The organism is Brevundimonas sp. AVps4 (genome assembly GCF_058681525.1).
In genome coordinates this window covers 392,456-447,489 of the sequence record NZ_CM178741.1, presented here as the reverse complement: position 1 = coordinate 447,489, position 55,034 = coordinate 392,456, and the positions used below count along the sequence as shown (strand labels likewise).

At 68.0% G+C, this 55,034-nt stretch carries 55 protein-coding genes and 1 riboswitch (2 of these 56 running past the window's edge); of the genes, 22 read left to right on the top strand and 33 right to left on the bottom strand.

Annotation, left to right across the window (positions count from 1 at the left end; translation table 11 throughout):
• On the top strand, positions 1-457 hold the 3' end of the coding sequence (locus tag ACW178_RS02200) for an esterase-like activity of phytase family protein (RefSeq protein ID WP_287103504.1). 524 nt of this gene lie to the left of the window's left edge; only the last 457 of its 981 coding nucleotides appear in the window; its start codon lies beyond the left edge, outside the window; its stop codon occupies positions 455-457.
• A gap of 13 nt (positions 458-470) precedes the next feature.
• Here the strand turns inward: ACW178_RS02200 and ACW178_RS02195 are convergent, their stop codons facing one another.
• From ACW178_RS02195 to otsB, 3 genes are read right to left on the bottom strand one after another with little or no spacing between them, the layout of a single operon-like run.
• A complete protein-coding gene (locus tag ACW178_RS02195; RefSeq protein ID WP_054764328.1) occupies positions 471-1,883 on the bottom strand; it encodes an alpha,alpha-trehalose-phosphate synthase (UDP-forming) in 1,413 nt (470 codons plus the stop codon).
• 42 nt (positions 1,884-1,925) lie between these two features.
• Positions 1,926-3,710, bottom strand: coding sequence for a glycoside hydrolase family 15 protein (locus ACW178_RS02190; protein ID WP_054764327.1), 1,785 nt, complete (start codon positions 3,708-3,710; stop codon positions 1,926-1,928).
• A gap of 4 nt (positions 3,711-3,714) precedes the next feature.
• Complete coding sequence (gene otsB, locus ACW178_RS02185) at positions 3,715-4,473, bottom strand: trehalose-phosphatase (RefSeq protein WP_287103501.1); 759 nt, start codon at positions 4,471-4,473, stop codon at positions 3,715-3,717.
• 167 nt (positions 4,474-4,640) lie between these two features.
• Here otsB and ACW178_RS02180 point away from each other — a divergent pair, with 167 nt between their 5' ends.
• The 9 genes from ACW178_RS02180 (at position 4,641) to truA (ending at position 11,867) form a co-directional block, all read left to right on the top strand.
• Positions 4,641-5,633, top strand: a complete 993-nt coding sequence (locus tag ACW178_RS02180) for a KpsF/GutQ family sugar-phosphate isomerase (RefSeq protein ID WP_287103499.1) — start codon at positions 4,641-4,643, stop codon at positions 5,631-5,633.
• 7 nt (positions 5,634-5,640) lie between these two features.
• Positions 5,641-6,930: a glycosyltransferase family 4 protein gene (locus tag ACW178_RS02175; RefSeq protein ID WP_464159544.1), complete on the top strand. Its 1,290-nt coding sequence runs from the start codon at positions 5,641-5,643 to the stop codon at positions 6,928-6,930.
• Between the two features lie 31 nt (positions 6,931-6,961).
• A complete protein-coding gene (locus ACW178_RS02170; RefSeq protein ID WP_287103309.1) occupies positions 6,962-8,134 on the top strand; it encodes a polysaccharide biosynthesis/export family protein in 1,173 nt (390 codons plus the stop codon).
• Positions 8,135-8,139: 5 nt separating this feature from the next.
• Positions 8,140-8,802, top strand: coding sequence for a hypothetical protein (locus tag ACW178_RS02165; protein ID WP_287103310.1), 663 nt, complete (start codon positions 8,140-8,142; stop codon positions 8,800-8,802).
• Between the two features lie 113 nt (positions 8,803-8,915).
• Positions 8,916-9,317 carry an acyl-CoA thioesterase gene (locus ACW178_RS02160; RefSeq protein ID WP_054764324.1) on the top strand — a complete coding sequence of 134 codons (402 nt, stop codon included), beginning with the start codon at positions 8,916-8,918 and terminating at the stop codon, positions 9,315-9,317.
• Positions 9,318-9,361: 44 nt separating this feature from the next.
• On the top strand, positions 9,362-9,940 hold the full coding sequence (gene def / locus ACW178_RS02155) for a peptide deformylase (protein ID WP_152949192.1): 579 nt from the start codon (positions 9,362-9,364) through the stop codon (positions 9,938-9,940).
• Positions 9,940-10,182: a hypothetical protein gene (locus ACW178_RS02150; protein ID WP_183216513.1), complete on the top strand. Its 243-nt coding sequence runs from the start codon at positions 9,940-9,942 to the stop codon at positions 10,180-10,182. The genes def and ACW178_RS02150 overlap by 1 nt, the downstream gene beginning before the upstream one ends.
• 18 nt (positions 10,183-10,200) lie before the next feature.
• Positions 10,201-11,124, top strand: coding sequence for a methionyl-tRNA formyltransferase (gene fmt, locus ACW178_RS02145; protein WP_287103311.1), 924 nt, complete (start codon positions 10,201-10,203; stop codon positions 11,122-11,124).
• Complete coding sequence (gene truA, locus ACW178_RS02140) at positions 11,124-11,867, top strand: tRNA pseudouridine(38-40) synthase TruA (RefSeq protein ID WP_191554731.1); 744 nt, start codon at positions 11,124-11,126, stop codon at positions 11,865-11,867. The genes fmt and truA overlap by 1 nt, the downstream gene beginning before the upstream one ends.
• A gap of 19 nt (positions 11,868-11,886) precedes the next feature.
• Here the strand turns inward: truA and ACW178_RS02135 are convergent, their stop codons facing one another.
• Entirely contained in the window at positions 11,887-12,930 is a 1,044-nt protein-coding gene (locus ACW178_RS02135) for an aspartate-semialdehyde dehydrogenase (protein WP_191554730.1), read from the bottom strand.
• Positions 12,931-13,140: 210 nt separating this feature from the next.
• Positions 13,141-14,079 carry a DMT family transporter gene (locus ACW178_RS02130; RefSeq protein WP_191554729.1) on the bottom strand — a complete coding sequence of 313 codons (939 nt, stop codon included), beginning with the start codon at positions 14,077-14,079 and terminating at the stop codon, positions 13,141-13,143.
• A 134-nt stretch (positions 14,080-14,213) separates the two neighbouring features.
• Here ACW178_RS02130 and ACW178_RS02125 point away from each other — a divergent pair, with 134 nt between their 5' ends.
• Positions 14,214-14,579, top strand: a complete 366-nt coding sequence (locus ACW178_RS02125) for a hypothetical protein (protein WP_152949187.1) — start codon at positions 14,214-14,216, stop codon at positions 14,577-14,579.
• Between the two features lie 31 nt (positions 14,580-14,610).
• Here ACW178_RS02125 and dapB read toward each other — a convergent pair whose 3' ends face one another.
• The 3 genes from dapB to dnaK all read right to left on the bottom strand — a co-directional run bounded on the left by dapB (position 14,611) and on the right by dnaK (position 18,628).
• Positions 14,611-15,360 carry a 4-hydroxy-tetrahydrodipicolinate reductase gene (dapB, locus tag ACW178_RS02120; protein ID WP_183216523.1) on the bottom strand — a complete coding sequence of 250 codons (750 nt, stop codon included), beginning with the start codon at positions 15,358-15,360 and terminating at the stop codon, positions 14,611-14,613.
• Positions 15,357-16,556, bottom strand: coding sequence for a molecular chaperone DnaJ (gene dnaJ, locus ACW178_RS02115; RefSeq protein WP_183216525.1), 1,200 nt, complete (start codon positions 16,554-16,556; stop codon positions 15,357-15,359). The genes dapB and dnaJ overlap by 4 nt, the downstream gene beginning before the upstream one ends.
• A gap of 173 nt (positions 16,557-16,729) precedes the next feature.
• A complete protein-coding gene (gene dnaK / locus ACW178_RS02110) occupies positions 16,730-18,628 on the bottom strand; it encodes a molecular chaperone DnaK (RefSeq protein ID WP_152949185.1) in 1,899 nt (632 codons plus the stop codon).
• A gap of 236 nt (positions 18,629-18,864) precedes the next feature.
• Between dnaK and ACW178_RS02105 the strand changes: the two genes are divergently transcribed.
• Positions 18,865-19,488: an alpha-ketoglutarate-dependent dioxygenase AlkB gene (locus ACW178_RS02105; RefSeq protein WP_191558677.1), complete on the top strand. Its 624-nt coding sequence runs from the start codon at positions 18,865-18,867 to the stop codon at positions 19,486-19,488.
• Here the strand turns inward: ACW178_RS02105 and ACW178_RS02100 are convergent.
• Positions 19,475-20,284, bottom strand: coding sequence for a siderophore-interacting protein (locus tag ACW178_RS02100; protein WP_191554727.1), 810 nt, complete (start codon positions 20,282-20,284; stop codon positions 19,475-19,477). The genes ACW178_RS02105 and ACW178_RS02100 overlap by 14 nt on opposite strands.
• Positions 20,281-20,922 carry a PadR family transcriptional regulator gene (locus ACW178_RS02095; RefSeq protein WP_492024817.1) on the bottom strand — a complete coding sequence of 214 codons (642 nt, stop codon included), beginning with the start codon at positions 20,920-20,922 and terminating at the stop codon, positions 20,281-20,283. Before ACW178_RS02095 ends, ACW178_RS02100 begins: the two co-directional genes overlap by 4 nt.
• Positions 20,923-21,027: 105 nt before the next feature.
• Here ACW178_RS02095 and ACW178_RS02090 point away from each other — a divergent pair, with 105 nt between their 5' ends.
• The 4 genes from ACW178_RS02090 to ACW178_RS02075 are packed head-to-tail and all read left to right on the top strand — an operon-like array spanning position 21,028 to position 23,428.
• Positions 21,028-21,777, top strand: a complete 750-nt coding sequence (locus ACW178_RS02090) for a dienelactone hydrolase family protein (protein WP_492024816.1) — start codon at positions 21,028-21,030, stop codon at positions 21,775-21,777.
• A gap of 57 nt (positions 21,778-21,834) precedes the next feature.
• The gene (locus ACW178_RS02085) at positions 21,835-22,290 is read left to right on the top strand and encodes an Rrf2 family transcriptional regulator (RefSeq protein WP_183216538.1); all 456 of its coding nucleotides are present in this window, start codon (positions 21,835-21,837) and stop codon (positions 22,288-22,290) included.
• Positions 22,291-23,241: an NAD(P)/FAD-dependent oxidoreductase gene (locus ACW178_RS02080; RefSeq protein ID WP_287106298.1), complete on the top strand. Its 951-nt coding sequence runs from the start codon at positions 22,291-22,293 to the stop codon at positions 23,239-23,241.
• 58 nt (positions 23,242-23,299) lie between these two features.
• Positions 23,300-23,428, top strand: coding sequence for a hypothetical protein (locus ACW178_RS02075; protein ID WP_260171187.1), 129 nt, complete (start codon positions 23,300-23,302; stop codon positions 23,426-23,428).
• A gap of 1 nt (position 23,429) precedes the next feature.
• Here the strand turns inward: ACW178_RS02075 and ACW178_RS02070 are convergent, their stop codons facing one another.
• The 5 genes from ACW178_RS02070 to typA all read right to left on the bottom strand — a co-directional run bounded on the left by ACW178_RS02070 (position 23,430) and on the right by typA (position 31,269).
• Positions 23,430-23,894, bottom strand: a complete 465-nt coding sequence (locus tag ACW178_RS02070; RefSeq protein WP_054764308.1) for an OsmC family protein — start codon at positions 23,892-23,894, stop codon at positions 23,430-23,432.
• The gene (gene trpS, locus ACW178_RS02065) at positions 23,894-24,934 is read right to left on the bottom strand and encodes a tryptophan--tRNA ligase (protein WP_182713726.1); all 1,041 of its coding nucleotides are present in this window, start codon (positions 24,932-24,934) and stop codon (positions 23,894-23,896) included. The genes ACW178_RS02070 and trpS overlap by 1 nt, the downstream gene beginning before the upstream one ends.
• A 123-nt stretch (positions 24,935-25,057) precedes the next feature.
• On the bottom strand, positions 25,058-26,653 hold the full coding sequence (gene murJ, locus ACW178_RS02060) for a murein biosynthesis integral membrane protein MurJ (RefSeq protein WP_182713725.1): 1,596 nt from the start codon (positions 26,651-26,653) through the stop codon (positions 25,058-25,060).
• 36 nt (positions 26,654-26,689) lie between these two features.
• On the bottom strand, positions 26,690-29,392 hold the full coding sequence (gene glnD / locus ACW178_RS02055; RefSeq protein WP_287106304.1) for a [protein-PII] uridylyltransferase: 2,703 nt from the start codon (positions 29,390-29,392) through the stop codon (positions 26,690-26,692).
• 44 nt (positions 29,393-29,436) lie between these two features.
• Positions 29,437-31,269, bottom strand: a complete 1,833-nt coding sequence (gene typA / locus ACW178_RS02050) for a translational GTPase TypA (protein ID WP_152949182.1) — start codon at positions 31,267-31,269, stop codon at positions 29,437-29,439.
• A gap of 222 nt (positions 31,270-31,491) precedes the next feature.
• Here typA and ACW178_RS02045 point away from each other — a divergent pair, with 222 nt between their 5' ends.
• Complete coding sequence (locus ACW178_RS02045) at positions 31,492-31,803, top strand: UrcA family protein (protein WP_152949181.1); 312 nt, start codon at positions 31,492-31,494, stop codon at positions 31,801-31,803.
• Here the strand turns inward: ACW178_RS02045 and ACW178_RS02040 are convergent.
• From ACW178_RS02040 to ACW178_RS02010, 7 genes are all read right to left on the bottom strand, one after another.
• Positions 31,800-32,333, bottom strand: coding sequence for a GNAT family N-acetyltransferase (locus ACW178_RS02040; protein ID WP_287106307.1), 534 nt, complete (start codon positions 32,331-32,333; stop codon positions 31,800-31,802). The two genes, ACW178_RS02045 and ACW178_RS02040, sit on opposite strands and share 4 nt — an antisense overlap.
• Positions 32,288-32,758 carry a DUF6265 family protein gene (locus ACW178_RS02035; RefSeq protein WP_287106308.1) on the bottom strand — a complete coding sequence of 157 codons (471 nt, stop codon included), beginning with the start codon at positions 32,756-32,758 and terminating at the stop codon, positions 32,288-32,290. Before ACW178_RS02035 ends, ACW178_RS02040 begins: the two co-directional genes overlap by 46 nt.
• Positions 32,759-32,832: 74 nt before the next feature.
• Complete coding sequence (locus tag ACW178_RS02030) at positions 32,833-33,615, bottom strand: DUF6597 domain-containing transcriptional factor (protein WP_287106310.1); 783 nt, start codon at positions 33,613-33,615, stop codon at positions 32,833-32,835.
• A gap of 1 nt (position 33,616) precedes the next feature.
• Positions 33,617-34,051: a DUF1178 family protein gene (locus ACW178_RS02025; protein WP_182713721.1), complete on the bottom strand. Its 435-nt coding sequence runs from the start codon at positions 34,049-34,051 to the stop codon at positions 33,617-33,619.
• A 16-nt stretch (positions 34,052-34,067) separates the two neighbouring features.
• On the bottom strand, positions 34,068-34,907 hold the full coding sequence (locus tag ACW178_RS02020) for a carbon-nitrogen hydrolase family protein (protein ID WP_492024815.1): 840 nt from the start codon (positions 34,905-34,907) through the stop codon (positions 34,068-34,070).
• 4 nt (positions 34,908-34,911) lie between these two features.
• Entirely contained in the window at positions 34,912-35,169 is a 258-nt protein-coding gene (gene grxC / locus ACW178_RS02015) for a glutaredoxin 3 (protein WP_054764297.1), read from the bottom strand.
• Positions 35,170-35,229: 60 nt separating this feature from the next.
• Positions 35,230-36,036 carry a ComFC family protein gene (locus tag ACW178_RS02010; protein ID WP_054764296.1) on the bottom strand — a complete coding sequence of 269 codons (807 nt, stop codon included), beginning with the start codon at positions 36,034-36,036 and terminating at the stop codon, positions 35,230-35,232.
• Here ACW178_RS02010 and ACW178_RS02005 point away from each other — a divergent pair.
• Positions 36,035-36,964, top strand: a complete 930-nt coding sequence (locus tag ACW178_RS02005; protein WP_054764295.1) for a methyltransferase domain-containing protein — start codon at positions 36,035-36,037, stop codon at positions 36,962-36,964. The genes ACW178_RS02010 and ACW178_RS02005 overlap by 2 nt on opposite strands.
• An 18-nt stretch (positions 36,965-36,982) precedes the next feature.
• On the opposite strand, the gene ACW178_RS02000 is transcribed toward ACW178_RS02005, so the two are convergent.
• From ACW178_RS02000 to ACW178_RS01975, 6 genes are read right to left on the bottom strand one after another with little or no spacing between them, the layout of a single operon-like run.
• Positions 36,983-37,162: a Flp family type IVb pilin gene (locus tag ACW178_RS02000; RefSeq protein WP_054764294.1), complete on the bottom strand. Its 180-nt coding sequence runs from the start codon at positions 37,160-37,162 to the stop codon at positions 36,983-36,985.
• A 24-nt stretch (positions 37,163-37,186) separates the two neighbouring features.
• Complete coding sequence (locus ACW178_RS01995; RefSeq protein ID WP_492024814.1) at positions 37,187-37,597, bottom strand: (deoxy)nucleoside triphosphate pyrophosphohydrolase; 411 nt, start codon at positions 37,595-37,597, stop codon at positions 37,187-37,189.
• Positions 37,594-37,890, bottom strand: coding sequence for a type II toxin-antitoxin system RelE/ParE family toxin (locus ACW178_RS01990; RefSeq protein WP_287104156.1), 297 nt, complete (start codon positions 37,888-37,890; stop codon positions 37,594-37,596). The genes ACW178_RS01995 and ACW178_RS01990 overlap by 4 nt, the downstream gene beginning before the upstream one ends.
• Positions 37,880-38,107, bottom strand: coding sequence for a hypothetical protein (locus ACW178_RS01985; protein ID WP_287104158.1), 228 nt, complete (start codon positions 38,105-38,107; stop codon positions 37,880-37,882). Before ACW178_RS01985 ends, ACW178_RS01990 begins: the two co-directional genes overlap by 11 nt.
• A 20-nt stretch (positions 38,108-38,127) precedes the next feature.
• Positions 38,128-39,522 (bottom strand): bifunctional glutamate N-acetyltransferase/amino-acid acetyltransferase ArgJ, encoded by a 1,395-nt coding sequence (gene argJ / locus ACW178_RS01980; protein WP_492024813.1) that lies wholly within the window; start codon positions 39,520-39,522, stop codon positions 38,128-38,130.
• A 1-nt stretch (position 39,523) separates the two neighbouring features.
• Positions 39,524-40,435 carry a peptidylprolyl isomerase gene (locus ACW178_RS01975; protein ID WP_336969698.1) on the bottom strand — a complete coding sequence of 304 codons (912 nt, stop codon included), beginning with the start codon at positions 40,433-40,435 and terminating at the stop codon, positions 39,524-39,526.
• A gap of 339 nt (positions 40,436-40,774) precedes the next feature.
• On the opposite strand from ACW178_RS01975, the gene secA reads away from it, so the two are divergent.
• The gene (secA, locus tag ACW178_RS01970; protein WP_191554714.1) at positions 40,775-43,624 is read left to right on the top strand and encodes a preprotein translocase subunit SecA; all 2,850 of its coding nucleotides are present in this window, start codon (positions 40,775-40,777) and stop codon (positions 43,622-43,624) included.
• Positions 43,625-43,704: 80 nt separating this feature from the next.
• Here the strand turns inward: secA and ACW178_RS01965 are convergent, their stop codons facing one another.
• Complete coding sequence (locus ACW178_RS01965; protein WP_492024812.1) at positions 43,705-46,569, bottom strand: M16 family metallopeptidase; 2,865 nt, start codon at positions 46,567-46,569, stop codon at positions 43,705-43,707.
• Between the two features lie 196 nt (positions 46,570-46,765).
• Here ACW178_RS01965 and ACW178_RS01960 point away from each other — a divergent pair, with 196 nt between their 5' ends.
• The gene (locus ACW178_RS01960) at positions 46,766-48,004 is read left to right on the top strand and encodes an argininosuccinate synthase (protein WP_287103350.1); all 1,239 of its coding nucleotides are present in this window, start codon (positions 46,766-46,768) and stop codon (positions 48,002-48,004) included.
• Here ACW178_RS01960 and ACW178_RS01955 read toward each other — a convergent pair.
• The 4 genes from ACW178_RS01955 to ACW178_RS01940 all read right to left on the bottom strand — a co-directional run bounded on the left by ACW178_RS01955 (position 48,001) and on the right by ACW178_RS01940 (position 52,362).
• Positions 48,001-49,320, bottom strand: a complete 1,320-nt coding sequence (locus ACW178_RS01955) for a PQQ-dependent sugar dehydrogenase (protein WP_287103351.1) — start codon at positions 49,318-49,320, stop codon at positions 48,001-48,003. The two genes, ACW178_RS01960 and ACW178_RS01955, sit on opposite strands and share 4 nt — an antisense overlap.
• 28 nt (positions 49,321-49,348) lie before the next feature.
• The gene (locus tag ACW178_RS01950; RefSeq protein WP_287103353.1) at positions 49,349-49,909 is read right to left on the bottom strand and encodes a TMEM165/GDT1 family protein; all 561 of its coding nucleotides are present in this window, start codon (positions 49,907-49,909) and stop codon (positions 49,349-49,351) included.
• A 30-nt stretch (positions 49,910-49,939) separates the two neighbouring features.
• A riboswitch (yybP-ykoY riboswitch) is annotated at positions 49,940-50,121 on the bottom strand.
• Between the two features lie 56 nt (positions 50,122-50,177).
• The gene (locus ACW178_RS01945) at positions 50,178-51,497 is read right to left on the bottom strand and encodes an acetyl-CoA hydrolase/transferase family protein (RefSeq protein ID WP_287103355.1); all 1,320 of its coding nucleotides are present in this window, start codon (positions 51,495-51,497) and stop codon (positions 50,178-50,180) included.
• A gap of 82 nt (positions 51,498-51,579) precedes the next feature.
• Positions 51,580-52,362: a phosphatase PAP2 family protein gene (locus ACW178_RS01940; RefSeq protein ID WP_492024811.1), complete on the bottom strand. Its 783-nt coding sequence runs from the start codon at positions 52,360-52,362 to the stop codon at positions 51,580-51,582.
• Between the two features lie 274 nt (positions 52,363-52,636).
• Here ACW178_RS01940 and ACW178_RS01935 point away from each other — a divergent pair, with 274 nt between their 5' ends.
• A complete protein-coding gene (locus ACW178_RS01935) occupies positions 52,637-54,526 on the top strand; it encodes a ribonucleoside-diphosphate reductase subunit alpha (protein ID WP_054764284.1) in 1,890 nt (629 codons plus the stop codon).
• A gap of 217 nt (positions 54,527-54,743) precedes the next feature.
• Positions 54,744-55,034, top strand: the 5' end (the start) of a protein-coding gene (locus tag ACW178_RS01930; protein WP_224761120.1) for a lipid A-modifier LpxR family protein. It continues 540 nt past the right edge of the window; only the first 291 of its 831 coding nucleotides appear in the window; it begins with the start codon at positions 54,744-54,746; the stop codon falls past the right edge of the window.

Below are 55,034 nucleotides of genomic sequence, written 5' to 3'. Positions count from 1 at the left end.
TCCGTCGCCCGCCGTCGCCTTTGCGGACAATGAAGGCATGGAGGGCCTAGCCGCTTCGCACGCTCAGACAGACGGCTGGCGCGCGGTCGGCGAAGGCGGCGGCGTCTGGGACTGCACGATGAACGGCTGTCGCACCGTCGTCTCGCCGCCGGCCGAGGCGCCCCGCGATTCCGACTATCGCTTCACCGGTCTGGATCGCGATCCGTCCGGCGAAGGCTGGTTCGTGGTGGAGCGCCGCTATACGCCGCCGATCGACATGCGGGGCCGGGTGCGGCGCATGGCGGCAGATGGGTCTTTGGGACCTGCCTTGATCGAACTGAAGCTGCCCGGCACAACGGACAATTTCGAAGGCGTCGCGGCCGAGCGGCGCGGCCCGACGACCCGGCTCTATCTGCTGTCGGACGACAATGCCAATCCGGCCCAGCGCACCCTGCTGCTGGCCTTCGACATTCGCTAGATCGGGCCCTGGATCAGGCCGCGCCCGCCCATTGGGATTTTTCCGGCTCGGTCTCGACCGCCAGCAGGGCCTTGACGAAGGCGTCGCGCCAGATGCCCACGTCGGTGTCGCGCACCACCTGCATCAGGGCCTCCCACCGCCGCACCCGCTCGGCCAGGGGCATTGTCAGGGCCTTCTGGATGGCGTCCGACAGCTCCTCGCGGCTGTAGGGATTGACCAGAAGCGCCTCACGCATCTGTTCCGCCGCCCCCGCGAACCGGGACAGGATCAGGACGCCGGGATCGTCGGGGTTCTGGGCGGCGACATATTCCTTGGCGACCAGGTTCATCCCGTCGCGCAGCGGCGTCACCAGCCCAACCCTGGCGGCGCGATAGATCCCCGCCAGCTGGTCGCGGCGGTAGGTGCGGTTCAGATAGCGGATCGGCTGCCAATCCATGTCGGCGAAGGCCCCGTTGACCCGCCCGGCCAGGGCGTCCAGCCGCGCCCGCATGTCCTGATAGGAATCCACATCGTCCCGCGAGATCGGCGTGACCTGGAGCAGGAAGACCTCGCCACGCATCGACGGATTGTCCTGCAAAAACTGCTCATAGCCCAGCAGCCGCTCCTCCAGCCCCTTGGAATAGTCGAGCCGGTCCACGCCCACGATCATGGCGCGGAAGGCCGCCGAGGCCGCCATCCGATCATAGGTCCGGGCCCCGAGGGTCGAGTTCTTCGCCGCCAGGAAGCCGTCCACATCGATGCCGATGGGGAAGACGCCGGTCTGAACCCGGCGGCCGAAACATTCCAGCCCGCCATGACCGAACAGCTCGCCCTGGGCCTCGCTGACCACATAGTCGGTGAAGAGGTCGCACCATTCGCGCGTATGGAAGCCGATCAGATCGAAGTCGAACATGGACTCCACCAGCCGCCGGTGATGCGGCAGGGTCACCAGCAGCTGGCGCGTCGGCCAGGGGGTGTGCAGGAAGAAGCCGATCCGGTTGCGGACGCCCAGACGACGCAGATCCCGCGCCATGGGGATCATATGGTAGTCGTGGATCCAGATGACGTCGTCCGGCTTGATCACCGGCGCCAGAACCTCGGCGAAGCGGCGGTTCACCCGCTCATAACCCTCGCCGTAGGAGCGTTCGTACTGGGCCAGGTCGATCCGGTGGTGGAACAGCGGCCACAGGGTCTTGTTGGCGTAGCCGTTGTAATATTCCTCGACGTCCTGGGGCTCCAGATCGACCAGTCCGACGGTCACGCCGGCGCGGTCCTCCACCTTCATCTCGCCGGTGAAGCTGTCGATCGTCTCTCCAGACCAGCCGAACCAGAGGCCGTCGTATTTTCGCAGGGCCGCAGACAGGGCCATGGCCAGGCCGCCGGCGGAGCCCGCAGCGGGATCGGTCGGGGCCGAAACCCGGTTGGATACGACGATGAGACGGCTCATGACTTCACTTCGGCAGCGATCCCAGCCCCGGGACCAGAAAGATCAACGCACGTCGGTCCAGGATCGGCTCAACATCACGGCGCAATTGATGATCCCGACCAGGGAGTAGGTCTGGGGATAGTTGCCCCACAGCTCCCCGTCCTCGACGGAAATGTCTTCGCTCAACAGGCCGGCCTGGGTGCGACGGGCCAGCATCTCTTCGAATATGGCGCGCGCCTCCTCCACCCGGCCGTTCTGATGCAGGGCTTCGATGAACCAGAAGGTGCAGAAGTTGAAGGCCGTTTCGGGCTCGCCGAAATCGTCCGGTTCGACATAGCGAAACAGGAAGGGTCCTTTTTTCAGATCCCGCTCGATCGCATCGAAGGTGGCCACCTGGCGCGGATCATGCGCGTCCAGAAAGCCCAGATCCGTAAGTTGCAGCAGGGAGGCGTCCAGTTCGCGCCCGCCGAAACTGGCGGCGAAACGCCCCTCGTCCGTCAGGAAGGTCTCCGCCTCGATCCGCTCTCGGATGGCCGCCGCCCGCTGACGCCAGACGTCGGCGCGAGCCTGCAGGCCCAGATGATCCGCCGCCTTGGCCAGACGGTCGCAGGCCGCCCAGCACATGACGGAGGAATAGGTGTGAACCCGCGCGATGGTGCGGAACTCCCAAAGCCCTGCGTCGGTCTGGTCGTGCATGGCGAAGGCCCGCTCCCCGACCTTCTCCAGAGCGTGGAAATCCTCGATCGTTCCGGGACGCAGCAGGCGCTGGTCATAGAAGGCCTGGACCAGGGGCAGGACGATCTGGCCATAGACGTCGTGCTGCAGGTGCTCATGGGCCTGATTGCCGATCCGCACCGGCTTCATGCCGCGATAGCCCTCGACCGTATCGACGATGCTCTCGCCGATGCCCGGCTCCAGCCCCACCCCATAGACCGGCTGGACATGGCCGCCGGCCGAGGCGTCAACCAGATTGCGCAGATAGCCCAAGTAGTTCTCGAGAATGTCGACCGCCCCCAGCCGGTTCAGCGCCCGCACCGTATAATAGGCGTCGCGGATCCAGCAGTAGCGATAGTCCCAGTTGCGCCCGCTCTCTTTGAATTCGGGAACGGAGGTGGTCATGGCCGCGACGATGGCGCCGGTCTCTTCATAGGCGCAGAGCTTCAGGGTGATGGCCGCACGGATGACGGCCTCCTGATAGTCCAGCGGCAGATAGAGTTTGCGGACCCAGTCCTGCCAATAGGCGACCGTGCGGTCCAGCGCGGCCTGAACCCCCGGTCCCACATCCTGATCATAGCCCTCGTCCGGGCCGAAGAAGAAGGCGTGCGGCCGTTCCAGCCGAAAGATCCGCTCCTCCAGGACGTGAGAGACGGGACAGTCGGTCGTCAGACGGAAGGTGACGTCCGGGCACAGGAAGCGGATATGGTTCGAGCCCGAGGTGTGGGGCGCCCGCCGCGCGCCCCAGTCGGACGAGGGGCGCAGCCGGACGCGGATACGCGGCGTGCCGTGCAGCGGTCGAATGATCCGCCCGAAGGCGAGGGGGCGGTAGGTTCGCGAATGTTTCGGATGGCGCGGGGCGAAGTCGATGATCTCCACCGCGGCCCCGTCTTCGGCCGTCAGAACGGTCTTGAGCACCGGCGTATTGCGGACATAGGCCTGGCTGACGTGTTTCAGCCCCTCCAGCTCGACGGACCAATAGCCATGCTCGGGCGCTTCTCCGTTCATCAGGGCCGAAAAGACGGGGTCGCCGTCGACGCGCGGGGCGCAGGCCCAGACGAACCGGCCCTGACGGTCGATCAGGGCGCTGATCGCGCAATTGCCGATGGGGAAGAGATCGAGATTGGGCGTCATCGATTCAGGCCCCCGCCACCGCTTCCAGCCAGGTCAGGACGTCGTCCACATCGTCCAGGCGATAGCGGGCCGCGGTTTCGCGCTCAGGCCCGACGAGCACGCCATAGCCGCCCAGGGCGGCGGCGGCCTCGAAACCATGTTCGTCGGTCAGGTCGTCGCCGAGCATGACGGGGGTCGCCCCGTTGAACGGCCCCTCCTGCATGAAGGCGGCGACGGCTGTGCCCTTGTCGGCGCCCGGCGTCTTCAACTCCAGCACCATATGGCCAGGCTGCAGCGTCAGGCCCGTCTCGGCCTGCAGCTGCCGGGCCAGTCGCTGCGCCGCCGCGCCCTGGTCAGGCGCCAGTCGATAATGCAGGCCCGCAGAGACTCCCTTGTCCTCGACGATCACCCCCTGCCGGTCAGCGGCGAAGGCGTGAAAGGCGTCCAAAGCCCTGGCGACGGCGGCGTCGGCCGTCGTCCTCTGGACCGGGCCGCCTTTCAGGCGACGCTCCAGTCCATGAACGCCCGAGGCGGACTCTAGGGCCCGGTCGGTGATCCGGTCGATCTCTCTTATGGTGCGGCCGCTGACCACGGCCACCCGGCCGTCGAGGCGATCCTGCACCGCCTTCAGCACGGCCGTGCGGCGCGCCACGGGACCGACCTCGTCGGGAGTCGGCGCCATGGGCGCCAGGACGCCGTCCAGGTCGAGAAACAGGGCGATTCCCTGGGCGACGACCGGCGGTCGGGGCAACAACAGATCGGCGGCTCCGGCGTGAGACGGCATAGGTATCTGACTCTTTACGGCTTCCCCAGGCCCTATAACGCGCCAAAGCGGCAAAGGTTGACCCGAAAGCGACAAAGTCGTCTGAAAGAGGCTGTGCGCGCCGCCGAGGGGACTGTCTGCGGCCGTGCGTTGAAACAAGGAGAGCCCGGCCGCGGGCCTGACGAAACATGACCGAGATCGCCCATTCTTCGTCCGAAGACATAGCCGCCATGACCGGCCGCGCTCGCGAGGTGATGCGGCTGAACATCGAGGCGCTGGAAGCGCTGGAGCGGACGATCGACGTCTCGATCGCCCGGGCGGTGGATGTGATCATGAGCCGTCCCGGCTATGTGGTCGTCACCGGCATCGGCAAGTCCGGCCATATCGGCGGCAAGATCGCCGCCACCCTGGCGTCCACCGGCACCAACGCCTTCTTCGTCCACCCCGCCGAAATGAGCCACGGGGACCTGGGCATGCTGCGCCCGGATGTGACGGTTCTGGCCATTTCCAACTCGGGCGAGAGCCGCGAACTGCGCGATCCGCTGATCTTCTGCCAGCGCAACGGCATTCCGGTCATCGCCATCACCCAGCGCCCGACCAGCTTCCTGGGCCGCAACGCTGCGGTCTGCCTGACCATGCCCAAGGTGGCTGAGGCCTGTCCGAACGGCCTGGCGCCGACCACCTCGACCCTGATGACCCTGGCCCTGGGCGACGCCCTGGCCATGGTGCTGATGGACCGGCGCGGGTTCAGCGCCCTGGATTTCGGTCTGCACCACCCCGGCGGCGCCTTGGGCATGAGCCTGCAAAGCGTGCGGGAATGGATGGGCGACAACGCCGCGGCCCCGGCCAGCGTGCCGCTGAACGCCAGCTTCAGCGAAGTGGTCTCAGCCATTACGGAAGGCCGAAAGGGGGCGGTCGCCGTCTTGAAGGCGGACGGCGCCTTGGCGGGGATCGTCACCGACGGCGACCTGCGTCGCGCCTTCCAGCGCGACATCACCGGCCTGACCGCCGCCGACATCATGGGGGCCAATCCGATCACGGTCGATCCGAACGCGCGGATGAGCGACGTCGTCGACCTGCTGACCGCGAACAAGATTTCCAATCTGTTTGTGGTGGAGGAGGGGCGGCCGACCGCCATCGTCCATATCGCGGAACTGATGCAGGCCGGCTACGTCGCCTGAGCCGCTGATGATGCGTATCCTCTATGACGCCAGCCGGCTGATGAGCCGGGCCGAACGTTCCGCCCCCACCGGCGTCGATCGTGTCTGTCTGGCCTATGCCGAATGGCTGCTGTCACGGCCCGACGTCGTCACCCTGCCGGTTCGCGGGCGCAAGAACCGCCTGGTCGCCGTCCAGCCCGAGTGGTTCCGGGACTTCGTGGTCGATCTGCGCGCGCGTTGGAGCGGGGCGGGCGTCGCCCCCGCCGACGTGGCGCATGAAGCCTTGTTGCTCGAGGCTCTGGCCGCCCCCGCCCGACCCGCAGAGTCTGTCATCAGTCCCCCGCCCCCGCCGGAGCGTGAGAAGCCGGCGGACAAGGGACGGGTGTTGAAACAGTTCTTCAAATCCCGTCACGTCGCGCCCCTGCCGGCCGCCGACCTCTATCTGAACGTGGGCCATACGACCCTGCATCAGGCCGACGCTCTGAGGGATCTGGAAGCGGCGGGTGTGGAACGGGTCGTTCTGATCCATGATCTGATCCCCATCACCCATCCGGAGTTCTGTCGGCCGGGCGACGGCGCCAAACACCACGCCCGAGTGACCCACGCCCTGCGTCACGCCAGTCGGGTGATCGTCAACTCGGCCTATACCCGCGACGAGTTGCGGGCCTTTGCGGCGCGAGAAGGTTTGCCGCAGCCGCCGGTCCATGTGGCGCACCTGGGCCTGGAACCGGCCTTCGTCGCCGGCGATGCGGTGGCGACCAGCCGTCCTTATTTCGTCCATGTGGGCACCATAGAGGCGCGAAAGAACCTGGCCCTGTTGCTGACCTTGTGGCGGCGGCTGGAGGAACGGCTGGGCGAACGCACCCCCTCCCTGGTCCTGGTCGGGCGCTACGGCTGGGAGAATGAGGCGGTGCTGGATCATCTGCAGCGCTCGCCCAATCTGCGGGGGATCGTTCACCAGGCGGCCAACCTGTCCGACGAGGTGCTGGCGCGGCTGATGCGGGGCGCGCGGGCGGTGCTGGCGCCGTCGTCGGTCGAGGGGTTCGACCTGCCTGCGGTCGAGGCGGTGGCCATGGGCCGCCCCCTGATCGCCTCCGACATTCCGCCGCACAGGGAACTGACGCCCCAAGCCGAGTTGATCGATCCCCTGGACGGGCTGGGCTGGCTGGCGGCGATTGAGCGGGCGACCATGACGTCTCCGCCCGCCGCCTCGGAGGCTCGCGCTGCGCCGTCGTGGGAAGCCCATTTCGACATCGTCGCTCGGGCGGTCGGCCTGGCGGCGGCCTCGCCTCTGGCGGGCGGTGCGAAAGGCGGGTAATCAACGCGCGAACAAGGGCCGATCCGTTTCCATGACTCGCACCATCCTGCCGCTTGCCATCGTCGCCATCCTGAGCGGGTGCTCCACCCTGCCGCGCGACGGACCCTCGGGCGCCTCCATCGACGCCGGGGCTTCGACGCCCCAGGCCCTGGGCAGCTACGCCCTCGTGCCCCTGACCTATGAGGTGACGGAGCGGATGAAGGCGGTGCCGCCTCAGTTCTTCGGCACCCTGGCGGCCGCTTCCAGCGAACAGCCGGTCGATGTGATCGGCGAGGGCGATACGCTGGCGATCTCGATCTATGATCCCTCAGGCGCCCTGTTCGGCGGCAGCCTGGGCGGGACGTCGGCTTCGTCGCGCACGGTTCCCAGCCTGTCCGGCGGGTCCCAGGCCTTGCCGGGGGTGACGGTCGATCGCAGCGGTTCTGTTTCCGTGCCCTTCGCCGGTCCGGTTCGCGTCGTCGGCCTGACCTCGACCCAGGCGGCGGCCGCGATCCGCCGGGCCCTGGCCGGCAAGGTCGCCAACCCCCAGGTCCTGGTCGGCATCGCCGGCAACGCCTCAAACACCGTCAACGTCCTGGGCGACGTGCGCCAGCCGGGGCGCGCGCCGCTGGGCGTCAACAGCGATCGGATTCTGGACGTCATCGCCGCCGCCGGCGGATCGGCCCGCCCGACCGACGATCTGACGATCAGCATCCAGCGCGGCGGGCAGACCTACACCGCCCCCCTGTCGGCCGTGACGACCGAGTTCAGCGAGAACGTGCGCCTGCAAAGGGGCGATGTGATCAACGTCCAGTACAAGCCGCGTCGGTTCTCCACCTTCGGCGCTCTGAACGCCGTTACGCAGGTCGACATGCCCGCCGGACCCATGACCCTGACGGGCGCCATGTCCAAGGTCGGAGGGCTGAACACCGCCACCGCCAACGCCCGGCGCGTTATGGTCTTCCGCTTCGAGCGACCGGAGGTGGCCCAGGCCCTGGGAATCAACCAGCCGGCCACGCCCAAGGGGGTGCCGGTGGTCTATCAGCTGGACTTCAACAACGCCGCCAATGTCTTCGCCGCCACCAATCTGGAGATCATGCCCGAGGACGTGATCTATGTGCCCCTGGCCGGCGCCGCAGAGGCGCGCAAATTCTTCGAGTTCGTTCAGAGCGTGACCCGCGTCGTCTATGACGTGTCGGTGACCAGTGCGATCAACGTCGACTGACGCCCGTGCAGGCGTGGCTCGCCCTTCTGTCCCGGCTGACGGGGCGCGCCGCCGCAGTCGCGACTGATATGGTCGAACAGGCCGGCGCCGCAGACCCCTTCGTCCGTCCTGCGGAAATCCCCTCGGAGGCTCCCTCGCCTCTGGATCAGGCGCTGGACGAGATTGAGGCGGGCGCCCTGGAGGTCTACGCCCGCGCCGGCCTCCCGACCCGCCCCGGCCATTATCGTCAGGCGCCGAACCAGACCGTCTGGGATTTCGTCGCTGCGAATCTGGCGCCTCAGGCGCGGTTCGCCCTGGCCTTGGAGCATCCGCCGGAGACGGGTTGGCGCTTCGCCCGGCTTCAGGACCTGGGCGCGCGATCCAATCGTCCCGACCTGCGCGCGGCGTCACGGTTGCTGAACGAGATCGCCGATCTGCGCCTCGCACGGAGGGGTGTTCTGACTGAAGATCATCTGCTGGTCGCCATGGAACTCGGCGGGGCCTGGCGGGCGTTGAGGGACGCCAAGGCCGCGCCTGCGTCGGCGGCCCCACCCGCACCCAAGCCCCGCAAGACGCCCCGCAAGCCTTCGGCCAAACCCTCGACCGAACCGACAGCCATGCCCCCTAGGAAGCGCCGGTCCAAGGCCGCCTCCGCTGCAACGGCGTATAAGCCCGCCAAGCCGGGCTGAGGCGGGCGGCCCGTTTCTGCAGGCGGCGTAACTCGCAACAATATTGCCGGCTCTGTTTTGTATCGCGCAAACTTGATCTAAGAGCGAGCTGTCCTCGAACGCCAGAGCCTCCCATGTCCGACGCGCCCCAGTTCCCCCCCGAAACCCAGCCGGTCGGCCGGATCATCGCCATGCCGGCCGACACCAACCCCGAAGGCGACATCTTCGGCGGCTGGTTGCTGGCCCAGATGGACGTGGCCGGCGCGACTCCTGCCTTTGAACTGGCCCAGGGACGCTGCGCCACCGTGGCCCTGGACGGCATGGTGTTTCACCAGCCCGTCTCCGTCGGCGACGAGGTCAGCATCTACGCCAAGGTCGTCGGCACGGGCCGCACCTCGATCCGCATCCATGTCGAGGCCTGGAAGCGGTCGCGCGGTCAGCCGCTGGCCACGTCCGTGCGCGTGACCCAGGGCGTCTTCACCTATGTGGCCATCGACCAGTACCGCAAGCCGCGCCCCCTGCCGGGCAAGGAATAGGCGGAAATCTTGACCTCGCGCCGGGGCGCGCCTACGTCCCGACCATGGCCATCCGACGTATCCTCACCATCGACAACGCCGCCGACCTGGCGATCCTGAAACAGGTCTCCAAGCCCGTCGCGGGCGTCGACGACGCCGTGCGCGCCCTGATGGACGACATGCTGGAGACCATGTACGCGGCGCCGGGCATCGGCCTGGCCGCCGTTCAGGTCGGCGCCCTGGACCGGGTCATCGTCATGGACCTGGGCGATCGCGACGGAACCGTCTGCGAAACGGAAGAGGAAGACACGCCGGAGGCCGCCGAGGCGCGCCGCAACCCGCGCTTCTTCGCCAATCCGGAAATCCTGTGGGCCTCGGACGAGCTCTACACCTACGAAGAGGGCTGCCTGTCCATTCCCGAGTATTTCGACAAGGTGGAACGGCCGGCCCGCGTTCGCATTCGCTATCTGAACCGTGAGGGTCAGTCGGTGGAGGAAGAGGCTTCGGGCCTCTACGCCGTCTGCATCCAGCACGAGATGGACCATCTTAACGGCGTGCTCTTCATCGACCACCTGTCGCGGCTGAAGCGGGAACGCGCCGTGACCAAGGTCAAGAAGGCCGCCAAGGACAGGATCGCCGCCTGATGACGAAGCGCAGCCCCCGCCCCATCCGCCGCGGCCAGTCCCTGGTGATCGACACCCAAGGGCGCCGTCGCCTGACCCGCAGCCAGAAGATCGGCGTCGCCGGGGTCGCGACCCTCGCCGGCGTGGCCTTGCTGGGCGTGGTGGCGGGCCTGCTGCTGGACCGGCTGCTCGATTTCGACGACGCCCTGGACGCCGGCGGCGAATGGGATGAGGGCGGCGGCGTCTTCACCCGCTGGCAGTAAACCTCTAAAGGCGTGCCCATGCGCCTCGCCTTCATGGGAACTCCCGATTTCGCCGTGCCGTCCCTGGCCGAGCTTCTCGCCTCGGGCCACGAGATCGTCGCCGTCTATTCGCAGCCGCCGCGCCCCAGGGGGCGGGGCCAGAAGCTGACGCCCTCGCCGGTTCACGCCTTCGCCGAAACCATGGGCCTGCCGGTCTTCACGCCTGAAAGCATGAAGTCGCCCGAGGCCGTCGCCGACTTCCAGAGCCTGGACCTCGACGCCGCCTGCGTCGTCGCCTACGGCCAGATCCTGAACGCCGAGGTGCTGGCCGCGCCCCGACTGGGCTGTCTGAACCTGCACGGCTCGCTGCTGCCCCGCTGGCGCGGCGCGGCGCCGATCCAGAGGGCGATCATGGCCGGCGACGCCGAGACCGGGGTCCAGATCATGCAGATGAGCCTGGGCCTGGACGAAGGCCCGATCCTGCTCAGCGAAATCATGGACATCCGGCCCGATGACACGGCCGCCAGCCTGTCCGAGCGCATGGCCCATGTCGGCGCCGCCCTGTGGCCCCGCGCCCTGGCCGCCATCGAGCGCGGCGGCGTCACGCCGACGGACCAGGTCGGCGAACCGACCTATGCGAAGAAGATCACCCCCGCCGAGGCTCGGATCGACTGGACCCGTCCGGCGGCCGAGGTCGACGCCCATATCCGCGGCCTGTCGCCCTTCCCCGGCGCCTGGTTCGAGGCGCCTTCAGACGCTGGTCCGGTTCGGATCAAGGCCCTGCTGTCGGCCTTGGCCGACGGATCAGGTGCGCCCGGCGCGGTGCTGGACGACGCCCTGACCGTGGCCTGCGGAACCGGCGCTGTGCGGCTGATCCGGGTTCAGCGCGCGGGCAAGGCGGCGCAATCGGCCGATGAGATGCTGCGCGGCTTTGCCCTGCCGGCCGGGACTGTGCTCGGCTGATGCCGCGCTACAAGCTGACCCTGGAATACGACGGCACGGCCTACAACGGCTTTCAGGCTCAGGAGGACCAGCCGACGGTTCAGGGCGCGGTCGAGGCCGCCATACTGGCCTTCTCCGGCGAGCGGGTGCGGATCGCCGCCGCCGGCCGCACCGACACCGGCGTTCACGCCACGGCCCAGGTCATCCACGCCGATCTGGAGCGCGACTGGCCGGTGGACACCGTCCTGAACGCCGTCAACGCCCATCTGATCAAACAGGACGTCTGCGTCCTGTCGGCCGAATACGCGCCCGATCCCGACTGGCACGCGCGGTTCTCCGCGACCGGCCGGGGCTATCTGTACCGGATCCTGAACCGCCGGCCTCAACCCGTTTTGGAGCGCGACCGCGTCTGGCACGTCAAGAAGAGCCTGGACGCCGAGGCCATGCACCATGCGGCCCAGGTCCTGGTCGGCCTGCACGACTTCACCACCTTCCGCGACGTGGGCTGCCAGTCCAAGTCGCCGGTCAAGACCCTGGACGTGGCGCGCGTCAGCCGGTTCGGCGAGGAGGTGCATCTGGTCTTTCAGGCCCGCAGCTTCCTGCACCGCCAGGTCCGGTCCATGGCGGGCACCCTGGTGGAGGTGGGGCTGGGCCGCTGGACCGCCCGTGACGTCAAGGCGGCGCTGGAGGCGAAGGACCGCGCTCGGTGCGGCCCCGTCGCCCCCTCGGCGGGGCTTTATCTCAGCGGCGTGCGCTACGACTGAACCCCGCCTGCGGATCGGGTCAGCCGCGCTGCTGAACCAGGACCTCGGCGATCTGGACCGCGTTCAGGGCCGCGCCCTTCCTCAGATTGTCGTTGGAGACGAATAGGGCGAGGCCGTGCTCGACCGTGGGATCGGGACGCACCCGGCCGACGAAGACCGGATCCTGGCCTGCGGCCTCCAGCGGGTTCGGCACGGCCGTGACCACCACGCCCGGCGCCTGGGCCAGCAACTCCAGCGCCGCCTCGACCGAAATCGCGCGCTCGAACTCGGCGTTGATCGACAGGGAGTGGCCGGTGAAGACCGGCACCCGGACGCAGGTGCCCGAGACGGGCAGGCCGGGGATCTCCAGGATCTTGCGGCTCTCGTCGCGCAGCTTCAGCTCCTCGTCGGTATAGCCGTCCTCGCCCAGCTTGTAGTTCAGGGCCACCACATTGGCGGCGATCGGCACGACCCACTTTTCCGGCGCGCCGAAGTCCACGGCCCCGCCGTCGCGGGCCAGGGCCGCGCCCTGCCCCACGATGGCGCGCGCCTGGTCCTCCAGCACGCGGATGCCCTCGATCCCGCCGCCCGAGACAGCCTGATAGGTCGAGACCGTCAGACGCTTCAGCCCCGCCGCGTCGTGCAGAGGCTTCAGCACCGGCATGGCGGCCATGGTGGTGCAGTTGGGGTTGGCGATGATCCCCTTGGGCAGGTCAGCCAGGGCGTGGGGGTTCACCTCGGCCACCACCAGCGGCACCTCGGGGTCGCTGCGCCAGGCGGACGAGTTGTCGATCACCACCGCCCCAGCGGCCGCCACCTTGGGCGCCAGAGCCTTCGAGGTATCCCCGCCGGCCGAGAAGAAGACGATGTCCAAGCCGGCGTAGTCCGCCGTCGCCGCATCCTCGACCACAACGTCGGTCTCGCCGAAGCGGATGGTCTTGCCCGCCGACCGGGCCGAGGCGAACAGGCGAAGCGAGGCCAGGGGGAAGTTCCGCTCGGCCAGCAGGCCGCGCATCATCTCGCCGACGAGGCCGGTGGCGCCGACGATGCCCACACGGGGCGGATTGGACGGGGAAAAGGACATTCAGGCGTCTCCTGGGAGGATGGAGGCGCGGGGTTCAGCCGGATCGACCGCCCCGCGCATCGGCGGGGCTTGGGATCGGGGTTCGGCGCTTCAGACCTCGCGCATACCCGAAACCGCCCCGCCGAAGCCGGTGGTTTTCAGGGTAATCGCTTTGGTCATGGAGGCGGTCACGGCCAAGCTCTCTAGGGCCGAAACTGCGATGTGTAAACCTCAGACGGGCGGGGCGGTCGTCTGCAACAGGGCCTGGCGGCGGCGGACCCGTTCACGCCAAGCCGTATAGAGGCCGCTGGCGGCGATCAGGGCGGCGCCGGCCAAGGTGTCGGCGGTCGGGGTGGTCTTCATCAGCCAGGCGCCAAAGGCGACCGCGCCGAGGATCTGCAGATAGTCGAACGGGGCCACGACGGCGACGGGCGCCTTTTGCAGGGAGGCGGTCATCAACAGCTGGGCGACGCCGCCCGCCACGCCCGACCCGGCCAGGAGGGCGAAGGTCGTCAGGGCGTGCATCCGGCCGACGAAGGGCAGAAGCAGGGCGCCGACGATGGACGAGCAGACGAAGAACCAGAAGACGATCGCCGCCACATGTTCGGTGTCGCGCAGCTGCCGCAGGGTGATCGTGACCGCCGCCGTCAGGAGGGCGGCGGCCAGGCCGAAGCCGACGCCGGCCAAGGGCAAGGGGGTTGAGCCCGCCCCGGAAGCCAGAGACAGGGGGCGGGTTACGATCAGCACGCCGATGAAGCCGACCGCCACCGCCGCCCAGCGCCGGGGGCCGACCGCCTCCTTCAGAACTAGGAAGGACAGGATGGTGGCGAAGATCGGGGCGGTGAAGCTGATGGTCGTGGCCTCTGCCAGCGGCAGAAGCGTCAGGGTCTGGAAGACGCACAGAATGGAGGCGACGCCCAGGGCGCTGCGGCCCAGATGCGCCAGGGGGCGGCGCGTGGCCAGGCCCGTCAGTCCGCCCGGCTGGGTCAGCACCCAGATCAACACCACCGGCAGGCCGAAGAAGGCGCGGTAGAACAGCATCTCCGGCGCGGTGACCCCGTCCAGGGAGGCCAGTTTCAGAACCGCCGCCATGATGGAAAAGGCGCCCGCTGCGGCGATCCGAAGGGCGATGCCCCTCGCAATGTCTTCGCTTCCGGTCGTCTTGCTCATGCCGCTCCTGTCGCACGAACCCATAGGCCTTCGCGTCGCCGCCGCCCACCCCGGCGGAGCGATTTCCATCCGGCCGCGTTAAGCCTGCGGATCGGCAAGCTTCGCTGCAACATCGACAGGGTTGGAGGCGCTCTATGGAAAATCTGCTGGATCAGATCGGTCAGTTCCTCAACGGCCTGTTCAACCTGGCCAGCGCCGGTTTCGACGGCGTCAATCAGGTCATGGGTCTGATCATCGCCGTGATCGCCGCTTTGATGATGGTCGATTGGCGATCCTTGGGATCGACGGCCTTGGGGGCGACCCTGGTTCATCTGATCGTCGTGGCCGTCCTTCCCGTCCTGAACGGCGGCGACTTCGCCCTGCCGGCCATCCTGACGGCGGGCTTTTGGTTGACGGGTCTGGCCCTGTTCCTGGGCTACGCCATCGTCATCGCCGTCTTCTTCTTCATCAAGACCTTGCTGACGGGCACGGCCTTCGGGCGGCGCAGGGTGCTGCACTGAGTTCAGCGGGCTCGGGGGGCCAGGCGCGGCTTCAAGCCTGACGGAAGCCCAGCACGTCCTGCATGTCGTAAAGGCCGGGTCGGCGGGTGCGAACCCAGGCGGCGGCGGCGACCGCGCCCTTGGCGAACAGCGACCGGTCGATCGCGGAATGGCTGAGGGTCAGGACCTCGTCCTCAGAGGCGAACAGCACCGTATGTTCGCCGATGATTCCGCCGCCCCGGATCGAGGAGAAACCGATCTTGCCGGTCTCGCGCTCCCCCTGGACGCCGTCATAGGGTTTGGAGCGGATCTCGGCCAGATCCGTAAAGCGGCCCTCGGCGGCGGCCTCGCCCAGCATCAGGGCGGTGCCGGAGGGAGAATCCACCTTGCGGCGGTGGTGGGCCTCGGTGATCTCGATGTCCCAGTCCTGGGCGTCCAGACGCTGGGCCGCATGCTGGACCAGACCGATCAGGATGTTCACGCCCAGGGAGAAGTTGCCGCTCTTGACGATGGCGATCTTCTCGGCGGCCTTCATCAGCTCGGCCTCCTGTTCCGGAGTGAAGCCGGTCGAGCCGATCACCAGACTAGGACCGCCGCGCGCGGCCGCAGACTGGGCCAGGGCGACCGAGGCGTCGGGCGTGGAGAAGTCGATGATCACGTCGCACAGGGAGATGTCGGCGGTCTCGCCCCAGTCGAATCGGGCGGCGACGACCACGTCCTCGCGGGCGTCCAGCACCTGGGACACCGCTCGACCCATCCGGCCGCGATAGCCGGAAATGCCGGCGTGGAAGATGGCGCTCAAGCCGCGTTCTCTTTCGACCCGTCCGCATCCTGGCTGCCCAGAATGTCGGCCCAGAAACGCTTCGCCTTGCCGGCGAAGCTGGAGTTCCGGGGGTTCTGCGCCTCGCCGAAGGACAGGGCAAGCTCTTGTAGCAATTCCTTCTGGCGCGGCGTCAGGTCGGTCGGGGTCTCGACGAACAGTTCGACGACCAGATCGCCGCGCGCGCGGCCGTTCAGATGGGGCATGCCCTTGCCCTTGATCCGCACGGTCTTGCCGGTCTGGGCGCCGGCGGGCACCTGGACGGCGGCCTTGCACTTGCCGTCGCAGGCGTCGGAGACCAGGCAGGGGGCGTCGATCTCGCCGCCCAGGGCCGCCACCGTCATCGGCACGGGCACGGTGACCAGCAAGTCGAGGTTGTCGCGCTCGAACAGGTCGTGCGGCGTCACCGACAGGAAGACGTAGAGGTCGCCGCGCGGGCCGCCGCGCTGGCCGGCGTCGCCCTCGCCGGTCAGGCGGATGCGCGAACCGTCGTCGACGCCGGCGGGGATCTTCAGGTTCAGGGTGCGGGTCTTCCGCACCTGGCCGTGCCCGTGGCAGGTCGTGCAGGGGTCGGCGATCATCTGGCCCGCGCCGTGGCAACGGGGGCAGGTCCGCTCGACCTGGAAGAAGCCGTTGGCCTGGCGCACGCGGCCGGCGCCGTTGCAGGTGGTGCAGGTGACGGGCTTGGTGCCCGGCTTAGCCCCCGAGCCCTCGCAGGTCTCGCAGGTCAGGGTGGCGGGGACGTCGATCTGGACCTCGGCCCCGCGATAGGCCTGCTCCAGCGAAATCTCCAGGTCGTAGCGCAGGTCCGAACCGCGCCGCGGTCCGCCCTGCTGGCCGCGGCCCTGGCGGCCGCCGAAGGCGTCCCCGAAGGCGTCGCCGAAGACCTGGGAGAAGATGTCGTTCAGGTCGGAGAAGCCCTGGCCTTGGCCGAAGGGATTGCCGCCCCCGCCGCCGTTGACCCCGGCGTGGCCGAACCGGTCATAGGCCGCCCGCTTCTGGTCGTCGGACAGAACCGTATAGGCCTCGGAAATCTCCTTGAACTTGGCCATGGACTCTTCCGAGCCGCCGTTCCGGTCCGGGTGATGGATCATCGCCAGCTTGCGATAGGCCGATTTCAGGCCGGCGGCGTCGATCGTCCGCTCGACGCCCAGAATTTCGTAATAGTCACGCGCCATCGGGCGTCAGTCCTCATTACTTCCCCTGCCGCCCGGCCCGAACCTCTGCGGGTTCTGGGAGAGACGGTGTCCCGGCTGACATGGGGGCCGGAACGCTTGATGCAAGTTTCATGAAAAGACCCCGCCTATCGCAAGACAAGCGGGGCCGTATCATTTCAGCGACCTGTTGCGGATCAGGCGCTCTTCTTCTCGTCGGTGTCCGAGACGTCCTCGAACTCCGCATCCACCACGCCGTCGTCAGCCGGCTGGCCTTCGGCGGGCGCGCCTTGTTGGGCGGCGTACATGGCTTCGCCCAGCTTCATCGAGGCCTGGACCAGGGTGTTGGTCTTGGCGCGGATGTCCTCGGCGTCCGTACCCTCGCGGGCGGTCTTCAGATCGGCCAGAGCGGTCTCGATCGCGGTCTTGACGTCGGCCTCGACCTTGTCGCCGTGGTCGGCCAGGGCCTTTTCGGTCGAGTGGATCAGGCTGTCGGCGGCGTTCTGGGCCTCCACCAGGTCCTTGCGGGCCTTGTCGGCGGCGGCGTTGGCCTCGGCTTCCTTGACCATCTTCTCGATGTCGGCGTCCGACAGGCCGCCGTTGGCCTGGATGCGGATCGACTGTTCCTTGTTGGTCGCCTTGTCCTTGGCCGAGACGTTGACGATGCCGTTGGCGTCGATGTCGAAGGCGACCTCGATCTGCGGCATGCCGCGCGGCGCCGGGGGGATGCCCATCAGGTCGAACTGACCCAGGAGCTTGTTGTCGGCGGCCATCGGGCGTTCGCCCTGGAAGACCCGGATCGTCACGGCCGACTGGTTGTCGTCGGCGGTCGAGAAGGTCTGGCTCTTCTTGGTCGGGATAGTCGTGTTGCGCTCGATCAGGGGCGTGAAGACGCCGCCCAGGGTCTCGATGCCCAGGGTCAGGGGCGTCACGTCCAGCAGCAGCACGTCCTTGACGTCGCCCTGCAGAACCCCGGCCTGAACCGCGGCGCCCAGGGCCACGACTTCGTCGGGGTTCACCCCCTTGTGCGGCTCCTTGCCGAAGAAGGCCTTCACGGCCTCCTGCACCTTGGGCATGCGGGTCATGCCGCCGACCAGGACGACCTCGTCGATGTCCGACGCCTTCAGGCCGGCGTCGGCCAGGGCCTTCTTGCACGGCTCGATGGTGCGGGCGACCAGGTCGTCGACCAGGGCCTCCAGCTTGGCGCGCGACAGCTTGATGTTCAGGTGCAGCGGGCCCGAGGCGTTCATGGTGATGAACGGCAGATTGACCTCGTACTGAGTGGTCGAGGACAGTTCCTTCTTGGCCTTCTCGGCCTCTTCCTTCAGGCGCTGCAGGGCCAGCTTGTCCTGGCGCAGGTCGACGCCCTGCTCCTTCTTGAACTCGTCGGCCAGATAGTCGACCAAGCGCAGGTCGAAGTCCTCGCCGCCCAGGAAGGTGTCGCCGTTGGTCGACTTCACCTCGAAGACGCCGTCGCCGATCTCCAGGATGGAGACGTCGAAGGTGCCGCCGCCCAGGTCATAGACCGCGATCTTCTGACCGTCGTTTTTCTCCAGGCCATAGGCCAGAGCCGCGGCCGTCGGCTCGTTGATGATGCGCAGGACTTCCAGACCGGCGATCTTGCCGGCGTCCTTGGTGGCCTGGCGCTGGCTGTCGTTGAAATAGGCCGGGACGGTGATGACGGCCTGGGTCACCTTCTCGCCCAGATAGGCCTCGGCGGCCTCCTTCATCTTGGTCAGGGTGAAGGCCGAGATCTGTTGCGGCGAATAGTCCTTGCCGTGGGCGCGGACCCAGGCGTCGCCGTTCGGACCCTTGACGATCTCATAGGGCACCATGCCCTTGTCCTTCGCCACGACGGGATCGTCGAAGTTGCGGCCGATCAGGCGCTTGATGGCGAAGAAGGTGTTGGCCGGGTTGGTGACGGCCTGACGCTTGGCCGGCTGACCCACCAGGGTCTCGCCGCCGTCCTGAAGGGCGACCACCGAGGGGGTGGTGCGGGCGCCTTCGGCGTTCTCGATGACCTTGGGATTCTTGCCGTCCATGACGGCCACGCAGGAGTTGGTGGTGCCGAGGTCGATGCCGATAATCTTGGCCATGGGCGTACTGTTCTCTCCGTATCGGCGGGCGATGCGGCGGCCTTCGATGAAGCGCCGCGCGTGACCGCCCCCTGTGGGTTGGCGTGATGGTGCCGGATAGCCCCAAATTTCTCGGGGTTTCTCCGAAGCTGGCCCCGATATGGGAAAGTCCCATACGGCTGCAAGGGCGTTCTGCGATTCAGCGATGCGCCGGCCCCGGTTTTCCCGCAGGATGAGGCCATGTCCCCGGTTTCAGCATGATTTCAGAGGTCAAAACCGCCGTCGAAGGCTTTCGTCTATGGCCCGGCGCCCTGGACGGTCCGGCCCAGGCCGACCTGGTCGATGCGGTGCTGGCGCGTCTGGAGGCTGCGCCCCTTTATCGGCCGACGACCCCGGGCGGGCGGCCGTTTTCGGTGCAGATGAGCAATTTCGGGCCGCTGGGCTGGGTCTCGGACCGCAGCGGCTATCGCTATCAGCCGACGCACCCGCAGACCGGGCGGGCCTGGCCGGATATTCCGCCGGTGCTGCTCGACCTGTGGCGGGCGACCGTCGGCGGGCCTCAGCAGCCGGACGCCTGTCTGGTCAATCTGTACCGCGAGGGGGCGAAGATGGGCCTGCACCAGGACAGGGACGAGGCGGACCTGACGGCTCCGGTTCTGTCGGTGTCGCTGGGCGACGCGGCCCTGTTCCGTATCGGCGCGGCCGAGGGCGGTCGCACCGCCACGCTGCGGCTGGACAGCGGCGACGTCTGCGCCCTGACCGGTCCTGCAAGGCTGGCGCGGCACGGGGTCGACCGCGTGCTGGCGGGCTCGTCGCGCCTGATCCCGGGCGGGGGGCGGCTGAACCTGACCCTGCGCGTGGCGGGGATCAGTCCTCGATGACCTCGTGGGCGCCGGCGCCGCCCAGGCGCCAGTAGCCGGCGGCCTTCATCGACTTGGCCGAAAAGCCGAGCGCCAGCATGCGTGTGCGCAGGGCCTTGGCTACGGCGGATTCGGCGGCGATCCAGACATAGGCGTCCTTGCGATCCACCTCGGTCATGGCCCGATCCGCCGCCGTCAGCAAGGCGTCGGAACGGCCTCGGGGCGCGCCGTCGCGGATCGCCCAGGTGACGGCGACGTCTGCGGCGCTTTCGAAGGTCCAGGTCGAGTCCCTATCCGCAACCTCGACCACCACATGGGCGCGCGCGCCGGCGGGCAGTTCCTCCAGACGGCGGGCGATGGCCGGAAGGGCGGTCTCGTCGCCGATCAGCACATGATCGGCATAGGCGGTGGGGACGATGAAGGAGCCGCGCGGCCCCCCGACGCCCAGGACCGAGCCGGTCTTCGCCGCCATGGCCCATTCGGTCGCCGGACCGCCGTGGCCGGTGACGAAGTCCAGGGTCAGGCGACGGGCGGCGGCGTCATAGGCGCGGGGGGTGTAGTCGCGCATCACCGGGCGCGGCTCGGCGAAGACTGGACCGTCCGGCCCGAGCGTCGGCAGGACCGGCGCCTGCCCCTCGGCGACCGGGAAGATCTTCACATGGTCGTCGAAGCCCAGGGAGACGAAGCCGTCCAGATCCGCGCCTTCCAGCACGATGCGGCGATAGGTCGGCGTCAGATCCTCGATCAAGGCGACGGTCAGGGTGCGGAACTTCAACTCGTGCCGCACGCGACGCGGGATGCGCAAGAGCCCGGTCATGCCTGTTCCACCCTGTCGGCGGCCTCGGTCAGTATGGCGGCGATGGCCTGGATCTGGGCCTCGGTCAGGGCGGTCTCGCCCGTCAGGCGGCCGTGAATCGTGTGGCGCAGGCGGCCGATGGCGTCCTGGATGGCGGTCGGCCTGAGGGCGCGGGCGGCGAACTTGTCCATCGTCGCCTCCGCGGCGCGCAGGATCGCTTCGTTTTCGGCCAGCAGGGCGCGCCCAGCCTCGGTGATCGAATAGAGTTTCTTGCCGCCCTGGGCCTCGGACTCCAGCGCGCCCATTTCCTCCAGCAGGGCCAGGCTGGGATAGATGACGCCGGGGCTGGGCGAATAGGCGCCGCCCAGTTTCGTCTCGACCGCCTTGATCAACTCATAGCCGTGGCTGGGCTTTTCCGCGATCAGCGACAGCAGAACCCAGCGCAGGGTTCCATGGTCGAACAGGCGGCCGCCGCCGTGGCGTCCGGGCCCATGGCCGCGCCCTCGCCCTTCGCCGCCCCAGCCCGGACCGAAGCCCGCGCCGCGTCCGCCGCGCATGCCTCGCCCCAACCCCATTCCGAAGCCGTGGCCGAAGCCGTGACGGCCGTGTTTTTCGCCGCGTCCGTTGCGGCCGTGGAACATCCCCGTGGTCCTCATCATCGCTTCCTTTTCGATATATCTATTCATGAGTTTTCAGATATATCGAAATATCGAAATCCGCAAGGGGGGCTGGTTTTCGGCGCGCCGCTGCGGCGTATGTCCAGGATGGACGATCTGAAACGCCGCTGGGCCCGCCTCGAACCCCACCTGACCGTCGTCGGGCCCGACGACGACCGGCCCCGCCCAGTGGTCCTGCTGTTCCACGGCTGCGGCGGTCTGCGCAGCCATCTGCCCCGCTATGCGGAGGCGGCGAAGGCGGCCGGCTGGCGGGCCTTCATCGTCGATTCCTACGGGCCGCGCGGATGGGGCCGGGCCTTCACCCTGACGGCGGTCTGCACCGGCCTGGCCTTCCGGGGATACGAGCGGGCCGGCGACGTCCTGGCGGCGATCCAGGGGATTTCGGCCCGACCGGACGTGGACGCGACCCGGCTGGCCCTAGCCGGCTGGAGCCACGGCGGCTGGTCGATCATGGAGATGATGAGCGCCGGCCCTGCGCCCAACACCCTGGGCGTGGCCGATCCCGGCGCGGCCGACCTGTCGGGCGTTCGCGCCGTCTGGCTGGCCTACCCCTATATCGGGCCCTTCGCCTTCAACCGGATGAAGCCGTGGCGGCATTGCCCCCGGGTGCTGGCCGTCACCTGCAAACGCGACCATCTGACCACGGTGCGCAACGCCGAACTGGTCAACGCCATGATCCGCAACTGCGGCGCCGAGGTCGAGAGCTGGGTCGCCGCCGGCACCCACGCCTTCGACGAACCGACCAACAACGGCCCGATGCGCCACGACCCGGACCTGACCGAGGAATCCCTGCGCCGCTTCCGCGCCTTTCTGACCGACGTCGCGCCGCACGTCTGAAAAATACCCCCAGCTCCCGTCTTGACGTCGGGCCCATCACGTAACAATTGAAGTTACATGAAAAGGGACTCCCGCCTCTCCAACATTCTCCACGCCCTGCTGCACATGGCCGAGTACGAGGCGAGGACCGGCGCGTCCATGACGTCGGATCAGCTGGCTGTCTGCCTGTCGACCCATCCAGTCGTGGTGCGCCGGACCATGGCGGGTCTGCGCGAACAGGGGCTGGTGGTCTCGGAAAAGGGGCGTGGTGGCGGCTGGCGGCTGGCCCGGCCCCTGGATCAGGTCACCCTTGGCCAGGTCAATACGGCCCTGGGCGAGCCCGGTCTGTTTCCCGAAACCCCGCCGGTCGAGGCCGACGGCTGTCTGGTCGAGGCGGCGGTCAACGACGCCCTGGCCGAGACCTACGCCGAGGCCCGCGCCCTGCTGGTCGCACGGCTGAACGAGATCACCCTGGCCGATCTGGCGGCGGACTTCGCGCGCCGAATGGCCGACCACCCAAAAAGGATCTGCTGAATGCCCGTCTCAACCTCCATCGTCCCGAGTGAGCCCATGCCGCACGACGCCCTGATCCTGGGCGGCTCCTACGCCGGCCTGTCCGCCGCCCAGCAACTGGTCCGCGCCCGTCGTCGGGTGCTGGTCATTGACGACGGAAAGCCGCGCAACAGGTTCGCCGCGCGCGCCCACGGGTTTTTGAGCCAGGACGGCAGGCCGGGGGCCGAGATCGCCGCCGCCGCCCGCGCCCAAGTGGCCGCCTATCCGACCGCAGCCTTTCGCATGGCCGAGGCGGTCGAGGTCGAGCGGATCGACGGCGGCTTTTCGGTCGTCTTCGCCGACGGGACGCGGACCACCGGCCGCCGTCTGCTGCTGTCGCACGGGGTCGAGGACGTGCTGCCGGACATTCCGGGCGTCAAGGAACGCTGGGGCCGGACGGCGCTCCACTGTCCCTGGTGCCACGGCTATGAGATCGGCGGCGGCTCGATCGGGGTGCTGGGGCGCGGCGACCATGCGGTCCAGTACGCCGCCACCGTGGCGGAGTGGGGCCAGGTCACCCTGTTCATGGGGCTGGAGGTCGGACTGTCGCCCGAGGACGCCCATCTGCTGTACCGGCGCGGCGTGACCATCGAGACCACGCCCATAGAGCGGCTGGAGGGGGACGCCCCCACCCTGACGGGCGCGCGCCTGGCCGACGGGCGGTTTGTGGCGTTAAAGGCCCTCTTCGTCGGCGCCCAGATCCAGGTCGGCAATCCTTTCGCCGAGCGCCTGGGGTGCGAAATGACCGACACGCCCATGGGCCGGGTGATCAAGGTGGACGGGATGCAGCAGACGACCCAGCCGGGCGTCTTCGCCGCCGGCGACCTGGCGCGGGCCGCGTCCAACATCACCCTGGCGACCTCGGACGGCATGATCGCCGGCCACGCCCTGTTCCGCTCGCTGGTGGAGGAGGAGACGCAGCGCGCGGCCTGATTGGCGCGGCGACAACATGTCGCCTTCCGCGCGAGTCTGATCAGGCTAGGTTGTGCGCATGCAAGTTTCCGCCAAGACATCCATCGCGCTCAAAGGGCTGCTCGTTCTGGGCGGCCTTGTTGCGCTCGTCGGGGCGGTCGGCATTCTCGGCGCGCCGGTCTTCATGGCAATGGCGCTGAACGGCTAGGTCAGCCGATCGTCGCGATCGTCGTGATCGTCGCGCGTACGGAATGGGCCATTTCGCAATGGTCGTGGGCCTGGTGGTGCAAGGCGTCCAACTCGTCCTGCGTCGGCACGCGACCCGTGAAACTGGTGCATGGGTTCAAGGTCACTTCGGCGATATAGCCGCGCCCTTGGTCGTTCTTGCCCATCTTGCCGAAAGCCTCGTCGACATAGGTGTCGACCACCAGGCCGGCGTTGGCGGCGAAGGCCAGGAACCACAGCATGTGGCAGCTGGACAGGGAGGCGATCATCGCCTCTTCGGGATCGACGGCGGAAGGATCGGACATCGGCAGGGGCACGCTGGCCGGCGCCGACGACCCCGGCACGACCGTCCCGCCGTCGAAGGTCCAGGAATGGGCGCGGCTGTAACGCTTGTCGAGGAAGGGCTGATCACCGCGGCTCCAGGCGACCTTCGCCTCGTACTTGCCCATCACGTCCTCCAGAAGCCGACCATCTTCTTGACCTCTTCCACCACCGGATCGGCGATTTCGGCGGCGCGCTCGGCCCCGGCCTTCAGCACCCGGTCGATCTCTACGGGATCGTCCATCAGCCGGCGCATCTCGGCCGTGACCGGCGCCAGGGCCGAGACGGCGAGGTCCGCAAGAGCCGGCTTGAAGGCGCCGAAGCCCTGGCCGCCGAACTGTTCGATCACCTGTTCGCGCGTCAGCCCGGCCAGGGCGGCGTAGATGGCCACCAGGTTCTTGGCCTCCGGCCGGTCGTTCAGCCCGTCCAAGGTCTCCGGCAGGGGCTCGGGATCGGTCTTGGCCTTGCGGATCTTGGACGCGATGGTGTCGGCGTCGTCGGTCAGATTGATCCGGCTGTTGTCGGACGGGTCCGACTTGGACATCTTGGCCGCCCCGTCGCGCAGGGACATGACGCGCGTCGCCGGCCCCTGGATCACCGGTTCGGGCAGGGGGAAGAAGCCGGGAACGCCGAAGTCGTTGTTGAACTTGGCGGCGATGTCGCGGGTCAGCTCCAGATGCTGTTTCTGGTCCTCCCCGACCGGCACTTCCGTCGCCTTGTACAGCAGGATGTCGGCGGCCTGGAGCACCGGATAGGTATAGAGGCCGACCGAGGCCCGCTCCTTGTGCTTGCCGGACTTCTCCTTGAACTGCGTCATCCGGTCCAGCCAGCCCAGGCGGGCGACGCAGTTGAAGATCCAGGCCAGTTCGGCATGGGCGCGCACGGCCGATTGCGGGAAGATGATCGACCGGGCCGGATCCAGACCCGAGGCCAGATAGGCGGCGGCGATCTCGCGCGTCTGGGCCGCCAGCTTCTCGGGCTCCTGCCAGACGGTGATGGCGTGCAGGTCGGCGACGAAGACGAAGACCGGCGCGCCCTGGTCCTGCAGTTCGACGAACCGCTTCAGGGCGCCCAGATAGTTGCCCAGGTGCAGGGCGCCGGAGGCCTGGATGCCGGACAGGATGCGGCGCGGGCCGGTGTAGAGGGCCGGAGGGGTTTGATCGGTCATGGGGTCGGGTCTCGGAAAGTCGGAATCAGGTGTGACGAAGGGGGCGGCGGTTCAGCCGCGCCATCGCCAGGTGGAGATCAGGCCCGAAAGGATCATGGCTCGCGCTTATCGTCTCGGCGGAGTTCAGTCCAGACCGGAGACGGCCGAACCGCCGGGCTCGCGGCGCAGGGTGGCCTTCAGCTCCGCCACGGTGACGGCGCGGAAGGCCAGAAGACAGACGCCATAGACGCCCGCGCCCAGGCCGCAGACCACGAGCACGGCGATCTCCTTGGCCAGAAGCAACCGGCTGAGCAGTCCGTAGTTGATCCCCGCCAGCAGCAGCAGGCCGGCCATGACCGCGCTGGCGGCCAGGACGCGGGAGAGTCTGGAAACGAAGGCCGGCGACGGCCGCCAGCTGTTCTCGCGAACCAGAACCCCGGCCAACAGGCCGACATTGATCCAGGCCGAGACGCTGGTGGCGATCGCCAGGCCCAGCACCCCGTCCCAGCCCTGGGCGCTGAACCAGAAGAACAGGCCCGAGCCCAGGATGACGGTGATGACCACGCTGACCACCGCGAAGATCATCGGCCGGCGCGTGTCCTGGCGCGCGAAGAAGGGCGGGGTCAAAACCTTGGCCAGGACGAAGGCCGGCACGCCCCAGGCGAATTGGCGCAGCACATCGGCGGTTCGGGCGGCGTCGGCGCTGGTGAAGGCGCCGCGCGTCACCGTGGCGTCGATGATGAAGAAGGGGATGACGAACAGGGCCACGGCGGCCGGCAGGGTGAAGGCCATGGCCAGGTTGATCCCGTCATCCAGCGTCTTCTGCCCGCCCACGTGATCGCCGGAGACGAAGGCCTTGGTCAGGCGCGGCACCAGGGCCAGGCCGATGGCGACCCCGACCAGACCCAGGGGAAGCTGGTACAGCCGGTCGGCGTTATAGAGCACCGACCGCGCGCCTTCGTCCGATCCGGTCAGGAACTGCGACACCAGGGAGTTGATCTGCAGGGCGCCTCCCGCCAGGGCGCCGGGCACGGCCAGAGCCAGGGTGTGGCGGACATTGGGCGTGATCCGGGGCAGGCCGATCCTGAGCCGCACGCCCAGCCGCCGCACGCCCCACCACAAGAGGCCCGCCTGAATGACGCCTGACACCGTCACCGCAGCCGTCACCATCAGCAGCACGGTCTCCTGCGGGATCGGCAGGAACATCGGCGGCAGCAGGGCGGCCAGGGTGCACAGGTTCAGAAACACCGGTACGGCGGCCGACAGCGCAAACCGTCCGCCGGTGTTCAACACCCCTGACAGCAGCGAGGCCGCGGTCATACAGGCCAGATAGGGCATGGCCAGCTGGGTCGCGATCACAGCGGCGCGCAGCACCTCGGGTCGACCCTGATAGGCCGACAGCAGCCAGGGCATGATCCAGGGCATCACCACCTGAAGCAGGATGCAGAAGCCGGCGACCACCGCCAGCATGAAGCTGAGCGCCTCGGATGCGGTGACGGCGGCGGCCTCTTCGCCCTCGCGCGCCCGGACCCCGCCGTAGACGGGGACAAAGGCCTGGGCGAAGGCGCCCTCGGCGAACAGGCGGCGGAACATGTTGGGCAGCATCAAGGCCGTGGTGAAGGCGTCCATCATCGGCCCCTGGCCGAAGCGCGCCGCCAGCGCCATGTCGCGGACAAATCCCAGAATTCGACTGCCCAGGGTCAGGCTGGACTGAACCAGGGTGTTGCGGGCGAGGCTCATGCGGACCGGGGGAGGAAGGCTGGAGAAAGGCGAGGCTTAGCGCGCTTCCGTCGGCGGCGATACGGATTTGGCGCGGGTCCGCCGCCCCAGTTCGGAGACGTCGCGCGCGCTGGCGCGGGCCGAGGCGACCTTGCGGCCCTCCGGCGCCGGGGCGCGGCTGTCCAGTACCGCTTCCAGGGCCGCGCGCAGTTCGGCGACCCGCTGTTCCGAGGTGATCTTCCGACCCTTGCGATCGACCACATAGAAGCTGTCCACCGCCCGCTCGCCATAGGAGGCGACATGGGCCGAGCGGATGTTCAGCCCTTCGTCGCTGAAGACCCGCGACAGGGCCGCAAGCAGGCCGGGCCGGTCGGCGCCCGAGACCTCGACCACGGTGGCGGTCTCGCTGGCGTGGTGATCGACCATGACCACGGGCCGGACCTCGAAGGCGGCCTTTCTGGCGTTGCCGGCGGGGGCGGGCGCCTTGCCGATGCGGCCCTCGCCGCGCGCGGCCTTCTCCAGCGCCTCGATCAGGGCGTTCAGCCGGCGCGGCTCGGCCTGGCCGTAGGGCAGGCCCGCCCCGTCCTGAACCCGAAAGACGTCCAGCACCACTCCCTCGTCCGTGGTCGCCACCCGGGCGTCCGTGACGTCGGCGCCCAGGGCGGCCATGGTCTGGGCCAGGTCGGCGAACAGGCCGGGCCGGTCCAGGGCGGCGATGGAGATTTCCGTGGCCTGGACCGGCAGACCCTCGACCGGCGTCAGGGGGGCGGCCTGGGCGGCGGCGCCGGTCTGGCGCGCCCGCTCCACCAGGGCCGGATGGGCCGCCAGCGGATCCGCGCGCGCCACGTCTTCGCCCCGGAACAGGGCGGCGACCTGGTCATAGAGGGTCCGCATCAGTTGGCCCTTCCAGCCGTTCCAGACCCCCGGCCCAACGGCGCGGATGTCGGCCACGGTCAGGACCAGCAGCATCCGCAGCCGCTCCGGATCGCCCACCAGTTCGGCGAAGGCGCGGATGGTGCCCGGATCGGACAGGTCGCGCTTCTGGGCGTAGTCGGACAGGGCCAGGTGGCTGCGCACCAGCCAGACCACCAGTTCGATGCGGCGCGGATCGACGCCCAGTCGCTCGCAGGCCCGGCGCGCGGCGATGGCCCCGTCCTCCAGCTGGCCGCGCTCGCCCCCCTTGCCGACGTCGTGCAGCAGCATGCCCAGCATCAGGGCTTCCATGTCCGAGATCAGGTGCACGATCTCGCTGGCCATCGGGTGGTCGGCCTTCAACTTGCCCCGGGCGATGTCGTTGATGACGCCGATGGCCTGGAGGGTGTGCTCGTCCACCGTATAGGCGTGGTACATGTTGAACTGGGTCTGGCCGACGATCCGCCCCCATTCCGGCAGGAACCGCCCCAGCAGCCCCGTCTCGTTCATGATGGTCAGGGTGCGATAGGGCCTCTGACCATGCGCCAGGACGTCAAGGAAGGCCCGCGACGCCACCGGATCGCGTCGCAGACGGGGCGTCACCAGCGACAGGGAGCGGGTCACGGCGGAGAAGGCGTCGGGGTGCAGGTCGAGATCGTGCCGGTCGGCGCAGACGAACAGGGTCAACAGCTTGACCGGATCGCGTTCGAACACCGAGGCGTCCTCGACCGACAGCCGCCCCTGGTCGATCCAGAAGCCCTCGATGTCCAGTTTTCGGCGACTGGGTCGAAAGGCGATCAGGCGCGACAGACCCTGGGCCGTCTTCTGGTGCCGCGCCTCCAGCTTGGCCGACATGGCCCGCGTCAGGGCGCCGACGTCACGAGCGTAGAGGAAATAGCGCCGCATGAACCGCTCGACCGCCGGCTCGTCGCCCCGACCCTGCCAGCCCATGCGCCGGGCGACCTCGGGCTGCATGTCGAAGGTCAGCTTCTCCTCCGCCCGCCCGGCGACCAGATGCAGATGGATCCGCACCCGCCACAGGAAGTCGAAGGCGTCGTCGGACGTCCGGCGTTCGCGCGGGGTGAACAGTTCGTCCATCACCGCCGCGCCCAGTCGGCTGTCCGGCGCCAGGGATCGGGCGATCCAGTACAGGGTGTTGAGGTCGCGCAAGCCTCCCTTGCCGTCCTTGACGTTCGGCTCGACCTTGTAACGGGTCACGCCGGCCTTCTGGTGCCGGGCGGCGCGTTCCTCCAGCTTGGCGGCGATGAAGGGACGGGGGTCGGCCTTGGCCACCATGTCGCGGAACCGGCCGATCATCAGCTCGGACAGGCGCGCGTCCCCCGCAAGATGGCGCGCCTCCAGGAGGGTGGTCCGCACCGTCATGTCCGTGCGCGACAGGCTCAGGCACTCCTCCACCGATCGCACGGAAGGCCCGACCTTGATGCCCAGATCCCACAGAACATAAAGGACGAATTCGATCACTGTGCCCCCGCGCGGCGTCGCCTTGGCCGGCCGCAGGAACAACAGGTCCAGGTCGGAATAGGGCGCCAGCACGCCCCGGCCGTAACCGCCCACGGCCACCAGGGACAGACGCTCGCTCTCGACCGGGGAAACCGGGAACAGGACCTCGGTCGCCACGCGCCACAGGGCCGACAGCATGTCGTCGGCGGCCCTGGCGTAGAGGCGGGCGACTTCCCGCCCCTTCATTCCGCCGTCCAGCTTGCGCTCGGCGCGATCGCGGGCGACGTCATAGGCTTCGCGCAGAACGACAGAGACCGCCGCGCGCGGGTCTTTCGCGCGGGCGGCCTCGTCAAGGCGGTCATCCAGACTGGGCGGAACGAGGGTCATGTCCGGCCCATATAGGCGCCGAACCCCTATGCGTCAGTGAAGGATTATTCGGGGCGAACGCGCTTCTTGCGGAACGACGGGTTCAGCACCTGTTTGCGCAGACGAATGGACTTCGGCGTCACCTCGACCAGCTCGTCGTCGTCGATATAGGCGATGGCCTGTTCCAGCGACATCTGGCGCGCAGGGGTCAGGCGAACGGCCTCGTCCTTGCCGGCGGCGCGGACGTTGGTCAGCTGCTTGCCCTTGATCGGGTTGACGTCCAGGTCGTCCCAGCGCGCGTTTTCGCCGATGATCATGCCCTGGTAGGTCTTTTCGCCGGCGCCGACGAACATGACGCCGCGATCTTCCAGGTTCCACAGGGCGAAGGCGGCGGTTTCGCCGTCGGAGTTCGAGATCAGCACGCCCTTCAGACGGCCGGCGATGGCGCCCTTGTGCGGCTCATAGTGGCTGAACACCCGGTTCAGCACGCCCGAACCGCGCGTATCGGTCAGGAATTCGCCCTGATAGCCGATCAGCGAGCGCGACGGGCACTTCAGCTGGATACGGGTCTTGCCCGCGCCCGACGGGCCCATGTCGGTCATTTCGGCCTTACGGGCCGACAGCTTCTCGATGACGATGCCCGAGAACTCGTCGTCGACGTCGATCATGACGTCCTCGATCGGCTCCATCTTCTCGCCGTTCGGACCTTCCTGGAAGACCACGCGCGGACGCGAGATCGACAGTTCGAAACCCTCGCGGCGCATGTTCTCGATCAGAACGCCCAGCTGCAGTTCGCCGCGGCCGGCCACCTCATAGGCGTCGCCGCCTTCGGTGGTGGTGACGCGGATGGCGACGTTGGCCTCGGCCTCCTTCAGCAGGCGGTCGCGGATGACGCGCGACTGGACCTTGTCGCCCTCGCGACCGGCCAGGGGGCTGTCGTTGACCGAGACGGTCATCGAGATGGTCGGCGGGTCGATCGGCTGGGCGGGAAGGGCCTCGGTGACTTCCAGGGCGCACAGGGTGTCGGCCACGGTCGCCTTGGACATGCCCGCGATGGCGACGATGTCGCCGGCCTCGGAGCCCTCGTCCAGCGGCTGGCGCTTCAGGCCGCGGAAGGCCAGGACCTTGGTGATGCGACCGCGCTCGATCTCCTTGCCGTCGCGGTCCAGGGCCTTGATGGCCATGCCGGGCACGGCCTTGCCGCTCTCGATCCGGCCCGTCAGCAGACGGCCCAGGAAGGGGTCGGATTCGATCAGGACGTTCAGAATCTGGAACGGCTTGTCGACGTTCTGCTGCTGCTTGGGCGGCGGGACGTGACGGACGATCAGGTCGAACAGGGGCGCCAGATTGTCGTTCGGCTGGTTCAGGTCCAGCGTCGCCCAGCCGTTGCGGCCCGAGGCGTAGATGTGGGGGAAGTCCAGCTGTTCGTCGGTCGCGCCGATGGCGGCGAACAGGTCGAAGGTCTCGTTGTGGACCCGGTCCGGATCGGCGTGGGCGCGGTCGACCTTGTTGATGCACAGGATGGGGCGCAGGCCCATCTTCAGCGCCTTGGTCAGGACGAACTTGGTCTGGGGCATGACGCCTTCCTCGGCGTCGACCAGCAGGACGCAGCCGTCCACCATGCCCAGGATCCGCTCCACCTCGCCGCCGAAGTCGGCGTGGCCGGGGGTGTCGATGATGTTGATCCGGGTTTCACCGGCCTCGCCGTTCCAGAGCACCGAGGTGCATTTGGCCAGGATGGTGATGCCCCGTTCCTTCTCCTGGTCGTTGGAGTCCATGGCGCGCTCGGTCGTCGCCTCATTGGCTCGGAAGACGCCGGACTGGGCCAGAAGTTGGTCCACCAGGGTCGTCTTACCGTGGTCGACGTGGGCGATGATGGCGACGTTGCGCAGGTTCATTTGATAATCGCGAAAAGGCGCGGCCGAGATGCGGGCGGCCGCTGGTCATGAAAAGGCGTGCAGGGAGCGCGCGCCTCTTACAGCCATGTGGACGGAAAGACCAGAGCGGGCGTTTCGCCGCCTGCCGCCGCCTTACCGATATTTCATTCCGGACGCCGCATCCGCGCGGTCGAGCCCACTCCTCTACCCCTCGACGGCGTGACCGTTTGGACAAGGGAGACGATGATGACGGGCTTAATGGGATTGATGCTGGCGGCGGCCGTTCTGGCGCCCGGCGGCGCGCCGGACATGCGCGTGGACGCCAAGGGGCTGAGCATGGGCCGGACGGGGGACGCAGCGGTTCTGGCCGATCGAATTCAGACGGCCAGCCGAGACTGGTGCGCCCAGCATCGGGCGGTTCTGACGCCTAGCGACCTGGGGCTGCCGCAGGTGTGCGAGCGGGAAATGCGGCGCCGCGCCTATTATCAGCTGCCTGCTTCCGAACGCCGCCTGTTCGTCAAGGCCGGCGGGCGTCGCCTGCTGAACCAGTTTTAGAGACGACGCACCATATAGCGGGCGTCGGCGCCGTAGCTGGCCAATTTGGCGGCCATGCCCGGCGCCGTCTGCTCAACGAAGCCGTGGCGGGACCAGAAGGCGACGGCGTCATTGACGGCCACCAGGGCGACGGCGGGCCAGCCGTCCTCCGTCGCCTGTTCCGCCAGCCGTTCGACCACCGCGTGCGTCAGCCCGCCGCCCCGCGTCTCGGGGTGCAGGGCCAGGTCGTGCAGATAGAGGACGGCCGGGGCCGTCGGCAGGCCTTCGATCACCGTGTTCAGCGGCGGCGCCCCGTCGGCCCGCCAGGGATAGGCGATCAGATAGCCCTGCGCCGGGGCGTCCCCGTCCGCCAAGACGAAACAGCCACGCGGATACAGCGCCAGCCGGTTCTCGAAACAGGCCCGCGCCTCGAAATGATCGGGGAAGGACAGACGGGCGACCTCGACCACGGCGTCGATGTCGCTCGGCCGCATGGGCCGCCAGACTAGCTGGGGCAGCGCGCGTTCAGCGCCGCCTTCTGGAACCGCCATCGAATAATCCTCTCCTGGCCGTCCAGCACGCCTTCGATCCGGGCGTTCAGGACATCGCCGTCGCGTTCATAGACGACCCGTTTTGGAAAGTCGTCGTCGGCCGCCTGTTCGAACACCACCCGGCTGGGCCCGGAGACGATCACCGGAAAGACGGCGGCAGGCTGGCCCTCCGGCTGGGCGAAATAGGCCAGGGGCGCGGCCGGGTTCGGATCGACCGGGGCGATGCGCGACAGCTCCCACCCGGCCCGTCCGCCGCGGACGGTCAGCGAGGTCCCCAGCATCAGGTTCAGGCGTGGATCGGTCCAGGTCTCGGACACTTCGCGGCCCGGTTCGCAGGACAGCCAGTAGCCGGCCATCCAGCCCAGATCGGGACGCAGATCCGGCGCGGTCTGAAGGGCGGCGGCGAGAAGCAGCGGGGTCAGCATGGTGGGTTTCCCTCTCCGGTCGATGTCGACAGGCTAGGCGGCGTGCGGGCTCGACGGCTTGTAGGTTTGCGACGCTATGGCTCGGGCCAGGGCGTGCTGCTCCCGGGCCCATTCCGTGGCGGTGCAGCCCAGGAAGCGCCGGAAATCGCGGGCCATCTGCGGTTGGTCGAAATAGCCGGCCTCAAGCCCGCCTCGAGCCAGCTCTGAGCCTCGCCGTCCGGCTGCGCGGCGTGGTCGAATACCCGGCGAAAGCGGAAGACGGACCGCAGCAGGCGGGGCGAGACACCGACCCGGTCGGCGAAGCGCCGCTGAAGCGCCCGTTGCGCCCCCGACGACCGAGGCGGCGCGGGCCGCTCGGCGGCCGCCTCATCGATCTCTGGGCGAACGATCGGGTCGATCGTCCAGTCCCCGTGCTGCTTCTGGCGGGTCAGCCAGGCGACGAAGGCCTCCGCCTGGCCCGTCGGATCGCCCGGCGGCGGATCGAACCCGATGAGGCGTTCGACCATGTCCAGCCGTCTGTCGGTCGCCTCGACCAGCGGTCGACCCAGAAAGTCACGCGCCCCGTCCGGTTCGAACCGGACGGACACCAGTTCGATGGGACCGGTCGGCTTCATGGCCAGGGGACAGGTCATCTGTCCGGCGAACAGGGCCGGGGGCTGCAGGCGGAAAGCACCGTCCTCGCCCTGTTCGGCGTAGGGGGCGCCGAGGTCGAACACCAGTTCGGGGCAGCCGTCAGGCGCGATGCGCTGGACGGTTGGACTGGGATCGGGGGCGGCGTAGGTCCAGATCACGCGGACGAAGGGCCGCAGGGCCGCTGGCGGCGCGAACTCCTGATACCGCTCCTCCCCCGAGGTCACCTCAGTTGACCTTGGAGGGGTCCGGCGGCGGGGCGGGCAGGGGGGCGACCGGGACGCCGTCCTCCTTCAGCTTCTTCACCTCGGCGGGCGTGGCCTCGCCGTAGATTTCGCGCTTTTCGGACCGGCCTTCATGGATGTCGCGGGCCTCGCGGGCGAAGGCGTCGCCTACATAGTCGAAGTTGGCCTCGACATGGGCGCGCACCTCGCGCGCGGCCTCCATCATCATGGTCTGCATCCGGGCGGCGATCTCGGGCGCCGCGTCCGACTTGCGCGTGCCGCTGACCGCGGGAGCCATGATCGCCTTCTGCACCGAACGCGAGCCGCAGAAGGGGCATTCGACCAGACCGCGCGCGGCCTGGTCGTCATAGTCGGCGGACGAGCCGAACCAGGCTTCGAAACCGTGGGCCTGGTCGCAGTTGAGGGCGTATCGGATCATGAGGGTTGGGGCTGAATCAGCGGGCGGGCAGAAAGTCGCGGTCGTGGGTCAGGGCCGGCACGGCCGTTCGGGCCTTGGCCGTCGCCTCCATGTCCAGCTTGGCCTTAAGAATGCAAGGTTCGTCATGATCCGCCTTGGCCAGAATCTCGCCCCAGGGGCCCACGACCGTCGAACGGCCCCAGGTGCGGCGGCCGTCCTCATGCAGGCCGCCCTGGGCCGGGGCCAAGACGAAGGCGCCGGCTTCTATGGCGCGGGCGCGCAGCAGCACCTCCCAATGGGCTTCTCCGGTCGGAACCGTAAAGGCGGCGGGCACGGCGATCATTGAGGCCCCGGCCTTGGCCAGCTGGCGGTGCAGGTGGGGGAAGCGGATGTCGTAGCAGATGGTCAGACCCAGCCGGCCCCAGGGCGTGTCGGCGACCGCCGCCCCGTCGCCGGGCCGCACTGTGGCGCTTTCGCAATATTTTTCGCCATTGGGCAGTTCGACGTCGAAGACGTGCAGCTTGTCGTACCGGGCCGTGATCGCGCCCGCCGGATCGACCAGCAGCGACCGGTTGGCCGCTCGCCCATCGCCCGTTTGGCCGGACCGAACGAGGGCCGAGCCGATCAGAAGCCAGATCCCCAGTTCCGCCGCCAGACGGCGCAGACCCAGGACGGCGACGTCGGCCTCTTCATCCTTGATCGCGGCGTCGCGTCGGTCGCGGCGCTGTTCCAGGACATTGGTCCCTTCCGGCGTCAGGACGAATTTCGCCCCGCCCGCCGCCGCCTCGCGGATCAGGGGCTCGACATGGGCCAGGGCCGCCTCGGCCGTCGCCGGCGTGCGGGTCTGGATCAGGGCGATGTCGAGCCCGCCGCTCATCGCATCAGGCCGTCAGAAGCGGGTCGAGCTTGCCGTCGCGGTCCAGGGCGTGGATGTCGTCCGAGCCGCCGACGTGCTGACCGTCGATGAAGATCTGGGGGAAGGTCATGCGCCCGCCCGACTTCTCGACCATCTCGGCCTTCTTGTCGGGGTCGTTGGAGGCGACGATCTCATGATAATCGACTCCCTTCTTCTTCAGAAGCGCCATGGCGCTGTAGCAATAGGGGCAGCCGGGCTTGGTGTAGATGACGACGTCGGCCAAATCAGAACTCCAGATTAAGCATGTCCCTCAAGCAGCGAGCCGCGCGGGGAGCGATAGGGACTACATAGTCAGTTCACGGGCGTTTCGCACCCGCGCGATCACGGCCAGATCCACGGCCCGCGCCCCGGCGTCGAGCAGGGCGCGCGTGCAGGCCTCGCCGGTCGCGCCCGTGGTCAACACATCGTCGATCAGAAGGATGCGGCGCCCCTTCAGGCGGCGTCGCCCGGCCTCGGTCACGGCGAAGGCCTTTTTCACATTCAGCCGTCGGCCGCGGCGGCTCTTGCCGCCCTGGCTCGCCGTATGGCTGGCCCGGATCAGGGCGTCGGGCAGATAGTCCAGCCCCGCCCTTCGGGCCAGGGGGCGGGCGATCTCGGCGGCCTGGTTGAACCGGCGCGACAGCAGTCGCAACGGGTGCAGGGGCACGGGGACCACGGCGTCGGCCTCAGCGACCAGTTCAGCGCCCGCTCGGCTGATCCAGCGCGCGAACAGGGCGGCGAACTGCTGCTGGTCCCCGTGTTTGAAGCGCAGGATCAGGCTTCGGGACGCCTCGTCATAGACGCAGGCGGCGCGGGCGCGGGCGAAGACATAGGGTTGGGCGATGCAGGCTGCGCAGCGGGTTTCGGCGAAAGGGCCGCCGTCGAATTCGAAGGCCGCGCCGCAGCCGTCGCACACCGGCGCCTCCAAGAACCGTATGCGGCTCCAGGCGTCGGGCGTCAGGCCGGCAGCGGCCGTGGCCTCGGGGCTGTCATGCGCCAGGGGCGGCAGGACCAGATCGGCCAGTCCCCGCGCGAAGTCCAGGCCGGCCCGCCGCAAATGACGCGCCGCCCCTTCCCAGGCGCGCCCCAAACCCCCATCCTGAAGGTCCATGAGCCTTTCCCCCTCCTCCGGCCCCGACGCCGTGCCGCCGACGACCGCCCCCCCGCGCATCTTTGACGCCGGGCGTCGAGAGGCGCGACTGGCGCGGTCCGAAAGGCGGCTGACGCAGGCCGATTTTCTTCACGTCCGCGCGGCCGAAAACGCGGTCGGCAGTCTCGAGGCCATATTGCGCGACTTTCCCGTCGCGGTCGATCTGTCCGCCCATCCGGGCCCCTTCGCCCGGGCCCTCGCGTCCAGCGAAGCGGCGGATCGGGTGGGGCGGATCGTCGCTCCGACCTCGCGGGCCGAGCGGGCCGCGCCCGGTCGCGACGCCCTGCCGCTGGAAGACGGGACGACGGATCTGATCGTCTCCCTGCTCAATCTCCACTGGGCCAACGACCTGCCCGGCGCATTGGCCCAGATCCGGCGCGCCTTGAAACCGGACGGGCTGTTTCTGGGCGCCTTGTTCGGGGCGGGCGCCCTGAAGGAGCTTCGGGCCGTCCTGACCGAGGCCGAGCTGGCCGAACGCGGCGGGGCCCAGGCGCGTGTTTCGCCCTTCGCCGACGGTTATGACGGGGCCGCCCTTCTCCAACGCGCCGGCTTCGCCCTGCCGGTCTCGGACGTGGACCGTTTCGTGGTGCGCTATCCGGACATGTTCGCCCTGGTCCGCGATCTCCGCGCCATGGGCGAGACCAATGTGCTGCACGGGCCGATCCGCCCCCTGAATCGCGCAATCATCAGCCGTGCGGCGCATCTTTACGCCGAACGCTACGGCGACGCGGACGGGCGGATCTCCGCCACCTTCGAAATCATTCACCTGGCCGGTTGGAAGCCGCACGAGAGCCAGCAGAAGCCGCTGCCGCGCGGCTCGGCCAAGGTCCGGCTGGCCGACGCCTTGGGGGTCAAGGAGTTGACGGGGGAGGAGGGCGATCCGGCTTGATCGCGCTGCGGGAACGCGTCAGCGTCCCAGGGCGTCCGCGATCTTCTGCATGACGTCTTTGTAGAGGGCGCCGTTGGCCCCCCCCAGGGCGTTCAAACCGCCCAGGATGGCGACGAAGATCAAGCCGCAGATCAGACCGTATTCAATGGCGGTCGCGCCGCGCTCGTCGCTCAGGAACCGGGCGATGAATCCGTTCATGTCCCGCTCCATGGACGGCGGTGGTCACAACAGGTCGCGCAGCCAGGCGACCAGGGGTTCGTCGGCCGGCGGCATGGGATAGTCCGAAAGCTGGTTCGGTCTGACCCAGGCCAGGGCGTCGTGTTCGCGCGCGGCGACCACGCCGTCCCAACGGCGACACAGATACAATGGCATCAACAGGTGAAAAGAATCATAAGCGTGGCTGGCGAAGACGAAGGGCGCCAAGCAGGATTCGCTGACCTCTATGCCCAGTTCCTCGCGCAGTTCGCGGATCAGGGCCGCCTCGGGCCGTTCGCCGCGCTCGACCTTGCCGCCGGGAAACTCCCACAGGCCGGCCAGCGTCTTCCCCTCGGGTCGTTTGGCGATCAGCACCCGTCCGTCGACGTCGATCAGGGCCACGGCGACGACGAGGACGGTGGGGATGGCTTCAGTCATTCGTCGAACAGCTTTCGTAGGTCGTAACCCGCATAGACGACGTTCAGCACCAAGAGACCGTCGTCGCGGATCTGGTAGAGAAGATGAAGGCGGCGCGCCGCCAGCCCCATGCGCAGTCTTGGATCGCCGCCGACAGCAGGACAGCTTTCGGGATACTCGCCTATTCGATCGAGCAACTGACCTAAGGCGCCGCGCAACCTGCGAGCCCCCGTAGGGCTTTCTTGGGCGATCGAAGCCATCAAATCGGTGAGTTGAGCCTGCGCCCTTGCCGAAAGTCGGATGTCAACGCCCACTTTTGGCTTCGAATCCGTCAATCAATCGATCAAGATCGGCCAACACTTCTGTGGCGGCTCGCGCGGGCGCCGCCTCGGCGTCCTCAATGGATCGTGCGACCCAGGCCATAGCCGCCGCCGAAGGAGAGGGGCCACGCAGGTCGTCGATCAGTTGCTGGCTGACCATCGGCCCGTCCATACGAGCATAGGGATCGAATGGCTTCGGCTTCGCGCTCATGCCCTCACCTTACCACGAAATCAGCTGCGATAATCGCCGTTGATTTCGATATAGCCCTTGGTCAGATCGCAGGTCCAAACCGTGGCCGAGGCCCGGCCCGCGCCGACGTCGACGGTGATGTCGATTTCGGGCTTCTTCATATAGGCGGTCATCTTGGCCTCGTCGTAGGTCGGCGAGGGGGCGCCGTCGACGGCGGCCTGGTGAGGGCCGAACCTGATCGCCAGCCGGTCGCGATCGACCGGCTCGTCGGTCTTGCCTACGGCCATGACCACCCGCCCCCAGTTGGCGTCCTGGCCGGCGATGGCGGTCTTGACCAGGGGGCTGTCGGCGATCGACTTGGCCAGCTTGCGGGCCGAGGCGGGGCTGGCGGCGCCGTCCACCGTCACCTTGACGAACTTGGTCGCGCCTTCGCCGTCGCGCACCAGCTGGTGCGCCAGGTCCAGCATCACCTTGTCCAGGGCGGCCGAGAAGCTTTTCAGACGCCGGTCCCCGACCCGCCCGATCCGCGGCGCGCCCGAGGTTCCGGTGGCGAACAGCAGGGCCGTGTCATTGGTCGAGGTGTCGCCGTCCACCGTCACCGAGTTGAAGGTGGTGCGGACGTGCAGGCCCAGGAGGGCCTTCAGCACGTTCGGATGGATGTCGGCGTCGGTGACGATGAAGGCCAGCATGGTCGCCATGTCCGGGGCGATCATGCCCGACCCCTTGGCGACCCCGGCGATCCGGACCTTATACCCCTCGATCTCGGCTTCGGCGTAGGAGCCCTTGGGGAAGGTGTCGGTGGTCATGATGCCGCGCCCGGCGCGGGTCCATTGCTCCGACGGATGGATGTCGGCGTCCAGACCCGCCTCGATGTCCGGCAGTTTGGCGATGATCTTCTTTTCGTCCAGCACCACGCCGATCACGCCCGTCGAGGCCATCATGACGTCCCGCTGGCGGCATCCGAACCGTTTGGCCACCTCAGAGGCCGCCCGCCGCGCGGCGTCGGCGCCGGCCTTGCCGGTGAAGGCGTTGGCGCAGCCGGCGTTGACCACCAGGGCGCGCACGTCCTTGCCGCCCTCGGCCCCGCCCAGATGCTTCTTGCACCAGTCGACCGGCGCCGAGCCGATTTTGTGGCGGGTGAAGACCCCGGCGCAGCTGGTGCCGCGCGCGAACCGGAAAACGACCAGGTCGTCGCGCTCATGCTTATAGAATCCGGCGCGGGCCGTGGCGATCTCGACCCCGCCGATAGGGGGAATGGTCGGGAAGGGCACAGCCAGGGGCGAGACGGCCAGGCCGGGCTTTCCGGCGGGCGTGGCGGCCGGCGCGGCGGCGGCTTCGGCCGGACGCGTGGCGCGCTTCAGGGCTGCAGCGAAGGGGTCCAGCGCCTTTTCGAACGCCTGTTCGATCTTTTGGCCGGTCGTGGGGGTCTTGGTCATGTCAGGCGGCCGGTGAGAGGGGAGTGTCAGACGCGGAAGGCGGGGCGGGAGCCGGGGCGGGGCGGGTCAGGCCCCCCGACGGCGCCGACGCCGGCTCCTCGTCACCCGCGCCGGAACCGCCGGGCAGCAGAATATCGACCTTGGCCTTGTCGCGCAGCTGTTCCAACAGGCGTCTCACCCCTTCATAGGTCAGGTAGCGGACGATTTGCGGCCGAGCCTGTTCCAGAGTCGGCGGGTTTTCCTTGCGCCGGTCCTCGACCCGCAGCACGGCCCAGCCGCCCTCGGTCTGGAAGGGACCGACGGTCGAACCGGCCGGCTTGTCACGCAGGGCGCCGGCATAGGCCTGGGGCATGACGTCCAGGGTGGAATAGCCCAGGTCGCCGCCAGAAAAGCGGGTGGCCTCGTCGATCGACCGCTCCATGGCCACGGCCTCGAAGCTGGCGCCCTGGCCCAGAATGCCGATGACGGCGTCCGCCTCGGGCTTGGTGCGCGACAGGATCAGGCGGACCCGGATCTCCTCGGACGTCTTCGCCAGGCGCAGCTGCTCATTGTAAAGCGTCTGGATCGCCTGATCGGAGATGGCGCCGTTGACGACGCTCTCGACCAGCATGTCGCCTAGAATCCGTTCGCGGGTCGCCTCCAGCCGCCGCTGCGCCAGAGGTGAGGCGTCCAGGCGACGGCGCTCCGCTTCGCGCGCCAGCAGCTTCTGATCGACCACCTCGTCCAGAACCCGGCGGAAAAGCTCGGAGGTCACATCCAGGGGCTCGCCTTCCCCGACCAGACCCTGCGCCACCGCCTCGCGCTTGACGTCCGAGGCCCAGATGATCTGGTCCTGAACCTTGGCTACCTGCCGGTCGCCCGGCTGCGGCGCCCGATCGTCGTCGCCGCCGCGCGAACAGGCGGCCAGCATCATCGCCAAGGCCGTCGCGGCGACCAAGGCGATGCCGCCGACCGATCCAAGGCCCCCTCGGGAAGGGGCGTGTCGGAAATGGAGGCGCCGGAATGGGATCAAGGGGACGCTCCGTCGAAGGCGGCCGAAAGCCCCCGCGTTGACAGGGGTTAGGGCGGTGCTTAAGTCCCGCCTGCGCCCAAGTCGAGGGGTTTTGATCGTCTGCGCGGCCCTTCGCGCGCGCCTGTGTCGGCGCGGCGGGGTCGTCATCGGTCCGAACGCCGCTTGGGGCGCGATCCTCGCCGCCCCTCACGGGATTTCAGAGCCGCTCCTTAATGACGCTCGACCTTTACCGGATCTGACATGCTCGGCTTCGCCAAGAAACTCTTCGGCTCTTCCAACGACCGCAAGGTCAAGGCTTTCCAGGACCATGCCCAGCGCATCAATGCGCTAGAGCCCAAGTTCGCCGCCCTGTCGGACGACGAGCTGCGGATGATGACTGACGCTTTCCGCGACCGTCTGAGCAATGGCGAAAGCCTGGACAAGATCCTGCCGGAAGCCTTCGCCGTCGTGCGCGAGGCGTCCAAGCGGGTGCTGGGCCAGCGTCAATATGACGTCCAGCTGGCGGGCGGCATGATCCTGCATGAGGGCGGCATCGCCGAAATGCGGACCGGCGAAGGCAAGACCCTGGTCGCCGTGGCGCCGGTCTATCTGAACGCCCTGGAAGGCAAGGGCGTCCACGTCATCACCGTCAACGACTATCTGGCCCGCCGCGACGCCGAGACCATGGGCCGGGTCTATCGCTTCCTGGGTCTTGAGGTCGGGGTCATCGTCAACGGCCTGTCCCAGGGCCAGCGCCAGGCCGCCTACGCGGCCGACGTGACCTACGGCACCAACAACGAGTTCGGCTTCGACTATCTGCGCGACAACCTGGTCTATGACCGGCGCGAGATGGTGCAGCGCCCCCACAACTTCGCCATCGTCGACGAGGTCGACTCCATCCTGATCGACGAGGCGCGCACGCCCCTGATCATCTCGGGCCCCACCGAGGATCGGTCGGACCTGTACAAGGTGCTGGACGCCCTGATCAAAGATCTGATCAAGGACAAGGACACCTATGAACTGGACGAGAAGCAGAAACAGGTTCTGCTGACCGAGCTGGGCTCCGAGCGTCTGGAAGAGGCCCTGGAGAAGGGCGGCCACTTCGCCCCCGACACCACCGGTCTTTATGACGCCGCCAACATCAGCCTGGTCCACCACTCCAACCAGGCCCTGCGCGCCAACACCCTGTATCAGCGCGACAAGGACTATATCATCAAGGGCGGCGAGATCATTCTGATCGACGAGTTCACCGGTCGGATGATGACCGGCCGGCGCCTGTCCGAAGGCCTGCACCAGGCCATCGAGGCCAAGGAAGACGTCAAGATCCAGCCCGAGAACCAGACCCTGGCCTCAGTCACGATCCAGAACTACTTCCGCCTGTATCAGAAGCTGTCCGGCATGACCGGCACGGCCGCGACCGAGGCCCAGGAGTTCGGCGACATCTACAAGATGGAGGTGCTGGAGGTGCCGACCAACCGGCCGATCCAGCGCAAGGACTATGACGACGAAGTCTATCGGACCCATGCGGAAAAGAGCCAGGCCATCGCCCGGCAGATCGCCGAATGCCACCTGGCGGGCCAGCCCATCCTGGTCGGCACGGTCTCGATCGAGCGCTCCGAACAACTGTCTGAGCTGCTGCGCACCTATGAGTACAAGGTCGAGGTCTCGCGCAAGCTGAAGCCCCAGTACGAGGGCAAGGCCAAGGAGGCCGAGAAGATCGGCGACGCCGCCTATGAGATCACCTATGAGACCAAGCTGCGCGGCATTCCGCACTCGGTCCTGAACGCGCGCCAGCATGAGCAGGAGGCCTATATCGTCGCCGACGCCGGTCTGCCGGGCGCGGTGACCATCGCCACCAACATGGCCGGCCGCGGCACCGACATCCAGCTCGGGGGCAACCTCGAGATGAAGATGCAGAAATGGCTGCTGGAACAGCGGAACATGGCCGTCGAGGTCACGCCCGAGATGCACGCGGCCAAGGAGGCCGAGTTCAAGGCCGAGATCGCCGTCAACCGCGAGAAGGCGCTCGCCGCCGGCGGTCTGTTCGTCCTGGGCACCGAACGCCATGAGAGCCGCCGTATCGACAACCAGCTGCGCGGCCGCACCGGCCGTCAGGGCGACCCCGGCGTGTCGAAATTCTATCTGTCCTGCGAGGACGACCTGCTGCGCATCTTCGCCGGCGATCGTCTGGACTCGATCATGAAGACCTTCGGGGTCGCGGAAGGCGAGGCCATCACCCACCCCTGGCTGAACCGCGCCATCGAGACCGCCCAGAAGCGGGTCGAGACCCGCAACTATGACATCCGCAAGAACCTGCTGAAGTATGACGACGTCGTGAACGACCAGCGCAAGGCCGTGTTCGAACAGCGCCAGGAGTTCATGGATTCCGAGGATCTGTCGGAACTGGTCGGCGACTTCCGCCGCGACGTGGTGTCCGACCTGGTCGAACGCTACATGCCGCCCAAGGCCTATGCCGAACAGTGGGACATCGACGGCCTGGATGAAAAGGTCCGCTCGACCCTGGGGCTGGAGCTGCCGCTCCACGACTGGGCGGCCGAGGAAGGCGTCTCCAACGAGGAGATCGAGGAGCGGCTGCTGGCCGCCGCCGACGCCCGCGCGGCCGAACGTCTGGAGCTGATCGGCGCCGAACAGACGCGCGGCCTGGAAAAGCAGTTCATGCTGCAGATGATCGACATGCAGTGGCGCGAACACCTGGTCCATCTGGACCATCTGCGCGGCGTGATCGGCCTGCGCGGCTACGGCCAGCGCGATCCGTTGCAGGAGTATAAGACCGAGGCCTTCAACCTGTTCGAAGGTCTGCTCTACGACCTGCGCCACAACGTCACCCGCTGGCTGATGACGGTGGAGTTCCGCTTCCAGGCGCCGCCTGAACTGCCTGAGTTCCAGGAAATCCACCTGAACCCCGGCACCGGCGAAAATGAGATGGCCGATCCGGCCGCTCAGAACCCCGAAGGCCAGCTGATCGGCGACGACCGGTCGAAACTGCCGGTCGAGGCGCTTCCGCCGGGCTGGGAGATGACCGGCCGCAATGCGCCCTGCCCCTGCGGCTCGGGCCGCAAGTTCAAACACTGCCACGGCGCCCTGATCTGAGCCTTTCGGCGCGGTAAGGACGAAAAAGAAGGCCCGGAGCAAATGCTCCGGGCCTTTGTCGTTTGCGACTGACGAGGCTCTTACTGGGCGGCGCCGCTCGCCGAGCGAACCTCGACCGGCAGGCCCAGGGCGTCGAGCTGGGGCTTGACCACCGAGGCGTCGCCGACGACCACCCAGACGAAGCGGGACGGGTCGAGCGCGGCCTGGGCCGCGGCGTCCAGTTCGGCCGTCGTCAGGGCGTTGGTGCGGGCGGCCACCGTTTCCGGATAGTCGTCCGGACGGCCCAGCATGTCGTTGACCCGCATGGCGTTCAGAACCGCCAAGGAGGTTTCATAGCTGCCGGCCAGACGGCGGGTATTGCCGTTGACGGTCCGCTCCAGCTCAGCCGGCGTCACGCCCTTGCCGCCCTTCAGGAAGTCGTTGAACTGGGCGTTCAGGGCGGTGATGGCCGGCCCGGTCTGGTCGGCCTGGACCGGGGCGGTGATCAGATAGGGCACGCGGCCGACGAAGCCGGCGGTCGAGGCGTTGACGCCGTAAGACCACCCCTTGGTCTCGCGCAGGTCCGAGTTGATGCGCGACAGGAAGTCGTTGCCCAGCACATTGTTGGCGGCGTTGAAGACCAGCAGGTCGTCCGAGCCCTTGGCCGACAAGACCGTCCCGCCCATGATGTAGGACTGAGGCGACTGCGGCCGGTCGATCAGCACGATCTTCGACGGGGTCGCGGGGATCGGCGCGGAATAATCCTTCACGCCCTTGGGGGTGGCCGAGGGGACCCAATGGCCGAACTGGGCGTCGAGCAGAGGCTTGATCTCCGCCAGAGGCTTGTCCGAGACCACGAAGATCTTGGCGTTGTCGGGCCGGATCCACTCGGCGTAGTCGGCGCGGATGTCGGCCTCGGTGATGGCCTTGACGCTGGCCTCGTCGCCGTTGCCGCTGAACGGGCGGCCATAGGGGTTGGCCGAGCCGTAGATCAGTTCGGGCAGGGCGCGATTGGCCAGGGCGGCCGGCTGGGTCCGTTCCGCCGCGATCCGCGCCAAACGGGTGGCGCGCAGCCGCTCCAGCTCGGATGCGGCGAAGGCCGGGGTCTTGACCACCTCGGCCAGGAGAGCGACCGAGGGCTCCAGGTTGGGCGTCACGGCCGACAGCTGGACCACCGACCGATCCATGGTGGCGCCGGTGGAGATGGCGGCGCCGAGGGTTTCCTGCGCCTCGGCCAGCTGGGTGGCGTTCAGATTGCGCGTACCCTCGTCCATCAGGTCCAGCATCAGGGTCTGCAGCCCCAGCTTGGACGCCTCGTCGGCGGCGATGCCCGCGTCGAACTCGACCGCGATCTTGGTCGCCGGCACGGCGTCGCGCTGGGCGTAGACCACCTCGACCCCGTTCGACAGGCGCGTGCGCTCCACAGTGGGGAAGTCGACGTTGGCGACGGCGGCGATCTCGGGCTTGGGCATGCGGGCCACGCGCTTGATCGGGGGCGCCGGGGTGCGGTTGGCGCCCGAGGGAGCCTCCGCCGCCTCCTGATAAGCCTCACGCTCGCCCGGCAGGGTGGTCAGTGTATAGGCCGGACGGGTCAGCCACTTCTGCATGGCCGCCTGGACCTGGGCGGGGGTGGCCGCCGCATAGGCCTGGAGCTCCTTCTTGTAGTGCTCCGGATCGCCGGCGTAGAGCTGGCCCTCAGCCAGGGCCACGGCCTTGCCGCCGAAGCCGCCGACCTGTTCCAGACCTTGAACCGTGCGCGAGACGTACTGGGTCTTGACCCGTTCCACCTCGGCCGCCGTCGGGCCGTTGGCGATCAGATCGTTCAGGATCTGGCGGGCGCGGGCCTCGACGGCCGCCGGGTCCTGGCCCGGCTTCACGTCGACGGTGATTTCGAACATGCCGACGCGGTGGAAGGCGCCGTTGTTCGCGCTGACCGAGACGGCGGTCTGCTCCCCGCGCACCAGTTCATTGTCCAGCCGCGAGCTGGCCAGGCCGCCCAGGACCGAGGCGCCGATGCTGAGCGGCACGGTGTCCGCGTCCAACAGGCCGGGCACGGCCCAGCTGATCTGAATTCGGGCGTTGGAGACGCGGTCGTGGGTGGTTTCGCTGACCGGCGCCGGCAGGGTCGGTACGGAGGCCTGGGCCGGGGTGTTGACCGGGCCGCGCGGAATCGGGCCGAAATACTTCTCGGTCAGCTCCCGCGCCTTGGCCGGGGTGATGTCGCCGGCCAGGACCAGGACGGCGTTGTTCGGACCATAGTTGGAGCGGAACCAGTCCCGCACCGTCTCCATCGAGGCCGCGTCCAGGTCGGCCATCGAGCCGATGGTCGAGTGGCGATAAGGGTGGCCCTCCGGGAACAGGGCCTCAAGCTGCTTGTATTCGTTCAGGCCGTAGGGCTGGTTGTCGCCCTGGCGCTTCTCGTTCTGGACCACGCCGCGCTGCAGATCGAGCGTCTCCTGGCTGATGGCGCCCAGCATATAGCCCATCCGGTCGCTTTCCATGAACAGGGCCTGTTCCAGCGCCGGGGTCGGAACCGTCTCGAAATAGTTGGTGCGGTCGAACCAGGTGGTCCCGTTCATGTCCGTCGCGCCCATGTTGCGCATCGGGGTGAAATAGCTGCCCGGCGCATTCTCCGAGCCGCCGAACATCAGGTGTTCGAACAGGTGGGCGAAGCCCGTCTTGCCCTCAGGCTCGTCCTTGGAGCCGACGTTGTACCAGACCGATACGGCCACGACCGGGGCCTTGTGGTCTTCATGCACCAGAACGGTCAGGCCGTTGTCCAGGGTGAAGCGGGTGTAGGGAATGTCCACCTCGGCGACCAGTTCGGACACCGGTGCGGCCCGCAGGGCGGGCGCGGCGGCCTGGGCCGAGGCTGCGGGGGCCGACACGGCGGCGTTTGAGGCCCAGACCGGGGTGGAGACCGCCAGAAGGGCGGCGGCGGCGACGAAGCAAGAGGCGCGACGCATGGGTTCGACATCCTTGGTGACAGATGGACGACGACCATAACGACGGTCGATCCACTGGCAACGCGACCGAATGAACATGAACAAAGCTTCATCTTTCGGTGGGGCCGCCCCGGAAAAGGTTGCATCGCCGGACCCCCGGTCTTATGCGCGCGTCAATTCTCCCCATCGCGCCGTCGAGTTTACCGAAAGAGCCGCCATGTCCGCCCCCGCCGACAAGCCCGTGAAGAAAGTCGTCCTCGCCTATTCGGGCGGCCTGGACACCTCGATAATCCTGAAGTGGCTGCAGACCGAATATAACGCCGAGGTCGTGACCTTCACCGCCGACCTGGGCCAGGGCGAGGAGCTTGGCCCCGCACGAGAGAAGGCGCTGAAGCTGGGCATCAAGCCCGAGAACATCTTCATCGACGACCTGCGCGAGGAATTCGTGCGCGACTTCGTCTTCCCGATGTTCCGCGCCAATGCGCAGTATGAGGGCGACTATCTGTTGGGCACCTCGATCGCCCGCCCGCTGATCTCCAAGCGCCAGATCGAGATCGCCCGCCAGGTCGGCGCCGACGCCGTCTGTCACGGCGCGACCGGCAAGGGTAACGACCAGGTGCGGTTCGAACTGGGCTATTACGCCTTGGAGCCCGATATCCGCGTCATCGCCCCCTGGCGCGAATGGGCGTTCCGCAGCCGCGAGGCCCTGCTGGACTTCGCCGAGAAGAACCAGATCCCGATCGCCAAGGACAAGCGCGGCGAGGCGCCCTTCTCGGTCGACGCCAACCTCCTGCACTCCTCCTCCGAGGGCAAGGTTCTGGAAGACCCGGCCGTCGAAGCCCCCGAGTTCGTCCACCAGCGCACCATCTCGCCCGAGGACGCGCCGGACAAGGCCACGATCATCGAGATCGGTTTTGAGAAGGGCGACGCCGTCTCGATCAACGGCGAGGCCATGAGCCCGGCCACCCTCCTGAACGCCCTGAACCAGTACGGCCACGACAACGGAATCGGCCGTCTGGACCTGGTCGAGAACCGTTTCGTCGGCATGAAGTCGCGCGGCGTCTATGAGACCCCCGGCGGGACCATCCTGATCGCGGCCCACCGCGGCATCGAAAGCATCACCCTGGACGGCGGCTCCATGCACCTGAAGGACCAGCTGATGCCTAAATACGCCGAGCTGATCTACAACGGCTTCTGGTTCTCGCCCGAGCGCGAGATGCTGCAGGCGGCCATCGACAAGAGCCAGGAAAAGGTTTCGGGCACGGTCAAGGTCAAGCTGTACAAGGGCAATGTCTCGGTCATCGGCCGAGAGAGCCCCAACAGCCTGTACGACCAGGACCTGGTGACCTTCGAGGAAGGCGTCCAGGCCTATGATCACAAGGACGCCGCCGGCTTCATCAAGCTGAATGCGCTTCGCCTGCGCGTCCTGGCTAAGCGTCAGGCCCGCGAGGGCTAAGGCGCGACGTCTGACCGGGCGATTCTGAAGATCGCCCGGCTCCGGTCGTCGCTCACCCAGATCGACCCGTCGGACGCGACTGCTAGAGCCACGGGCGATCCGCGCGGTTGACGGCCCGCGACCGCGTCCCAGCCCGGCGTCAGCACCTTGCCCCTGATACTGGGCGCGCCGGCCGGATAGGACAGGGCGCCGCGCGGATAGATGGCGTAGCGGCCGCCGATGTCGGTCAGGGGACGGCCCTGCGCGTCCGTCTCGGCCGCCACGATCCGCCCGCCCGCGCGGCGGTAGCCGTGCCAGGTCATCAGCAGCCGGCCGCGCAGTTCGGGGAACATCGCTCCGTCGTAATAGATCAGGTCCAGCGGCGCCGCGTGGGGCGGCAGCAGGGCGACCGGGCGGTCACGCTCGCTGCACCGCGCCTGGGCCGCGCTCCAGCCCGGCAGGGGCGTGGCCAGATCGACGCAATAGGGCCAGCCGTAATGGCCGCCCTGACGCAGGACATTGATCTCGTCATACGGATGGTCGGGCGTGGTCAGATCGACCGAGTTCTCCCCCTGGAGGATCGTGCCCGACGGGTGCCGGACCAAGGCGATGGAGTTCCTCAGGCCCGAGGCGAAGACGGTGCTGGCCTCAGCCCAGCGGCCGTTTCCAAGATAGGCGTGACGTCGCACCTGGGCCGTCGCGGCGCTGTCAACACAGGCGCCCGACGCATTGACGCGCGCCCGGCCTCTGGCGTCGATACAGCGGTCGCTGGGTGCGCCGACATTGACCAGCAGGGCGCCGTCGCCGTCGAAGACGAAGCTGGACAGGGGATGGCGGTTCTCATGCAGCCGATTGTCCGGCAGGTCGCCGATCACCGTCCGCACCGTCGCTGCCGGATCGGCCGCATCGGGATCCAGGGTCAGGATGCGGTTCATCTCGGACACATAGATCCGCCCGTCCGGCCCGCGCGCCGCCGTGTGGGGCATGGACAGGCCCCGGACCAGTCGTCGCCAGCGCGGGGCGCCGCCTTGATCGAACGACAGCCGCCAGACGGCGCCGCGGCCCGGCTCCCACCCGCCCAGGTCGGTGACCAGCCAGTCGCCGCCGTCCAAGGGCAGAAGGCCGCGTGGCATGCGGGGCCCCTCGCCGCCAGCGCCCTGCCAGACCAAGCCAAGACAATAGCCCGGCGCCGTCCGCACCGTGGTCGCAGGCCGACCCCCGCAGCCGCCGTCCACCGCATAGACGCGGTCGGCGGCGCGGGCGTCGTCGGGCCGTCCCAGGCTGAGGATCAGCGACAGGGCGACGACCGGAAGCCAGACGGGACAAGGACGGGCCATGCCTCATCTGATACGGCCAAGCCGGCCGCTAGGCCAGCAGGATCCACAGGCCGGTCGCCGCGAAACCGGCGGCGGCGGCCAGCCGGATCCACTTCAGCGGCAGCTTCTTCGCCGCCGTCTCGCCCAGCAGGACGGCGGGCCCGTTGACCAGCATCATCCCCAGGGTCGAACCGGCGACCACCACCGGCAGATTCTCGAATCGGGCGGCCAGCATGGCGGTGGCCACCTGGGTCTTGTCGCCCATCTCGATCAGGAAGAAGGCCGAGGCGGTGGTCCAGAAGATGGCCCAGAAGCCGCGCTGAACCTCGCCCTTCTGTTCGTCCAGGGTGTCGGGGATCAGGGCCCAGGCCGCGAAACCCAGAAAGGCGAGGCCGACGATCCAGCGCATCCACTCGCCCGTGATGAAATGGGCCAGGACGGTGCCGGCCAGGGCGGCGAAGGCGTGGTTCAGCAGGGTGGCCGCCAGAATGCCCAGGATGATGGGCGTGGGCCGTCGCCAGGTCGCCGCCATCACGATGGACAGCAACATGGTCTTGTCCCCGATCTCCGCGATGGAGACCAGGCCGGTCGAAATGAGGAAGGCTTCCAACGGGAACCTATATGCGCGGGAGCCTCGGCGGACGGACCTGTGGCGTTCGCAGCCGAGCCCCGCATGGACGTCCCTGCGAAAGCCGCCGGTCTTGCCGTGATCCGGATCTGAAAGACCCTGGACCGTTCCCGCGCCATCCTCTCCGGGAGAGGAAGTATGTTGACGCGGGCCCCGCTGATGGTTGCGGGCGGCTACTCCCCGATGACGGGGCGGGGTTTAGGCCAGGAGGCCGGAAATGAAAAGCTGATAACGACTCGCAAGAAGGGGTTCAGATCAGACCCTGCCGCCTGGCCTCGGCCGTGAGGCCGTCGCGGAACTCGGGCGCGGCGAGGGCGATCAGGGCGCGGGCCCGCTCGCCGGTCGATCGGCCCTTCAGGTTGGCCCACCCGTGCTCGGTGACGACGATATGCACGTCGTTGCGGGGCGTGGTGACCGGGCCGTCCAGCCGGGCGACGATGCGCGAGCAGCTCCCCCTGGCCGCCGTCGCATGACAGGCGATGATCGACTTGCCGCCGTCGGAGCCATAGGCGCCGCGCACGAAGTCCAGCTGTCCGCCCGAGGCGGTGAACTGGCGGCCGTTCAGATACTCCGAACAGCAGGCGCCGCTCAGGTCGATCTGTAGCGTGGCGTTGACCGAGACCATCCTGGCGTTGCGGGCGATGACGGCCGGATCGTTGACATAGGAGACAGGCCGGGCCTCCAGCCCCCGGTTCTCGTGCAGGAAGTCATAGGTGTTCTGGTCGCCCATCGAGAAGGCGAAGACCCCGACGCCGGGGTGCAGGGTCTTGCGGGTATGGTTCGCCACCCCGACCTGCATCAGCTCGACCAGGCCCGGTGTCAGCATTTCGGTGTGGACGCCCAGGTCGCGGTGGTTCTTCAGGGCGTCGCAGACGGCGTTGGGCAGGGCGCCGATCCCCATCTGCAATGTCGCGCCGTCCTCGACCAGGTCGGCGATGATCCGGCCGATGGCCAGGTCGGCCGGTTGGGGCTCGGCCCTGGGCACGGCCAAAAGCGGGGCGGCGTGTTCGACGATTCCGGACACCCGGGAAACATGGACGGTGCAGTCGCCGTACACGCGCGGCATATGCGGATTGACCTCGACAATGATCGTCCGGGCCGTCTCCGACACCGGCTTGGCGTAGTCGGTATTGGTGCCGAAGGAGAAGAAGCCGTCCGCGTCCATCGGCGAGACGGTGCAGACCAAGGTGTCGACGTCGACCTCGTCGCACAGCAGGCGGGGCGACTGCTGGAAGCCGGTCGGGATGAACTGGACCGGGCTGGGCCGCCCCTCCTCGAAGGCACGCTGCTCCAGCCGGCGTTCGACGGCGCTGTGGAACAGGCTCCAGGGCCGGATGCGGTCCATCAGTTCGTAACGCAGCACCGTATCGCCGGCGATCGCGGTGGAGAGCAGATAATAGAGGTTCACATCCTCGACCTCGCCCCGCTCGGCCCGTTCGGCCAGGGCCTTCAGCAGGGCCGGGGGCTGGGACACGCCCAGGCCCATGGCGATCCTGGCGCCGGATCGGATCAGGGCCGCAGCCTGGTCCGGCGTCTTCAGCCGCTCGGCGTAGAGGGCGGCGTGATCCATGGCGTCTCTCCCGTCTGCGCGCCCCTGTTCGGACGCGGCGTCGTCGTCCCCGACTATGCGGCTTCCTGCGGTTGAGCGGGTTCTAGACTTTGGTCGGATCGCCGGGCGTCTCGTCCGCCGTCGGAGACGGTTCGTCCTGCAAGGGCGCCCGGCGACGCTTTTGCCAACGCGCGACCCCATAGGCGACCAGCCACAGAAACATGGCCCAGGCCGAGCCCACGGCCCAGCCGGCGAAGACGTCCGTCGCCCAGTGGGCGCCCAGATAGATGCGGGTCAGGCCGACCAGCAGAGCCATGACCATGCCGACGCCCAGGACGAAGATCTTGAACCGCCTGCGAGGAAAGGCGCGGGTCAACATGACGGCCACGCTCAGATAGAAGACTGTCGCGAGCAGGGCGTGACCGGAGGGGAAGCTGGCGTTGATCGTCTCGACCGCCTGAAGCGCCTGGGGCGGACGCTCGCGTTCGAACACCGCCTTCAGCCCCTCGCTCAGCATGACGCCGCCCGTCAGCCCCAGGACCAGCAGCAGGGACGACAGCCATTTCCTCTGGCTCAGCAGAAAGAGGACGACGATCAGGGCGAACAGGCCCAGCACCGATATGCCGCCCAGCGATGTGAGGTCCGCCGCCGCCTCCTTCAGCCACCACGGCCCCCAGGGGCGGCCAGGATCGTCGGCATAGGGCCGCATCAGGCCAAGCACCTGACGATCAAAGCTCTGACCGTCGGCCTCGGTCATGTCGTCAGCGATCTCGACGAACGCCGTCACGCCAAAGGCGACGACGAACAGGGCCGTCAGAGCGGCCGTCTCGGCGCGAGCGACCGTCAGCAGGCGTATCAAAAAGGGACGGAGGTCGGAAACGGCCATGGGGCGTCGAAACGGCCAAGCTGGACCGAAGTTCCGATCACGCCTTCGTGATGTCGCGGCCGCGAAGGCCCGTGAGGGGTTTGCTGGCTTGCGCGCTGAACTTTCCCCAGGCGAGGCCGACTTGTCCGACCGATTCGCCGACAAAGCGAGCGTCAAGACGTTGACGGCTTATTAGGCATGTGCGCCCTATATGTGGGCTCGGGGAGCGTTGGAGCCACTAGATGATGTGGTTACGGCGCAGGTGGCTCTAGGCAGTTTATTGTTCAGGACGCAGATGACTATGGCTGGCGGCGAGGCTTTGAAGACAGCGGAATTCCAAGGTGTTGCGACGAACGCGGCGCCTGAGAAACCGCATCTGACCGTCGTGAAATCGGTCCAGGTGGATCGTTCGCGCGACGCCCTGCTGACCGATTTCGGCAAGAAGACGCTGGAGGACCGCTACCTGCTGCCGGGCGAGAGCTATCAGGACATGTTCGCCCGCGTCTCGACCGCCTTCTCGGACGACGCCGATCACGCCCAGCGCCTGTACGACTATATGAGCCGCCTGTGGTTCATGCCGGCGACGCCCGTCCTGTCGAACGGCGGCGCCGATCGCGGCCTGCCGATCTCCTGCTTCCTGAACGCGGTCGGCGACAGTCTGGACGGCATCCAGAACGTCTGGAACGAGAACGTCGCCTTGGCCTCGAACGGCGGCGGCATCGGCACCTACTGGGGCGGCGTCCGCTCGATCGGCGAGAAGGTCAAGGGCGCGGGCAAGACCTCGGGCATCATCCCCTTCATCCGCGTGATGGACAGCCTGACCCTGGCGATCAGCCAGGGGTCTCTGCGTCGCGGCTCGGCCGCCGTCTATCTGGACATCCACCACCCGGAGATCGAGGAGTTCCTCGAGATCCGCAAACCCTCAGGCGACTTCAACCGTCGCTCGTTGAACCTGCACCACGGCGTCAACGTCACCGACGAGTTCATGGAGGCGGTGAAGACCGGCTCCACCTTCGGCCTGCGCTCGCCCAAGACCGGCGAGGTGCTGAAGACCGTCGACGCCCGCTCGCTGTGGACCAAGCTGCTCGACATCCGGATGCAGACCGGCGAGCCCTATATGATCTTCTCCGACACGGTGAACCGCCAGATGGCGCCGCACCAGAGGGAGCTGGGGCTGAAGGTCAAACAGTCCAACCTGTGCGCCGAGATCATGCTGCACACCGGCCGCGACCACCTGGGCGTGGACCGGACCGCCGTCTGCTGCCTGTCGTCGGTCAACGCCGAGACCTTCCTGGAATGGCGCGAGGAGCCCCGCTTCGTCGAGGACCTGATGCGCTTCCTGGACAATGTTCTGGAAGACTTCATCCGCCGCGCCCCGCCGGCCATGGCCGCCGCCGTCTATTCGGCCAAGCGCGAGCGTTCGGTGGGCCTGGGCCTAATGGGCTTCCACTCCTTCCTGCAGTCGCAGGGCGTGGCCTTCGAGAGCGCCATGGCCAAGTCGTGGAACATGCGCCTGTTCAAGCACCTGCGTCGCGAGGCCGACAAGGCCAGCCGCGTTCTGGCCGAGGAGAAGGGTCCCTGCCTGGACGCCGAGGAGCGCGGCGTGATGGAGCGGTTCAGCCACAAGCTGGCCATCGCCCCGACCGCCTCGATCTCGATCATCTGCGGCGGGACGTCGGCCGGCATCGAGCCGATCCCGGCCAATATCTACACCCACAAGACCCTGTCGGGCTCCTTCGCCGTCAAGAACCCCTATCTGGAGCGTCTGCTGGACGAGAAGGGGATCAACACCGAGGCGGTCTGGAGCTCCATCCTCCAGCACGAGGGCTCGGTCCAGCATCTGGACGCCCTCAGCGAGGACGAGAAGGGGATCTTCAAGACCGCCTTCGAACTGGACCAGCGCTGGGTGGTGGAACTGGCCGCCGACCGCGCCCCGGAAATCTGCCAGGCCCAGTCGCTGAACCTCTTCATCCCCGGAGACGTCAACAAGTGGGACCTGCACATGCTGCACTGGTCGGCCTGGGAACGCGGCGTGAAGTCCCTGTACTATCTGCGATCCAAGTCGGTTCAGCGCGCCGCCTTCGCCGGCGCCGAGGACAAGGCCGAGGCCGAGATCGACCCGAACCAGCCAGACCTCTTCTCCATGCCCAAGACCGACTACGACGAGTGTCTGGCCTGCCAATAGGCCTCCTGCGCCGCAGCACCTGGCGTGAAAGGGCTCCGTGGTCACGGAGCCCTTTTTTCGTGTTCGGAACTCGCCACAAGGCGCGGCGTTGAAAAACGACCAAAGAATGTCGTGAAAATGTCTGTTGGACTCCCGCCCTGCATGGTGCAAGCTGGAGAACAGCGGACGGTGGGGAGACCGAATGCGTGTAGCGGCCTGGTTGTTTGGAGTGGCAAGCGTGCTGGCGTCCGCCGGCGCGGTCGATGCTCGCGCCCAGGCCTGGGTCCCCGACGCCTTTGACGCCGCACCCGAAACCGGATCGAACGTCACGGCTCGGTTGAACGAACAGCAGAGTTTTCGGGTCTCTCCCGACGCGCCCTTCGGCCCTGAGATCGAGATGAAGACGCCCCTGGCGATCTCGGGTGAGGCTCAAGGGATCGCCGCCAGCACCCGCCGCGACATCTGGATCGACCGCCAAGGCTTCACCGATCGGCTCAGCCTAGAGACCGCGGGCCGCCTGACACGCGCC

Bases quoted from the DNA above. Each gene is read 5' to 3' on its own strand.
- ACW178_RS02195 (WP_054764328.1), bottom strand. From the start codon at position 1,883: ATGAGCCGTCTCATCGTCGTATCCAACCGGGTTTCGGCCCCGACCGAT.
- ACW178_RS02190 (WP_054764327.1), bottom strand. From the start codon at position 3,710: ATGACGCCCAATCTCGATCTCTTCCCCATCGGCAATTGCGCGATCAGC.
- otsB (WP_287103501.1), bottom strand. From the start codon at position 4,473: ATGCCGTCTCACGCCGGAGCCGCCGATCTGTTGTTGCCCCGACCGCCG.
- ACW178_RS02180 (WP_287103499.1), top strand. From the start codon at position 4,641: ATGACCGAGATCGCCCATTCTTCGTCCGAAGACATAGCCGCCATGACC.
- ACW178_RS02175 (WP_464159544.1), top strand. From the start codon at position 5,641: ATGATGCGTATCCTCTATGACGCCAGCCGGCTGATGAGCCGGGCCGAA.
- ACW178_RS02170 (WP_287103309.1), top strand. From the start codon at position 6,962: ATGACTCGCACCATCCTGCCGCTTGCCATCGTCGCCATCCTGAGCGGG.
- ACW178_RS02160 (WP_054764324.1), top strand. From the start codon at position 8,916: ATGTCCGACGCGCCCCAGTTCCCCCCCGAAACCCAGCCGGTCGGCCGG.
- def (WP_152949192.1), top strand. From the start codon at position 9,362: ATGGCCATCCGACGTATCCTCACCATCGACAACGCCGCCGACCTGGCG.
- ACW178_RS02150 (WP_183216513.1), top strand. From the start codon at position 9,940: ATGACGAAGCGCAGCCCCCGCCCCATCCGCCGCGGCCAGTCCCTGGTG.
- fmt (WP_287103311.1), top strand. From the start codon at position 10,201: ATGCGCCTCGCCTTCATGGGAACTCCCGATTTCGCCGTGCCGTCCCTG.
- truA (WP_191554731.1), top strand. From the start codon at position 11,124: ATGCCGCGCTACAAGCTGACCCTGGAATACGACGGCACGGCCTACAAC.
- ACW178_RS02135 (WP_191554730.1), bottom strand. From the start codon at position 12,930: ATGTCCTTTTCCCCGTCCAATCCGCCCCGTGTGGGCATCGTCGGCGCC.
- ACW178_RS02130 (WP_191554729.1), bottom strand. From the start codon at position 14,079: ATGAGCAAGACGACCGGAAGCGAAGACATTGCGAGGGGCATCGCCCTT.
- ACW178_RS02125 (WP_152949187.1), top strand. From the start codon at position 14,214: ATGGAAAATCTGCTGGATCAGATCGGTCAGTTCCTCAACGGCCTGTTC.
- dnaJ (WP_183216525.1), bottom strand. From the start codon at position 16,556: ATGGCGCGTGACTATTACGAAATTCTGGGCGTCGAGCGGACGATCGAC.
- dnaK (WP_152949185.1), bottom strand. From the start codon at position 18,628: ATGGCCAAGATTATCGGCATCGACCTCGGCACCACCAACTCCTGCGTG.
- ACW178_RS02105 (WP_191558677.1), top strand. From the start codon at position 18,865: ATGATTTCAGAGGTCAAAACCGCCGTCGAAGGCTTTCGTCTATGGCCC.
- ACW178_RS02100 (WP_191554727.1), bottom strand. From the start codon at position 20,284: ATGACCGGGCTCTTGCGCATCCCGCGTCGCGTGCGGCACGAGTTGAAG.
- ACW178_RS02095 (WP_492024817.1), bottom strand. From the start codon at position 20,922: ATGATGAGGACCACGGGGATGTTCCACGGCCGCAACGGACGCGGCGAA.
- ACW178_RS02090 (WP_492024816.1), top strand. From the start codon at position 21,028: ATGGACGATCTGAAACGCCGCTGGGCCCGCCTCGAACCCCACCTGACC.
- ACW178_RS02085 (WP_183216538.1), top strand. From the start codon at position 21,835: ATGAAAAGGGACTCCCGCCTCTCCAACATTCTCCACGCCCTGCTGCAC.
- ACW178_RS02080 (WP_287106298.1), top strand. From the start codon at position 22,291: ATGCCCGTCTCAACCTCCATCGTCCCGAGTGAGCCCATGCCGCACGAC.
- ACW178_RS02075 (WP_260171187.1), top strand. From the start codon at position 23,300: ATGCAAGTTTCCGCCAAGACATCCATCGCGCTCAAAGGGCTGCTCGTT.
- ACW178_RS02070 (WP_054764308.1), bottom strand. From the start codon at position 23,894: ATGGGCAAGTACGAGGCGAAGGTCGCCTGGAGCCGCGGTGATCAGCCC.
- trpS (WP_182713726.1), bottom strand. From the start codon at position 24,934: ATGACCGATCAAACCCCTCCGGCCCTCTACACCGGCCCGCGCCGCATC.
- murJ (WP_182713725.1), bottom strand. From the start codon at position 26,653: ATGAGCCTCGCCCGCAACACCCTGGTTCAGTCCAGCCTGACCCTGGGC.
- glnD (WP_287106304.1), bottom strand. From the start codon at position 29,392: ATGACCCTCGTTCCGCCCAGTCTGGATGACCGCCTTGACGAGGCCGCC.
- typA (WP_152949182.1), bottom strand. From the start codon at position 31,269: ATGAACCTGCGCAACGTCGCCATCATCGCCCACGTCGACCACGGTAAG.
- ACW178_RS02045 (WP_152949181.1), top strand. From the start codon at position 31,492: ATGATGACGGGCTTAATGGGATTGATGCTGGCGGCGGCCGTTCTGGCG.
- ACW178_RS02040 (WP_287106307.1), bottom strand. From the start codon at position 32,333: ATGGCGGTTCCAGAAGGCGGCGCTGAACGCGCGCTGCCCCAGCTAGTC.
- ACW178_RS02035 (WP_287106308.1), bottom strand. From the start codon at position 32,758: ATGCTGACCCCGCTGCTTCTCGCCGCCGCCCTTCAGACCGCGCCGGAT.
- ACW178_RS02025 (WP_182713721.1), bottom strand. From the start codon at position 34,051: ATGATCCGATACGCCCTCAACTGCGACCAGGCCCACGGTTTCGAAGCC.
- ACW178_RS02020 (WP_492024815.1), bottom strand. From the start codon at position 34,907: ATGAGCGGCGGGCTCGACATCGCCCTGATCCAGACCCGCACGCCGGCG.
- ACW178_RS02005 (WP_054764295.1), top strand. From the start codon at position 36,035: ATGAGCCTTTCCCCCTCCTCCGGCCCCGACGCCGTGCCGCCGACGACC.
- ACW178_RS02010 (WP_054764296.1), bottom strand. From the start codon at position 36,036: ATGGACCTTCAGGATGGGGGTTTGGGGCGCGCCTGGGAAGGGGCGGCG.
- ACW178_RS02000 (WP_054764294.1), bottom strand. From the start codon at position 37,162: ATGAACGGATTCATCGCCCGGTTCCTGAGCGACGAGCGCGGCGCGACC.
- ACW178_RS01995 (WP_492024814.1), bottom strand. From the start codon at position 37,597: ATGACTGAAGCCATCCCCACCGTCCTCGTCGTCGCCGTGGCCCTGATC.
- ACW178_RS01985 (WP_287104158.1), bottom strand. From the start codon at position 38,107: ATGAGCGCGAAGCCGAAGCCATTCGATCCCTATGCTCGTATGGACGGG.
- argJ (WP_492024813.1), bottom strand. From the start codon at position 39,522: ATGACCAAGACCCCCACGACCGGCCAAAAGATCGAACAGGCGTTCGAA.
- ACW178_RS01975 (WP_336969698.1), bottom strand. From the start codon at position 40,435: ATGATGCTGGCCGCCTGTTCGCGCGGCGGCGACGACGATCGGGCGCCG.
- secA (WP_191554714.1), top strand. From the start codon at position 40,775: ATGCTCGGCTTCGCCAAGAAACTCTTCGGCTCTTCCAACGACCGCAAG.
- ACW178_RS01965 (WP_492024812.1), bottom strand. From the start codon at position 46,569: ATGCGTCGCGCCTCTTGCTTCGTCGCCGCCGCCGCCCTTCTGGCGGTC.
- ACW178_RS01960 (WP_287103350.1), top strand. From the start codon at position 46,766: ATGTCCGCCCCCGCCGACAAGCCCGTGAAGAAAGTCGTCCTCGCCTAT.
- ACW178_RS01955 (WP_287103351.1), bottom strand. From the start codon at position 49,320: ATGGCCCGTCCTTGTCCCGTCTGGCTTCCGGTCGTCGCCCTGTCGCTG.
- ACW178_RS01945 (WP_287103355.1), bottom strand. From the start codon at position 51,497: ATGGATCACGCCGCCCTCTACGCCGAGCGGCTGAAGACGCCGGACCAG.
- ACW178_RS01940 (WP_492024811.1), bottom strand. From the start codon at position 52,362: ATGGCCGTTTCCGACCTCCGTCCCTTTTTGATACGCCTGCTGACGGTC.
- ACW178_RS01935 (WP_054764284.1), top strand. From the start codon at position 52,637: ATGACTATGGCTGGCGGCGAGGCTTTGAAGACAGCGGAATTCCAAGGT.